Here is a 57671-nt window from a genome sequence, read left to right on the forward strand (position 1 = left end):
GCAGGATCGTCTACAAGCTCTGGACTGGCGACAAGGAAACCATGAAGGCCTGGAAGATCGCCTGGGCGGAAACGGCCAACCGGCACCTGGCGCTTGCAGGCCATGAGATCCGGATCGACGGCCGCTCCTATGCCGAACAGGGTCTCGATGGCATCGCCCAAAGACATCTCGGTCCGGAGAAGGCAGCCCTTTCCCGCCGGGGTGCCGAGATGTATTTTGCCCCGGCCGACCTTGCCCGTCGCCACGAGATGGCCGACCGGTTGCTCGCCGATCCCGCGCTCCTGCTGAAGCAGCTCGGCAATGAACGCTCTACCTTCGATGAGCGCGATATAGCCAAGGCGCTGCATCGCACCGTCGATGATCCCACGGACTTCGCCAATATCCGCGCGCGGCTGATGGCGTCGGACGATCTTGTCATGCTGAAGCCGCAGGAGGTCGATCCTGAAACGGGCAATGCGTCGGAACCCGCTGTCTTCACCACGCGCGAGATCCTGCGCATCGAATATGACATGGCGCGGTCGGCGCAGGTCTTGTCGGAACGTCGCGGTTTTGCAGTTTCGGCCGAGAGCGTCGCCGCCGCGATCGAAAATGTCGAAACAGCTGATCCGGAAAAGTCCTTTCGGCTCGATCCGGAGCAGGTGGACGCGGTCAGTCATGTCACCGGTGACAGCGGCATCGCGGCCGTGGTCGGCCTTGCCGGTGCCGGCAAGTCGACACTGCTTGCCGCGGCACGCGTCGCTTGGGAGAGCGGTGGCCGCCGGGTCATCGGCGCGGCCCTTGCGGGGAAGGCTGCGGAGGGACTGGAAGACAGCTCCGGCATCAGGTCGCGAACACTCACCTCCTGGGAACTCATCTGGGCCAATGGGCACGAGACGCTTCACCGCGGTGATATGCTTGTCATCGACGAGGCCGGCATGGTGTCGTCGCAGCAGATGGCCCGCGTGCTGAAGCTCGTGGAACAAGCAGGGGCGAAAGTCGTGCTGGTCGGCGATGCGATGCAACTGCAGCCGATCCAGGCGGGGGCGGCGTTTAGGGCAATCACTGAGCGGATCGGTTTTGCCGAACTCGCCGGCGTGCGCCGTCAGCGCGAAGAGTGGGCGCGCGAGGCATCGCGGCTTTTTGCGCGCGGCGAGACGGAGAAAGGTCTCGATGCCTATGCGCAGCAGGGTCATCTCATCGAGGCTGGGACACGGGACGAAGCCATCGGGCGCATCGTTTCCGATTGGACGGATGCCCGTCGCGCGCTCGTTCGGGAATCTGCCGAAGGCCCAAACACATCTCGCATTCGCGGCGACGCGCTTCTCGTGCTTGCCCACACCAATGCAGACGTGAAGCGCCTGAACGACGCGCTGCGATCGGTCATGATAGGTGAGGGCGCGCTAGGTGAGAGCCGCGCATTCCAGACCGAACGTGGGGCGCGGGAATTCGCCGCCGGCGACCGCATCATCTTCCTGGAGAATGCCCGCTTCCTCGAGCCACGTGCGCCCCGTCTCGGCCCGCAATATGTGAAGAACGGCATGCTCGGCACGGTCGTTTCCACCGGCGACAAACGCGGTGATACCTTGCTTACGGTGCGTCTCGACAATGGCCGCGATGTCGTCATCAGCGAGAACAGTTACCGCAATGTCGATCATGGCTACGCCGCGACCATTCACAAATCACAAGGTGCCACCGTCGAGCGAACCTTCGTGCTCGCAACCGGCATGATGGACCAGCATCTGACCTATGTGTCGATGACCCGGCATCGCGACCGCGCTGACCTCTATGCCGCGAAGGAAGATTTTGAAGCGAGGCCGGAATGGGGGAGGAAGCCGCGTGTCGATCATGCTGCCGGCGTGACCGGCGAGCTCGTCGAAACAGGACAAGCCAAGTTCCGGCCGAATGATGAGGATGCCGACGACAGCCCCTATGCCGACGTGAAGACGGACGACGGAGCCGTCCATCGTCTCTGGGGTGTGAGCCTGCCGAAGGCGCTCGAGGAGAGTGGCATCTCAGAAGGCGACACCGTCACCCTGCGCAGGGACGGCGTGGAGCGGGTCAAGGTTCAGGTTCCGATCGTCGATGAGCAAACCGGGCAGAAGCGGTTCGAGGAAAGAGAAGTCGACCGCAATGTCTGGACCGCGAAACGCATCGAACCCGCCGAAGCTCGCCTGGAGCGCATCGAGCGGGAAAGCCATCGGCCGGATGTGTTCAAGCAGCTCGTCGAACGTCTGTCGCGCTCCGGCGCCAAGACGACGACGCTCGATTTCGAGAGCGAGGCCAGCTACCAGGCTCATGCCGACGACTTCGCCCGGCGTCGTGGGATCGACACTCTTTCTCAAGCTGCCGCCGGCATGGAAGAGGAGGTCTCGCGGCGGTGGGCGTGGATTGCGGAAAAGAGGGAGCAGGTGGCTGAGCTCTGGGAGCGGGCCAGCATGGCGCTCGGTTTTGCGATCGAGCGGGAGCGGCGCGTCTCCTACAATGAGGAGCGAATTGAAACGCAAAGCGTCTCGGATGCAGATGCTGGCCGTGCGCGGTATCTGATCGCGCCCACCACGGTCTTTGCCAGGAGCGTCGACGAGGACGCGCGCCTGGCTCAGCTTGCGTCGCCGACCTGGAAGGAGCGCGAAGCCATCCTGCGGCCGCTGCTGGAGAAGATCTATCGTGACCCGGATGCAGCACTTGTCGCCCTGAACGCGCTTTCCTCGGATGCAGGCCTCGAACCCCGCAAGCTTGCCGAGGATCTTGCCGCAGCACCGGATCGGCTCGGCCGCCTGCGTGGTTCCGATCTGATCGTCGACGGTCGGGCCGCACGTGACGAGCGCAGCGTCGCGACCGCGGCATTGCTGGAACTGATACCGTTGGCCCGCGCCCATGCGACGGAGTTCCGCCGGAATGCCGAACGCTTCGATCTCCGTGAGCAACAGCGCCGCGCTCATATGTCCCTGCCGATCCCGGCGCCCTCCAGAAAGGCGATGAAGCGTCTCGTCGAGATCGAGGCGGTGCGCAGGCAGGGAGGGGACGACGCCTACAAGAGCGCCTTTGCGCTCGCCACAGAAGACCGCTCGCTCGTGCAGGAGGTCAAGGCCGTCAGCGAGGCGCTCACCGCCCGCTTCGGCTGGAGCGCCTTTACCTCGAAGGCCGATGCGGTTGCCGAACGCAACGTGGTCGAGCGTATGCCGGAGGACCTCGCGAGCATCAGAGGCGAGAAGTTGACCCGGCTGTTTGAAGCCGTGAAGCGCTTTGCCGAGGAGCAGCATCTCGCCGAGCGGCGGGATCGTTCGAAGATTGTTGCTGGCGCCAGTGCCGATCAGGGGATGGAGGCAGGCAAGGAGAATGCCGCCGTGCTGCCCATGCTTGCCGCTGTCACCGAGTTCAAGACCCCTGTCGACGAGGAGGCGCGCTCGCGGGTGCTGTCAGCTCCTCTCTATCGCCAGCAGCGAGCAGCGCTGTCGGCCGTGGCAAGCGCGATCTGGCGCGATCCGGCCGGCGCCGTCGGCAAGATCGAAGAGCTGCTTGCCAAAGGTTTTGCTGGCGAGCGTATCGCCGCTGCGGTGACCAATGATCCGGCCGCCTACGGCGCATTGCGCGGTTCCGATCGCCTGATGGACCGGATGCTGGCCGCCGGCCGAGAGCGGAAAGACGCAGTGCAGGCCATGCCTGAAGCCGCCGCCCGCCTGCGCGCGCTCGGTTCGGCCTACGTCAATGTGCTCGATGGCGAACGCCGGGCCATTGCAGAGGAGCGACGGCGCATGACAGTCGCCATTCCCGGCCTGTCGAAGGCGGCGGAAGAGGTGCTCATGCGCCTGACCGCCGAGGCGAAGAACAACGGCTACAAGCTGAGCGCATCGGCCGCTTCGCTCGATCCCGACATTCGCCGGGAGTTTGCCGCCGTCAGCCGGGCGCTCGACGAGCGCTTTGGTCGCAATGCCATCATTCGCGGCGAAAAGGATCTCATCAACCACGTGCCACAAGCACAGCACAATGCCTTGGAGGCAATGCGGGAGAAGCTGAAAGTCCTGCAGCAGGCTGTCCGGATGGAGAGCAGTGAGCAGATCATCTCGGAACGGCGTCAGCAGGCTGTCAACCGCGGGCGTGGCATCGGATTCTGAGACCAACCGAGGAGGGACTCAATAAGCTTAGTCGTGCTTCTTTTTGCCTGTTCTTCTGAATCCAACGCAGGTCGACAGCTCGACGGCAGTCAGATTGCGTCGCCCCCTCAGAAGGCCTTCGCTCCTGAGCTACGAGCCGAGGTTGTCTGATTGATGAGCAGATCTGCAAGCGCCGCGGCGAATGGCTTGATCTGAGTCGCAGCGTCGACGGGATCCAGCTCAGTTGCTCATTTCCGTTCAGTCTGAAGCCTGTATCGTTGAAGTGTCAGTACCCTCAGAACATCGATATCGCAGGAGACGACTGAGAAGGACCGCGCGGACGATCGTCCCGGGCCGTATGGACCGTTCTTCCAATTTGGAGTCGGTGCCCGGCTGATGTCATGGCGAATGCGGATGCCGGCGCCTTTATTCCCTCGCCTAGTCTTTCACTCGGCATGGCTGAAACGTCACCAGCCGGATGACGTTCAATATGGTCTCGAATATCCGCTTGCGCATCGATATCTCTCCTTCGCGATCATATGCGGCTTCTTGCCTTGCGCCTTCAAACGAGCTTATCGTCGACCTCGAATGACTTGAGGTTATGGATGAAACGCGGACGCCTGCCGTTGACGGCTTTACGGAGTTTCGAGGTCGCCGGCCGCCTCGAGAGCTTCACGCTGGCGGCGCAGGAGCTGTTCATCTCGCAGGCGGCGGTCAGCCGGCAGATACGCGAGCTGGAGACGTTGCTGGGCGAGGCGCTCTTCGAGCGCCGCCAACGCGGCGTCCATCTGACCGCTTCGGGCAACAGGCTGCTGGCGATCCTGACATTGTCCTTCGACCGGATCGACGAATGCCTGGAAGAAATCCGCAGCCGGCCGGCGACGGCAGCGGTGACGATCAGCGTGGAACCTTCCTTCGCGGCGTGCTGGCTCGTTCCCCGTCTGCCAGAGTTTCGGGAACGGCATCCCGACATCGACGTGACGATCGACGCCGATTCTCGCCTGATCGAGTTCCGGGGCGGGCAGGCCGAGATCGCCATCCGCCACAGCGCCAGCGTGACCGCCTGGCCGAGGACGGAGAGCGCGCATCTCGCCGATGTCAGGATGGTGCCGGTCGCCGCACCCGCGCTGCTCAAGGCAGGGCCTGCGATCGACCGCCCGGAAGACATGCTCCGCCATACGCTGTTGTATGAGGAGAGCCGCGACGTGTGGTTCCGCTGGTTCGAGGCGGCAGGCATGACCATGCCGGAAATCGCGCGCGGGCCGGTCTATGCCGATGGCGGGCTGGTCATGCAGGCGGTCCTGCGCGGGCAAGGCATAGCGCTGATGGACGATATCTTCGCCGAGGAAGAGATCAGGGCGGGCCGATTGCTTCGTCTGTCTGATCTTGCTGTTGCCCACGGCGCCTACTGGCTGGTCGCGCGCAGTTTCGGCCGGCTCGCCCCGCCTGCCTCACTCTTTGTTCGCTGGATCAGCTCCCGGATCGAAACATTCTGACGGCGGCCGATATCGGCAAGACTCGGCCGAGAGGCCTATCGTCCGTGACGCTCGACCTCGGTCAGCACAGTGATGAAAGCCCGCAACCCCTGCGGCACATGACGGTGGCCGGGATAATAGAGACAGAGGCCAGGGATGGCCGGACACCAGTCGTCCAGCACGGTGACGAGCGCGCCACTTTCGAGAAACGGCCGGGCCGTGCGATCCGAGACATAGGCGATGCCGAGACCTTTTGCCGCTGCCTGCGCCATCAGTTCGACATGGTCGAGCGTCAGCGCGCCCGGAACGTCGACGGCAAGCTCGTGGCCGTATTTTTCGAATTCCCAGCGGAAGAGCTTGCCGCTTGGCAGCCGGAAGCGGATGCAGGCGTGGGTCCTTAATTCGTCCGGTGTCTGCGGCGCCGGATGCGCTGCGAGATAGGCCGGCGAAGCGACGGCAACAAAGCGGGTATCGCCGCCGAATTCCACCGCGATCATATCGAGCGGCACCGCCTCGCGAAGTCTTATGCCGGCATCGAAACCGTCGGCAACGACATCGACGAGCCGGTTGTCGGTGACGAGATCGAGCGACATGTCGGGATAGCGTGTGAGAAAGGTTGGGACGGCGGCATCGAGCAGCACCCGCGCGGCGATCTCGCTGGTATTAAGCCGCAATGTGCCGCTGGGATGGCCGCGGAATTCGTTGACCTCCTCGAGCGCCAGATCGAAAGCCCTGAACAGTGGCGTAAGGCGGGCGACGAGGCGCTCGCCGGCCTCCGTCGCCGCGACGCTGCGGGTCGTCCGATTGAGAAGCCGAACGCCCATATTTTCTTCGAGCGAACGCATCATATGGCTGAGTGTCGAAGGCGACAGAGCCAACTCGTCGGCGGCCTTGCGGAAGCTGCGATGGGTGACGATGGCAGACAAGGCTCTCAGATCGGCAAGAGTCGGCTTGTAATTCATGGCTAAAATTCACCAACTCATGCAGCATTCGACGGATAGAAGCAGGAATAGTCTCATCTATCTTACTTCAAGAGCAGCTGCAATCGCGCGGCATGAAAGATAAGGACAATGGCAAAGACATGGATGATAACGGGCGCCTCCTCCGGTTTCGGGCGCATCATGACCGAAAAACTGCTGGCGCGCGGCGATGGCGTCGCGGCGACTGTGCGCAGGCCGGAAGCGCTCGACGATTTGACGTCGCAGTACGGCGAGAGCCTCTGGATCGCGACGCTTGACGTCAGCAATGACGGGGCAGTACGCCCGGTCGTTGACGCCGCCTTTGGAGCGATGGGTAGAATCGACGTCGTCGTCAGCAATGCCGGCTACGGCCTGTTCGGCGCCGCAGAAGAGGTGAGTGACGAACAGATCCGTCATCAGATCAATACCAACCTGATCGGCTCGATCCAGGTGATCCGGGCAGCGCTGCCGCATATGCGGGCGCAGGGCGGCGGCCGCATCCTGCAGCTGTCTTCGGAAGGCGGACAGATCGCTTACCCGAATTTCAGCCTTTACCATGCGACCAAATGGGGCATCGAAGGCTTCATCGAAGCGGTTTCGCAGGAAGTCGCCCCCTTCGGCATCGAATTCATCATCGCCGAGCCAGGTCCGGCGCGGACCGATTTCGGGCGCGGCCTGGTCGCGCCGCAACCGATGGAAGTCTATGACGCGACGCCGGCCGGCGAAATCCGCCGCGCCATTGCCGACGGCAGGTTCGAAGCAAAGGGTGATCCCGTCAAGATGGCGCAGGCGATGATCGAGGCTGCCGAACAATACTCGGCTCCGAAGCGGCTGGCGCTCGGCACCGGCAGCTATGCCTCGATCCGCAAGGCGCTGGTCGAGCGGTTGACTGAGCTCGACGCCTTCAAGGAGGTGACGATGTCGGCCGATGTCGACTGACCAGCGGTTGATCGTCGCCCATCTCGATATTTTTCTAATCAGCGAGACGAGTGGGAGGCGATTGCGCTGCGCCGGCCGGGTCGATCGATGTCGGCCGGCGCCGTATGTCCAATCCTGCAATTGGCGCTAGAGGGCGCCTGCTGTCTGCAGAAGCTTGCGGTCGAGGTCGACTGCCACGCGGGACTCCTTGTCGAGAACCATGGTCGCCGGATTATCGGTCGTGTAGGCCGGCCAGTCGGGCAAGCCCTCGGCGCTCGGTTTGCCGTTGCGGGCGAAGTTAACCCAGGCCTGGCTTACCGTCCTGGAAAGCGCGAGGGCGTCGCTGCCGCCGCCGGTCGACGTCTTGACCAGCGCGGCGTTGGCAAACACGTAGGGCAATTCCGCACAATGCCAGGCCATCGCGATCCCATCCAGGACGGGTGACTCGTAGGCGAACATATAGGAGTAGACCGGAGCCCCGTTCTGCCTTGCCTTCAGGTCGAGATCACGGATGGTTCCCGGACGGAAGCGCAGATCCAGGAAATAGGCGTCGGCGATCTTTTTCTCCGGGTAGGCGGCCATGAACGCCTTGCCGACCGCGTCGGATTTGCCGGCGAAACGCTCCTTCAGCTTGGCCCGGGACTTGTCTTCGTCCCAGTTGTTCTTGTTGTCGGCAAGAAGCTCGCCCGCCTTGTGGTTGATCACCGTCTCGAACTCATTGAGGGTGTTTCCGACCATCAGGGGAATGTCCTTGGCCTGGTCGACCCACTCTGTCCCGACCGGGTTCGCCGGAATGTAGTCGCCATCCTGAACGGGCGCGTAGCGGGCGTCCTTGACGCCTTGGGCGGCTGCTTCCTTGATGGCTTTGTCGGCTGCGGCAAGGAGATCGTAATAATCGACGTCGGCAACTTTGTCGATTTCCTCGGCCTTGAGACCGAGATTGGCGAGCGTCAGTTCGGCCACCTTCCGCGAGGACGCCTGATCGACGACGGAATCGGTCCGGGAGCCGCTCTGGACAATGGCCTTCTGGAAGAGGCCCTTCGCCGAAGGCGTCCCCATCAGGGCGCGCACCTTGTAGCCACCGCCGGACTGGCCGAAAATCGTCACGTTGCCGGGATCGCCGCCGAAGGCCTCGGCATTATCCTGGACCCATTGCAGCGCAGCGACGAGATCTGTGGCGCTGGCATTGCCCGACCGTTTGTATTTCTCTCCGTAGGCGGAAAGATCGAGGAAGCCGAGCACGTTGAGCCGGTGGTTGAGGGTGACGACGACGACATCGCCTTCCTTGCTCAGATTGTGGCCGTCATACGAGGTCAGCTCGATGCCGGAGCCATTGGTGAAGCCGCCCCCATGGATCCAGACCATGACCGGCCGTTTCTTTCCTTCCTTGATCGCCGGCGTCCAGATGTTCAGGAACTGGCAGGCTTCGCTCATCGGCAAATAGCGGTGCGGATTGAAGAGTTCGTCGCCGGCCACCTCCTTCATTCGGGGGATGAAGCAGTTCTCGCCATAGGTGACTGCGGGACGGATGCCTTGCCAAGGCGCGACCTCTTCCGCCGGCATGAAGCGGTCGGCATGAGCATAGGGGACGCCAAGATAGCTGTAGATGCCATCGTCGAGTGCGCCGACGAGACTACCCTTCTTGGTTTCGACGACCGTCTTGCTCTGCGAAGCAACAAATTCTTCGGCAAGAGCGGGTGCGCCGACAATGGAAGCCGTCATCGCCGATAGCGCAGATATTAAAGCGCAATATAGGAACGTCCTTTTCATCAACTTATCCTCTTGTCGTTGATTTCGAGTTTTAAAAGCCCGACGGCCGCCCATCCCCGACCGTCGGTGACTAACTAGGCCGGGGAGGACGATTTTCAGGACTACAGTCAGATGGTTGCTGGAGAGAGATCACGCCGGAGGGTTGGACGGGTCTTCTTGCCGACCGATGTGCGTCCGACGAAAACCGGGCGCCCGCTCTGCTTTAACCTCCGAGCGACGGCTAACGCTGGCATATTTGAGAACGTCTTAGGTGGCGATTGGCAGTAGTACCCGCACAGGTGGCTACGCGGCGAAATACATGGAAATCGCGCCGCTTGTTCGGACCGCTAACAACCGCCACTTGTCAGAAGGATGACGAAGGGACCACGCCGATCGTTGGGACGGGTGGTTCCTGCTCCGGCATCTTGTTTCCTTGCTTGTCGCCGGCGCTCAGGGCCTCGCGCACTTCATCCTCTTCCCAGCCCGCCTCAATGGCAGAAGCCACGAGGGTTTCGATTTTTTCGGTTTCGGAGTTGTGGGAAGTCTCATCGAGGTGGCGTCTGGCGGTCTCGAGACACTGACGGAGGTTTGAAGCGCGGCTGGCGTCGTTACGGTCGTAGCTTGGCGATGCGACGTAGGTCATTTGGAAGCTCCCTGCTGATCGGGAGGAACAATTGAAAAGGGAGCCGGTTCCACTGCGTGTGTCTCGGGAAAGCGAGACAAGGTGCAATCTCCGGAGTAACAGGACTTAAGGTGATCGCGGCCGTCTGGCGCGATTCCGGAACAGTCATCTGTGGCGATAGGTGGAAAGATGCCGGCGAGAAGTTTTTGCTGCAACTTTGAAACGGCAAATAGCTTGCCGTGCTTGCGGTACAGATTGCGCTTGTCCCGACCTGCCTCGGTATGTTCTAGGGGTGTTTCAGGACTTGCACTGGAAGCCACCGGCGAGCATGAAAGCTGAAATGAACGCAATCGCAGTACGGCTGGAAAATGTTACCCGTCGCTTTGGTATCACTGCAGCCGTGCAGGATCTTTCTCTTCATATTCGGCGCGGAGATGCGGTCTCGCTCGTGGGCCATTCCGGTTGCGGCAAGTCTACGCTCCTGCGCATGATTGCCGGTGTCGAAATACCGGAATCCGGCCGCATCCTCCTCGAAGGCCGCGAGGTTGCCAGTTCGACCACTTTCGTCGAACCGGAGGCGCGTGGCGTCGGATTCGTCTTTCAGGACTATGCTCTTTTCCCGCACCTGACTGTACGAGCCAATATCCTCTTTGGTCTCAAGCGACATTCGAAGAGCGAAGCAACCGCGCGGGCAGAGGAGATGATCAGCAAGGTCGGAATCGAACATCTAACGCATCGCTATCCGCACACCCTTTCCGGCGGTGAACAGCAGCGTGTCGCACTAGCCCGGGCCCTGGCGCCCCGGCCGAGTGTCATCCTGATGGACGAACCTTTTTCCAATCTGGATCAGGGCCTGCGTGGAAAGGTACGCAGCGACACCTTGAGCCTCTTGAGGGCACTCGGCACGACCGTAATCATCGTGACGCATGATCCCCAGGAAGCACTTTCCGTCGGTGATCAGGTGGTTCTGATGCGGGCAGGCGAAATCGTCCAGTCCGGTTCCGCCTATGATCTGCACGACCGTCCAACGAATCCTTATGCGGCAGAGTTCTTTTGCCCGTCCAGCAAAGTTCCCGGCGTTTACCGTGGCGGATGGATCGAAACCGCGATCGGTAACTTCGCCTATAGGCTTGATCGTCCGCCCGCAAGCTCCGTGACCGTCTATATCCGCCCGCATGCGATTGCGCTGTCCCCCGGCTCGGGAATTGCAGCCCGCATCGAGGACCGTGTTTTGCATGGCGAATTCGAGCAGATAACGTTGAGGATTGAAGGCCTCGAGGTGCCGCTTAAGGCCAGAGCTTTGGAGCGGCTTCCGTCCGACGCCGAGAATATTCGGATATCAATCCTCCCCGAGCGGCTGCTGGCTTTTTGACAGCTGACCTGCCGAGCGGAGTCTGCTGACCACTCATCAAGTTTCCGTGATATTCGGCAACAAACTTCGGGGAAAACTTGACTTTCAGCGTCATGAACTGCTCAAGGGATGCGCATTCATTCGGAGGGACATAATGAATTCGCGCTCTATCCTCGTATCCATGCTGCTTGCTGCTTCGGCGCTGATGTCGCCTTGCATCGCAGCGGCCGCAGAAATCAACCTCTACACGACGAGAGAACCGGCTCTGATCGCACCTCTTCTGGAGGCGTTCACCAAATCGACCGGGACGAAGGTCAATACGGTTTTCCTGAAGGATGGCCTGGCAGAGCGTGTCGCCTCCGAGGGCGCCAGCTCGCCGGCTGACATCCTGATGGCCGTCGATGCCGGCAACCTTGTCGATCTGGTCGACAAAGGCGTAACGCAACCGGTCGAATCGTCTGTTCTGAACTCGGCAATCCCGGAACAGCTGCGTGATGCCAAGGGCAACTGGTTCGCACTGTCGATGCGCGCGCGCGTTCTCTACGCGGCCAAGGACATTGAGATGAGCACATTCAACTACGAGGAGCTTGCCGATCCCAAGTGGAAGGGCAAGATTTGCATACGCTCAGGTCAGCACCCGTATAATACGGCACTGTTTGCGGACTACGTCGCTCATTACGGCGCGGAAGAAACCGAGAAATGGCTGACAGCTGTCAAGGCCAATCTCGCCCGTAAGGCAACCGGCGGCGATCGCGATTCGGCCAAGGATATCCTCGGCGGCATTTGCGATATCGGTATCGCCAACTCCTATTATGTCGGTCTAATGCGGTCCGGCAAGGGTGGTGAAGAGCAGGTCAAATGGGGCGACGCCATCAAGGTCATCCTGCCGACCTTCGAGAACGGCGGGACGCAGGTGAATATCAGCGGCGCGGCAATCGCCAAGCACTCACCGAACAAGGCTGAAGCCGTCAAACTTCTCGAATATCTCGTCTCTGACGAAGCGCAGAAGATCTATGCTGAGGCCAATTACGAATATCCCGTGAAGGCAGGCGTCGCGGCCGATCCGATCATCGCATCCTTTGGCGAACTAAAGATCGACAGCAAGCCCTTGTCCGAGATCGTCAGCCATCGCAAGCAGGCGAGTGAACTCGTGGACAAGGTCGGCTTCGACAACTAAGGACAGTGAAGGCGCCGCTGACTGGCGCCTTCCCCCCGAGAACGGACCAAGTGATGTTTCCGAGCCCGGCGCCCGCCCGCTCTGCAAAGCGCCCCGGCAGCGCATGGCTGACGATTGCCGCCACTATCGCCCTCATTGCCATGCTGCCGATCGGGGGATTGCTCATCGAAGCCTCGAAGGGTTCGGCGGGTCTTTGGGGACATCTTTTCTCGACCATCCTTCCCGTCGCGCTTCTCGACACCGTCATTCTCCTTGTGGGGGTCGGCGTCATCACTGCAGTTGTTGGCACGACGACGGCATGGCTGGTGACCGCCTATGATTTTCCCGGCAGGCATGCTCTGGAGTGGATGCTGCTTCTGCCGCTTGCCGTTCCGACCTACATCGTCGCCTATGCCTATCTGGATATAATGCATCCGATCGGTCCGGTGCAGGATGCCGTGCGCTGGTTGCTAGGCTACGAGACCCCGCGCCAGTTTCGCCTTCCGGACGTCCGTTCCATGACTGGCTGCATCCTGCTTCTCGGGATCGTGCTCTACCCCTATGTCTACATCCCCACGCGCGCGATGTTCCTCACGCAATCCGGCAATCTCGTCGATGCTGCACGTACGCTCGGTACATCTCGCCGCGCGGTCTTCTGGCGGGTCGCTCTGCCGCTCGCGCGCCCCGCTGTTGCCGTGGGTATCAGCCTTGCACTCATGGAAACGTTGAACGATATAGGCGCCGCCGAATTCCTCGGTGTCCGGACGATCACCGTTTCCATCTACACCACCTGGGTCACCCGCTCCGATTTATCGGGAGCGTCGCAGATCGCCCTTGCCCTTCTTCTCATCGTCGTCGCAATTGTTGCGGTTGAGCGATGGGCGCGACGCAAGCAGGGCTACTCGATCGATGTGCGCCGGATGCGAAGTTTCCAACCGCGGCGGGTATCCTTGGGAAAAGGCGTACTGCTGTTTCTCGGCGGTCTTCTGCCTGTCATCCTGGGCTTTGGCGCGCCCGCGCTCTATCTGTTGATCGAAGCGGCAAAACGCTATCGGTTCGCCGGCATATCCCCACGGATCATCGATGAGGCCGTGAATACGATCGCTATCGCCACCCTGGCGACAATCACGACCGTCATCCTTGGCCTTCTCGCCGTCTACGCGACCCGCCTGCGGCCGGGCCAACCGTCCTCCTGGCTCCTGCGCTGTTCCACGATTGGCTATGCGGCTCCCGGCACCGTGGTCGCCATTGGCGTGCTGATCATCCTTGGCGGGTTCGATCAGTTTATCGACCGCACCGTGCTTTCCTTGTTTGATGTGTCCACTGGTCTGCTCCTGATGGGATCGGGTGCTGCCGTCATATATGCGCTCATCGTGCGCTTTCTGGCGATCTCCGCCGGCGGCATAGAAGCCGGTCTATCGCGCATTTCCCTGTCGCTTGATCATGCGTCACGTTCGCTGGGGCAGTCCACCGCAGGCACCCTGCGCTACGTGCATTTGCCGCTTTCGAAGGCGGCAATCTCAGCTGCCGCGCTACTGGTCTTCGTCGATTGTGTAAAGGAGCTGCCGGCGACGCTCCTCCTGCGGCCACTCAATGTCGAGACATTCGCAACTCATCTTTATGGAGAGGCTGCCAGAGGCACTTACGAGGAAGCCTCGATTGCAGCGCTCGCCATCGTGCTGATCGGCATCCTGCCCGCTATTTTGCTATCGCGGATCGGACGTATCCGCTAGCCGGCAAGCCGATGGGTATGCCGGCTCTGCGACCTCCACTAAACAACGCAAAGCCACAAACCGGTCGCCGTGGGCAATATCGTGGCCAAATGGCTGCTTGACCTCTGAATGCAGCCACGAGCATCGGTGTGGGTGATGCCTTTGTGTCGTTTGAGGACGTCGAGCGCTACCCTATTGTCCGCCCAGTTTCCAGCTGTCCCCAGACGGGCAGGCTACGCCGTTGAAGCGCGTCACGCCGTCGAGAGATTGCCGACTGGTAACAAAACCACGACATCCGTCCGGCCCATCGTTACTGGCATCGATCTGCTCGATAACACCCGCGCTACCCGTCGATGGGTTGGCCCAAGCAAGCGCCGTTGCACCGACAGCACCGCGACCTACAGTATCTGCGATCACCGCTTGATCGGTCAAAGGCGTCTGGTGCTGGATTGCTGACTGGGCGAGGGGCGTCTCAAGCGGGTCGATATGTGAGCATGCCGCCAAAGCCGCGATGCTCATTGCCGAGGTGAAGTGCTTCAGATTCATCGGTCGGATAAAGCGTTTTGCTAGTTATGTTTCAAGTTACTCATGGTTCACAATGTTGCGAGGTTTGAAGAAAACGCGGTCGCTTGGAGACGCCGCGAACGTGTTCTTGAAAGGGTGGTCAAGAGACTACAATGAGCACGGCCGGACAATGATCTCTATGCGTTTCAACCGTTAGGACGATGACCAATGACCCAGGTCTCCGTTGCTCGCCCAGGCGGCACCCAGTAGTCTCGCCGTCTCACCGACAGGTTCTTAGTGAAACGCAGCGATTCGATGGCCATTCTGTTCAAAACAACAATCAGCGAAAACTCGGCTTTCGAGATGATCGAACGGTCACTGTCAGGCGCTTACCAATATGACGGTTACCTCAATGTCGTTAGCGATGCGGGCGAGACGGCATTGTCTTGGAGTCCGGCAATGCATGCCGAAGAGTTCAAGGCAGAGGTCAGCCAAATCCTGCGGCAGACTTGGGATGCTGCCCGCTTCTGGGTCATCTATGAGCGCCGCGAAGACCGGGGGGATGCAGAAGGGACTGAGATCCGTAACGCGGCTTTCCGCCTGACGCGCGGGTACAGCGGCGTTATCGTTGTCACACTCAGCCTCCTTGGGAAGCGCGACAGCGTCAATGACCTGGAGCTCGTCTTCGTCTGCTTCGAGCAGGATTTTCACAGGAGGAATTTTCGCGTGCGCTATGAGGGTAAGCCGATACCAAACCGGGATTGATGCTCACGCACGCGACCCGTTCTACCTGCTGGGCCTACTAGGATAGGATAGGGACGGGAGTCTCTGATGGATTGACGGGCCGCCCGGCGTTAGACAAAACGCGTCAGCAGGAGTTTATCGATGCGTGTTGCCGCCACCCTCTTCATCGCCGTCTGCCTGTTCCTGGCGGCGGCGACCGCTTCCCGCGCATACGTGAGCAACTCGAACCTTTGGCTGCTCGCCACCGCGCTTGTCCTCTACACATTAGGCAATCTTTCGATGATCGCTCTCATGCGGACGAGCGGGCTTTCCCTCGCTATTTCGTTGTCGTCGGTCGCGCAGCTCATCGCCATCAACGCGATCGCCGTCTTGGTTTTCGACGAGCGGCTCGGCTGGCATCAGGCGGTTGGCGTAGTCCTCGGGATAGCATCGGTTACGCTCATGGTGATCGGATGAATGGCTCTCAATTGCGTTTCCTTGACTACGGCGGATGGCAGTCATGGGGCGGGCTCTCATGGACGCAAAACGTCATGCGGCGATGTGACGGCGGTATTGGACAAGAGGCTCGGCCGAAATCAGGCTTGGGTGCCAAGGCGACCTGAACATGTACGATATCATGCTTCTTTTCCTTGCTGGCTTGTTGGCAGGCAGCATGAATGCGTTGGCGGGCGGCGGGTCGTTCGTATCCCTGCCTGCGCTGATATCTGTCGGAGTGCCCTCGGTAGCCGCAAACGCGACAAGCACCTTAGCCTTGTTTCCCGGCGGCATGGCGAGCTCGTGGGTCTACCGTGACGGGGTTAGGAGTGTGTGCGGCGTCAATGTCGTGCCCATTGCCATCGTGACGGTAATGGGTGGTGTGGCCGGAAGCATTCTATTGCTGCTAACCCCATCGAGGATTTTCGATGGTATCCTGCCATGGCTTTTGCTGGTGGCGACATTGATGCTCGCTGCAGGACCGAGGCTCAGCGCCCAGTTGCAGACGCAGGCACGTCCGAGTGTTCTAGCGTTCGCAACGGTTCAGTTCTTTCTCGGTCTTTATGGCGGCTATTTTGGCGGCGCGGTGGGTCTCATGATGCTTGCGGCGTGGAGCGCGCTCGGGGGCGGGGACATCAAGAGCCTGAATCCGACAAGAATGGTGATGGTCACTGCCGCCAACGCGGTCGCCGTCGTCGTCTTCGTACTTGCTGGGGCAATCGTATGGCAGGAATGCATTGCCATGACGATTGGAGCCGTTATCGGCGGGTGGACCGGAGCGCATATCGGACGAAGGCAGCCACCATCGGTCGTGCGGGTGCTAACCCTCGCGGTCGCCTTTTTAACGACCGCGGTGTTCTTTTCGCGAGCTTACCTTTGAGCGGAGGTCCGGCCCCACAGAGGCACGCTTTAACCCCGGAAAATCCAGCTCTGGCTGGCCCAAGAACCCGGAGCACTTCAGTCGCCCGACAGTCGGCGTGGCCTATCGAAAAGATCGCCGCCATGCACCGCGTGCGCCGCGGCAGCGACACGATCTCATACGACATTATCCGAAGTCCCCAACCCTGCCTACGCTGAAAACAACCTCGGGCTCGCCTTCCTCGCCGACAACAGGGTCATTCTGCCGCCGCCATACCACGACCCCAGCGTGTTATCAGTATCTCGGCCTCCTCGATCTCGGCCTCCTCGTTCGCCGCCACCCTTGGCTCGAACGCTCGGATGGCCTCGGTCATCAAGGTCAAATGCGACGATGTAGACAGTGGTGAACGTGCCGGGCATGCAGGTCTCCCTTCCGTTGCGAAACGGAACGTCGACCGCTGATGTTCCAAGCTGTTCGAGCAGTCGAGACGAGTTGGGCTAGGAGCGCCAATGCTGGCGATCAACGGCGCGTTCAGCGGGAAGGTCTTACGCCGAATATCCCGAAAATCACTCCGAATTCTCCGGAATGGACGTGGCCGTCTTGACGTTTTCCTATGTATACGAAATGCTAAGATGTCAGACCAATTCTTTAAGTCGGCTGCCTGATAAGAAAATGGGGAACCATGAAGGCAAATCGCAGCGACAGGCCGGTGATCCGGCCGCTTCCGGTCATGGACCGCGCGCGTCAGGTGACCGATGCGCTGGCGGATTATGTCGAGGAAGCCAGATTGAAGGCGGGCGACCGTTTGCCGGCTGAGCGCGAGCTGATGACCGCTCTTGCCGTCGGCCGCTCGACCATTCGCGAGGCGATCCGGCATTTCCAGGCGCTCGGTGTCATTGAGACGCGCAAGGGAAGCGGCACTTATCTGCTGAAGCCCGTGTCAAGGGCGACGATCCACATGCCGCTATCGTTCGATACCGCACACCTTCGCGACGTGCTGCTGCAAACGCTGGAGGTACGCCGTGGAATTGAATGCGAGGCGGGCATGGTGGCGGCGCGACGGCGCACGAGCACGGACCTCGTCATCATCGAGGAAAAGCTGAACGCCATGGAGCGGGTGCACCTGGAGAAGGGCACTTCCGGGCCGGAGGATCTGGCCTTCCATCTCGCCGTTTACGACGCCGCCCACAATCCGCTGTTTCGACAGCTTCTCGAGCAGATGCGCGAGACATTCGAGCGCTTCTGGGCGCATCCCTTCGACCGGCAGGATTTCGCGCGCCGGTCTTTTCCCTTTCACCGCACCCTTTTCAACGCGATCGCTGCCGGGGATCCCGAGACGGCGCGCACAGAAACATTGAAAATTCTCGCCATCGTCGAGGAAGACATCAAGGAAATGTCCAAATGAGCAACGGCGCAGAACCGTTCGATCTTGCTTCCCTCATCACCGCGCATGACGAAGGCAACTTCGCTGACGCCGTCGTGCCGCCGATTTTTCAGACTTCGCTTTTCACCTTTTCCGATTATGACGACATGATCGCCTCCTATCGCGGCGAGAGGGTGCGGCCGATCTATACACGCGGACTGAACCCGACGGTGCGCGCCTTCGAGGAAATGCTCGCCAAGCTCGAAGGTGCCGAGGATGCGCTGGGTTTTGCAAGCGGCATGGCGGCGATCTCGTCGGCGGTCTTAAGCTTCGTCGAGCCCGGCGACCGCATCGTTGCCGTCAAACATGTCTATCCCGATGCCTTCCGCCTGTTCGGCACCATCCTGAAACGGATGAAGATCGAGGTGACTTATGTCGACGGGCGCGACGAGGAAGCGGTCGCCAAGGCGCTGCCCGGCGCCAAGCTCTTCTACATGGAAAGTCCGACGAGCTGGGTGATGGAAGCACATGATGTCGGCGGGCTCGCCGCGCTCGCCAGACAACACGGCGCCGTCTCGATGATCGACAACAGCTGGGCAAGCCCGTTCTTCCAGCGGCCGCTGACGCTCGGCGTCGACTTGGTCATTCATTCGGCCTCGAAATATCTCGGCGGCCACAGCGATGTGGTGGCGGGCGTCATCGCCGGCTCGAAGGCGATGATCGCTCGCGTCAAGGCCGAGGCATATCCCTATCTTGGCGGCAAGCTTTCGCCGTTCGACGCCTGGCTGCTGATCCGCGGGTTGCGCACGCTGCCGCTCCGCATGCGAGCCCACGAGGCATCGGCGCTTGAAATCGCCAGGCGCCTGCAGAAGCTCGACGTGGTGGAGACGGTCTGCCATCCGGGGCTCGCCAACCGTCTGCCCACTGGCCTCAACGGCACCTCGGGCCTGTTTTCCTTCATATTCCGCGAAGGCGTCGATATCCGCACCTTCGCCGATCACCTCAAGCTCTTCAAACTGGGTGTAAGCTGGGGTGGACATGAAAGCCTGATCGTACCGGGCGAGGTGGTGCTTCAGCAGAAGGCACAGCCAAATTCCGCACATGCCTTCGGCATCCATGCGCGATCCGTACGTCTCCATGTCGGCCTCGAAGGAACCGAGGCTTTGTGGAGAGATATCGAGGAGGCGCTCGCCGCCGCCTCACAATCCTGAAACCCGAGAGAGACCTAACAAGGGGGAACTGAGCCATGAAAAAACTAATAATCTCGACGCTCTTTGCTTCGATGATGGCGGGTACGGCCTTTGCCGATACGACGCTCAAGCTTGTCGAAGTCATCACCAGCCCGGAGCGCACCGAAACGCTGAAATCGATCGTCGGCAAATTCGAAGCCGCCAATCCCGGCACCAAGGTCGACATCATCTCGCTGCCCTGGAACGAAGCGTTCCAGAAGTTCGCGACCATGGTGTCTGCCGGCGACGTGCCCGATGTGATGGAGATGCCCGATACCTGGCTGTCGCTCTATGCCAATAACGGCATGCTCGAGAGCCTGGAGCCCTACCTCGAAAAGTGGGAGCACACCAAGGAACTGACGCCACGCGCGCTCGAACTCGGCCGCGACGTCAAGAACACCGCCTATATGCTGCCCTACGGGTTCTATCTCCGGGCGATGTTCTACAACAAGAAGCTGCTTGCCGAAGCCGGCGTCGCCGCGCCGCCGAAGACGATGGAAGAATTTACTGCCGCTTCGGAAAAGGTTTCCAAACTGCCCGGCAAATACGGCTACTGCATGCGCGGCGGACCGGGCGGCCTTAACGGCTGGATGATCTTCGCCGCCTCGATGGCCGGCTCGAACAAGTATTTCAACGACGACGGGACCTCGACGATGAACAGCCCGGGCTGGGCCAAGGGCATCGAATGGATGGTCGATCTCTACAAGAAAGGCTATGCGCCGAAGGACAGCGTCAACTGGGGCTTCAACGAAGTCGTCGCCGGCTTCTATTCCGGCACCTGCGCCTTCCTCGACCAGGATCCGGACGCGCTGATCGCCATCGCCGAGCGTATGAAGAAGGAGGATTTCGGTGTCGCACCGCTGCCGAAGGGTCCGGACGGCAAGTCCTTCCCGACGATCGGTTACGGCGGCTGGTCGATGTTCACGACCAGCGGCAACAAGGATCTTTCCTGGAAGCTGATAGCCACGCTCGAAGGGCCGGAAGGTAATCTTGAGTGGAACAAGCGCATCGGCGCCCTGCCGGCCTATACGGCGGCCGAGAAGGATCCCTTCTACGCCGGTGACCAGTTCAAGGGCTGGTTCGAGGAACTGGCGGATCCGAACACGGTACCAACAGTCATGCCGACCTACCTCGAGGAATTCGCCTTCTTCAAGGATTCGCTGGCGATCAAGACCTCGCAGCAAGCATTGCTCGGCGATATCTCGGCGAAGGATTTGGCCGACCAATGGGCCGAATATCTCACCAAGGCGCAGCAGAAGTTCCTCGCCAAGAAATAAGCGACGGATCGACGGCGGCGGCCTCACCACAGGCCGCCGCCGCTTTTTTGATGACACAGACGGCGCATGAACGCCGCGAACGGGAACTCTTGGCTGATGACCATTTCCGCCGATACGCTCGACATGCGTCGCGACCGCAGGCCGTGGCTGCGTCGCGTTGCCGATGCTTCGGAGCCCTATCTCTACAGCGCGCCGTCGCTGATCTTGATCATTGCGGTGATGCTGGTGCCGCTGACCGTCGGCATCTCCTACGCCTTCCGCGATATCCAGCTGCTCAATCCGTTTTCCGGCGGCTTCATCGGGCTCGATCATTTCCGCGAGCTTGCAGGCGATGCCGCCTTCTACGGCGCGCTTCGGAACACGCTGTGGTGGACCGGCGCCTCCGTCGTCCTGCAGTTCGTCTTCGGGCTGATCCTGGCGCTGCTGCTCGACAAGCCGTTCAAAGGCAGGGCAATCGCGCAGGCGTTGGTCTTCCTGCCCTGGGCCGTGCCGTCTTTCCTCGCCGGCCTCAACTGGGCCTGGCTGTTCAATCCCGTCATCGGACCGATCCCGCACTGGCTCTTCGCCCTCGGGCTGATGGATGAGCCGGGCAATATCCTCTCCGATCCCAACTATGCGATGTGGGGGCCGATCGTCGCCAATGTCTGGTGGGGCATTCCCTTCTTCGCCATCACGCTGCTTGCGGCGCTGCAGGCGATCCCGCGTGATCTCTATGAGGCGGCATCGATCGACGGCGCCGGCTGGTTCCAGCGCTTCCGCTCGATCACCCTGCCGTTTCTGGCGCCAACGATTGCCATTACCGTGCTGCTACGCACCGTGTGGATTTCCAACTTCGCCGATCTGATTGTCGTCATGACCAGTGGCGGGCCGGCGGACCGGACGCAGATTGTCGCCAGCTACATCTTCACGACGGCCTTCCGGCGGCTCGATTTCGGTTATGCCTCGGCGATCGCGCTGGTGCTGCTCGTGCTGCTGCTTGCCTATTCGATGCTGATCATCCTGCTCCGGCAGACGCTGCTGAACAAGGATTGAGATCATGAGACGATCCGTCATTCCGACCATCGCACACCGCCTGGCGATCCTCTGCTACATCGCCTTTTCGCTCTTTCCACTGTTCTGGCTGCTCAAGGTCTCGGTAACGCCGAACGACCTGCTCTATAGCGAGGGCGTTCGCATGTGGCCGTCGCGCACGACATGGGATCACTATGCCTTCGTGCTGCGCCACAGCGCCTTTCCGACCTTTTTCAAGAACAGCCTGATCGTCTCGGCCTCGACGGCCGTCACCGTGACCATCTGCGCTTCGCTGTCCGGCTACGCATTGTCGCGCTTCAATTTCCGGGTAAAATACTGGATCGTCGCCCTGATGCTGCTGACCCAAATGTTTCCGCTGGTGATGCTGGTGGCGCCGATCTTCAAGATTCTGTCGCCGCTGCATCTGACCAACAGTCTGACCGGGCTCGTCATCGTCTACACCGCCTTCAACGTGCCTTTCGCCACCTTCCTGATGCAGTCCTTCTTCGACGGCATTCCGAGGGATCTCGAAGAGGCGGCGAAGATCGACGGGGCGACGCAGTTCACGGCGTTTCGCCAGATCATCCTGCCGCTGACGCTGCCGGGGATCGCCGCCACACTCGGTTTCGTCTTCACTGCCGCCTGGAGCGAGCTGCTCTTCGCGCTGATGCTGATCAACGGCAATGACGCGGCGACCTTCCCGGTCGGACTTCTCACCTTCGTTTCGAAATTCTCGGTGGATTTCGGGCAGATGATGGCGGCGGGCGTCATGGCGCTCATTCCGGCCGGCCTCTTCTTCCTCCTCATCCAGCGCTATCTCGTCCAGGGCCTGACGGCCGGCGCGGTCAAGGGTTAAACAAATGGCATCGATCGATATCCGGAATATCCACAAAGCCTATGGCCATGTGCAGGTGCTGCATGGCGTCAACCTGGAAATCCAGGACGGCGAATTCGTCGTGCTCGTCGGTCCGTCCGGCTGCGGCAAGTCCACGCTGCTGCGGATGATCGCCGGGCTGGAGGAGGTCACCGGGGGTGAGATCCGCATCGCCGGCAATAGGGTCAACGAGCTGCATCCGAGGGATCGCGACATCGCCATGGTGTTCCAGTCCTACGCGCTCTATCCGCATATGAATGTCGCCGGCAATATGAGCTACAGCCTCAGGCTGCGGAAGGTGGCGAAGGAGAAGATTGCAGGCGCGGTGGCCGCGGCTGCCGCCAAGCTTGGCCTCGATCCGCTGCTCGAACGCAGGCCGAAGGCGCTTTCCGGCGGCCAGCGCCAGCGCGTCGCCATGGGCCGCGCCATCGTGCGCCAGCCAAAAGCCTTCCTGTTCGACGAACCGCTGTCGAACCTCGATGCGCGCCTGCGCGAACAGATGCGCGCCGAAATCAAGAAACTGCATGGCGACCTGAAGGCGACCTCAATCTACGTGACCCACGACCAGATCGAGGCAATGACGCTGGCGGACCGGATCGTCGCCATGCATGGTGGGGTGGTCCAGCAGGTTGGCAGTCCCCTGGAACTCTACGACCGCCCCGCCAATCTTTTTGTTGCTGGCTTCATCGGCTCGCCGGGGATGAATTTCCTCGAGGCCACCTATGATGCCGGCGGCGTGAAGCTGAAGGACGGCACGATCGTGCCGCTTGCAAAGCCTCTGCCGCTTTCAGATGGCGCAAAGGTGACGCTCGGCATCCGGCCGGAGCATGTGCTGATGAGCGACGGTGGGGCGGGGCTTGCCGCGGATGTGGAACTCGTCGAGCCCACGGGTTTCGGCATCATCTTGCATCTTGCCCTGCATGGTCTGCCGTTCAAGATCTTCACGCTGAACCGCGACGCGCTGAAGGCGGGGCCGAAGGTCAATGTGGCCTTCCCCGCCCAATATCTGCACGTGTTCGATGTCGAGGGAAAACGCGTCGATTGAGCCGCTGGGCTGGTGGCTCGTTGCTATCGGTTTTGGCATAGTGTCTCCGGCAGGGGCGGGGAGGCAGAACATGCTTGTTGCGCAGATATCCGATATCCATGCGAGGCCGGACCTTTCGTCGCTCCAGACGCTGGAGCGAGCGATAGGCTGGCTGAGGACGTTCCGCCCTGATGCACTTGTTGTCACCGGAGATCTGGTGGACGACGGATGGCGGCGAGGCTATCGCCTGGTCGCCGAAAGCCTGCGGTCGCTGGACTGCCCTGTCCACCTGTTGCCGGGCAACGGTGACGATCTGCAATTGATGCGTTCCGAACTGGCCGCCGTCGGCACGTGGATCAATGCGACGGGACCGATGCATTTCCGGACAGCCGTCGATGGGCTGACCCTCTTCGGTGTCGATGTGACCGTCGCCGGTCAGAGCTACGGCGACGTCCTGCCGCATCTGCCATGGCTGATGAACGCGCTTGCGGACGTGACGACGCCCTCGCTTCTCTTCATGCATCAGCCGCCATTGAGGATCGGCATCGAGGTGCTGGACCGGGTCGGATGCAGAAACGGCAGTGCGCTTCTCAGCACCCTGGATGCGGTGAACAGGCCGCCGCTGGCGATTCTTTGCGGCCATGTTCACCGACCCGCATTTGGCCGGCTGGGATCGATCCCTGTCCAGACCTGCGGCTCCCTCTGCCCGCCCAATCCGCTTCTGCTGGAAGGCCGTGCCGATCTTCCGGTGATCGACGCTCCGTCCTTCCTCGTGCATGAGGTCAGCGACGGAGGGCTTGTTTCTCATGTGGTATCGGTTCTGGCATCCGATGGCAGCGCATGAAATGGATTGACTGGGGAAACCCTCACGTGCGGCGGGTGGAAAAATCTTTTGCCCCATCGCCCAGGAGGGCTATATCGTCCGTGTGATCTTGCTGGACTGGATGCCATGACCGACACTGTTCTCGACCGCTTTCTCCGTTATGTCGTTATCGACACGCAATCCGACCCTGCCTCGTCGACGCAGCCGACCACCGGCAAGCAGAAGGATCTCGGCCGGGTTCTGGTCGATGAACTGCTGAAGATCGGTCTTGCCGACGCGCATCTCGATGAACACGGCTATGTCTATGCGACCATTCCGGCCAATAGCGACAAGACGGTACCGGTCATCTGTTTCTGCTCGCACATGGATACGGCACCCGATTTCAGCGGCACCGATGTCAAGCCGCAAATCATCGGGAATTATGCCGGCGGGGATATTAGGCTTGCCGGCGATCCGAGCCGGGTGATCCGCGTCAGCGAGCACCCTGAGCTGAAAAACCAGATCGGCAACGACATTATCACGACCGATGGAACGACATTGCTCGGCGCCGACGACAAGGCGGGACTGGCGGAGATCATGACCGCCGCCCAGTTCCTCGTCGACAATCCCGAGATCAGGCATGGGACGATCAAGATCCTGTTCACGCCGGACGAGGAGGTCGGGCGCGGCGTCAACAAGGTGGATCTAGCGAAACTCGGAGCCGACTTCGCCTATACGATGGACGGCGAGACGGCCGGCCATATCGAGGATGAGACCTTCTCGGCCGACGGCGTCGAGATCAGCATATCAGGTGTGGCGATCCATCCCGGTTTTGCCAAGGACCGCATGGAAAACGCCATCAAGATCGCCGGCGCCATCATCGACCGGCTGCCGAGGGATCTTGCGCCGGAGACCACTGAAGGCAGGCAGGGTTTCATCCATCCCACCGGCGTGACCGGCTCGATGGAGAAGGCGTCGCTGAGCCTCATCATACGTGACTTCACCGACAAGGGGCTGACGGAAAAGGAAACGACGCTCGAAGCTATCGTCAAGGACGTGATGGCTGCCTATCCCGGCTCGACCTATCGTTTTGAGGTGAAGGAGCAGTATCGCAATATGAAGGTGGTGCTCGATCGTCACCCGGAGATCGTCGAGAACGCGATCGAGGCGGTGCGCCGGGCCGGCATGACGCCGGTGCGCGGCAGCATCCGCGGCGGCACGGATGGCTCGCGTCTCTCCTTCATGGGGTTGCCGTGCCCGAATATTTTCGCCGGCGGCCATGCATTCCATTCGCCGCTCGAATGGGTCAGCCGCCAGGATATGGAAAAGGCCGTCAAAACGATCGTGGAATTGGTGAGGGTCTGGGAAGAGCGCGCCTAAAGCAATTCCAGCAAAAGTGCGCAGCGGTTTTACGTCCGGAATTGCGCAGAAACAAAAACGCGCTTGCATCTAACTCATATACCGGAAGCGGCGGTTGGTTTAACCGCCGTTCGCCGGAAGGCTTTCACGCAGCATCACGCTGTCATAGGCGGGGCGGGGAATAGGGATCGCAATGGGCATTCCCGGCTCGGGCTCAACCGATGTTACCGGCGATGTTTCCGGCGCGGTCACCGGCGCTGTGATCCGCATCTGCGCCGTGCTCGCGGTGGCCATGGGGTCCGGAGCCGGCAGAGGAACGGGAACCGCCGAGGGTATCAGCGCTTCGAATTGCGGCGGCAGCATGCTTTCGCCGGGCACATAGTTCATCGCCACCTCGTAGGAGGGCAGCGGCGGCGGCGTTTGAAGCGTGCCGTTGGAGTCGCGCTTCTCGTAGAAAGCGTTGCCGCCGGCAACCGTCACATAGTGCATGTTGTCGTAGGGGAATTTCAGCCCATTGGTGTGGAAGAACATCGCATCCTTCACAGCGGGATGGCGGGCGCCCTTGACGAGGATCGCATCGGCCGCGCTCGCAAGCTCGGTTTTCGCCTGCGGCTTGACTTCGCGCGTCATCACGCCGGGCGCGAACTGCCTTTTCTGAGCCACGACGCCACAGATGGAAGGGGGATAGGCACCAGAGGTGAGCCTGTTCATGACAACGGTCCCGACAGCCATGTAGCCGTCCTCGTCCGAATGCTGCGATTCGAAATACATCGCGCGCTGCAGGCAGTCGCGATCCTTGGCCGTATAATTGAACGTGACTTTTGCCGGTTGACCCTGCTTCGTCTTGGTGTTCGCCGCCGTCGCCGCCGGTTTCGATGTCGTCGTGCAGCTTGCAGCTGCCAGTCCTACGAACAAAATCCCGATCAGGGATTTTCCAAAGGAAATCTCCGCCCTCAACGCCAGGTGCCTCCTATGGGATTAGTTCAGCCCTTTTTGATTAAGTGAAAACGTTTTACTCGTCATATGACTGAAATACAAACAACCTTAGATCACAAAAAGCTTAAGGGACTCTCGCCGAAAACGATTCCGGCGACGAGGCACTGCACTGGAATCGAGCAAACGAAAAAATCATGCAGAATTTCAAAGCGTTAGGGTCCCTTTGCGGCTCTCGATAAGACGCGCGGCGCAGTCGACCGCCGCCCATGTCCATCAACTGCGGAACAGTTTCCAGCGGGTCGGCTTGAAAGCCACCCGGTTGCGGTCGAGCCTGTCGGCCTCGCTCGGCGGCAATTCGATCTCGATATGCGGTCGATCGTTGCCGATATTGAGTTCGATATGGCGGGTGCCGGCCACGCGGCGGCTGGAAACCGGCTGGCCGGCGATACAGTTTTCAGCTGATTCGCAGAGCCTGACGTCATGCGGGCGGAAGTAGAGCTGCGCCGTGCCATCCGGCTCGCCTTCGGCATTGAGGCCGAGCGAGCGGCCTTCGAAGCGAATGTCGCTGTCTGATATCTCGACCTCAAGGCAGTTCGACTGGCCGATGAAGCCGAACACGAAGGGAGAATTCGGATTGTCGTAGACCTGGTCCGGCGTGCCGACCTGTTCGATCGCGCCCTGACTCATGACGACGACGCGGTCGGCAAGCTCCAGCGCCTCATCCTGGTCGTGGGTGACGAAGACTGTGGTGTGTCCGGTGCGGTCGTGAATATCGCGCAGCCACTTGCGCAGGTCCTTGCGCACCTGGGCGTCGAGCGCGCCGAAGGGTTCGTCAAGCAGCAGCACGTTCGGCTCGACGGCCATGGCGCGGGCGAGCGCGACACGCTGGCGCTGGCCGCCGGAAAGCTGGGCCGGGTAGCGTTTTTCCAGACCGGAAAGCTGGACGAGGTCGAGCAGTTCCAGCGCCCGCCTGCGGATATCGGCCTTCGGCGGCCGCCGCGCACTGTTTCTGACCTTCAGGCCGAAGGAGACATTTTCGAGCACCGTCATGTAGCGGAACAGAGCATAGTGCTGGAAGACGAAGCCGATATTGCGCTGCTGCACTGACTTCTTCGAGGCATCCTCGTCACCGAAGAAGATCAGCCCCTCCGTCGGGCTTTCGAGGCCGGCAATCAGCCGCAGCAATGTCGTCTTGCCGGAGCCCGAAGGACCGAGCAGTGCGATCAGCTCGCCGGAGCGAATGTCGAGCGAGACATCGTGCAGCGCCGGAAAACGATCGAATTCCTTGCGAATGTTTTGAACGCGTACTTCCATTCCAAATCCTTCAGTGCCGCCGGCTGGCGGCGATTTCGGCGCTATAGCGCATTTCCAGCAGCGTCTTCAAAACAAGAGTTACGAGCGCGAGCAAGGCCAAAAGCGTGGCGACCGCAAAAGCGCCGGTGAAATTATACTCGTTATAGAGAATTTCCACCTGCAGCGGCATGGTGTTCGTCTGGCCGCGAATGTGGCCTGATACCACAGAAACTGCGCCAAATTCGCCCATGGCGCGGGCGTTGCAGAGCAGTACCCCGTAAAGCAGGCCCCATTTGATATTCGGCAACGTCACGTGCCAGAAGGTCTGCCAACCACTGGCGCCGAGCGAAAGGGCTGCCTCCTCGTCGGCCGTTCCCTGTTCCTGCATCAGCGGGATCAACTCGCGGGCGACGAAGGGGAAGGTGACGAACATGGTGGCGAGGATCAGCCCCGGCACGGCGAACAGGATCTTGATGTCGTGAGCGCTGAACCACTGGCCGAGCCAGGTATTGGCGCCGAACAGCAAAACGAAGACCAGGCCCGATATGACGGGTGAGACCGAGAAGGGCAGGTCGATCAGCGTCGTCAGGAAGGCCTTGCCCTTGAACTCGAACTTGGCGATCGCCCAGGCGGCGGCAACCCCGAAGACGAGGTTGAGCGGTACGCTGACGCCCGCAACGATCAGCGTCAGGCGGATAGCCGAGAAGGTTTCGGCGTCTGCGAGCGCCTCGAAGAACGGCCCGGCTCCCTTGCGAAAGGCTTCCACGAAGACGGCTGCGAGCGGCAGAAGCAGGATCAGCAGCAGGAAGACGAGCGAAAGGATGATGAGGCTGTAGCGCGCGATCCTGTTTTCGGTCGTTACCGACCGCAGCTTTGCCGGTTGAGCGGTCGCATCAAGCGCCATAGCCGTACCTCCGCCTGCTCCAGCTCTGGATGAGATTGATGACGAGCAGCATCGCGAACGAGATGATCAGCATGATCGCCGCAATGCCGGTCGCTGCGGCGTAATTATACTCTTCGAGCTTGATGATGATCAGCAGCGGTGCGATCTCCGATTTGAACGGCAGGTTGCCGGCGATGAAAATGACCGAGCCGTATTCGCCGACGCCGCGGGCGAAGGCGAGCGCAAAGCCAGTGAGCACGGCGGGCGCCAGCCCCGGCAGCAGCACGCGGAAAATCGTCTGAAAGCGATTGGCGCCGAGCGTTGCTGCAGCTTCCTCCACTTCCTTGTCGATCTCCTCCATGACCGGCTGCACGGTGCGCACGACGAAGGGCAGGCCGACGAAGATCAGGGCCACGACGATGCCGGCAGGCGTGAAGGCGATCTTGATGCCGAGCGGCGTCAGGAACTGGCCGATCCAGCCGTTCGGCGCGTAGAGCGTCGTCAGTGCGATGCCGGCAACGGCGGTCGGCAGCGCGAAGGGCAGGTCGACCATGGCATCGATGATGCGCTTGCCGGGGAAGCGGTAACGCACCAGCACCCAGGCGAGGATGATGCCGAAGACGGCATTGACGATCGCGGCGATGAAGGCGCTGCCGAAGCTGATACGCAGCGCGTTCAGCGTGCGCGGATCGAGCGCGATCGACCAGAATTTCTCCCAGCCGAGTGCGCTCGACCGGACCGCAAGGCCCGAGAGCGGGATGAGGATCAGAAGGGTGAGCCAGGTCAAGGTAAGGCCGAGCGCCATTCCGAAACCCGGAATGACGCTCGGCCGTTTGAACCGCCACCGCGTGGGGCTATGTACTTTCATGAAGTCTATTATTGGGCCGGCTTGTAGATTTGGTCAAATACGCCGCCGTCGCCGAAGAATTTCGGCTGCGCGCTCTTCCAGCCGCCGAAGTCGTCAATGGTCGCGAGCGTCAGCTTCGGGAAACGGGCGATGTCAGCCGGATCGGCGGCTTCCGGCTTGGTCGGCCGATAGTAGTGCTTGGCAGCAATCTTCTGGCCTTCGTCCGAATAGAGATAGTTGAGATAGGCTTCGGCGACCTTGCGCGTACCCTTCTTGTCGACATTGCCGTCAACGATGGCGACCGGCGGGTCAGCGCGGATGGAGAAGGTCGGCGTCACGATCTCGAACTGGTCGGGACCGAGTTCCTCGAGCGAAAGATAGGCTTCGTTTTCCCAGGCAAGCAGCACGTCGCCGAGGCCGCGCTGGACAAAGGTGGTCGTGGCGCCGCGAGCACCGGTGTCGAGAACCGGAACATGCTGCAGCAGTTTCGCAACGTATTCCTGCGCCTTGGCTTCGTCGCCGCCATTCGCCTGCTTGGCCCATGCCCAGGCGGCCAGGAAGTTCCAGCGAGCGCCGCCCGATGTCTTCGGGTTCGGGGTGATAACCTGCACGTCGTCCTTGACCAGGTCGCCCCAATCCCTGATGCCCTTCGGGTTGCCCTTGCGGACGAGGAAGACGATCGTCGACGTATAGGGCGTCGAATTGTTGGGGAATTTGGTCTTCCAGTCGGCCGGGATCTTGCCGGTCGCCTTGGCGATGGCATCGATATCGCCTTCGAGGGCAAGCGTCACGACGTCAGCGTCGAGACCGTCGATGACGGAGCGGGCCTGGGCGCCGGAACCGCCATGCGATGCCTGGATCGTCACGGTTTCACCACTGTCCTTTTGCCACTTGGCGGCAAAGGCGGCATTGAAATCCTTGTACAATTCGCGGGTCGGATCGTAGGAAACGTTGAGAAGCGTCTGATCCGCGAATGCCGGAGCGATGCTCCCGATCGCGAAGCTGCCTGCCAGGACCGCGGCTGCGATCAGCCGGGTGAGCCGTTGTGTCTGCATGGGAACCCTCCTGTTTTCTTTCCTAACTCTATCAAGTCAGTCGTATAATGAAACGAAGGTTCTTCCGGTTCCGGCCGGGGTGTTAGAATGCCATTCCATTTAAGAAGCAATTTGGAAATGGACGTGCCGAAGTTGGCCGCGGCCAATCGGTCGCCGCCGCGGCCCTGCCGCAAGGTCGTGTTTTTTTGGCCACAGTTCCTCCACGAAAGCGACATGGTGATACAGATTTTTGCCAGGATTTTGCCGCGATGACACTTGCGGATTCCTATATGGCTCCCGTGCGGCCGTATTCGCCGACCGCTACGCGGGGGCACCCCTTGAAGTGCGCCTCGCATTCCAAACCTGTTAGGGCCATTCAAAATGAATATCAGAACTATCCTTTTTGCCTCCGTTGCCGCCCTTGCCGCGGCCTCCGGAGCCCGCGCAGCCGACGCCATCGTGGCGGCGGAACCCGAGCCTGTGGAATATGTTCGCGTTTGCGACGCCTACGGAACCGGCTATTTTTATATTCCGGGAACGGAAACATGCCTTTCGATCGGCGGTTACATCCGTACCGAAGTGCGCTTCGGTGAGCAGATATCCGGCGATTCCGACGTAAACTTCTGGACTCGTGGTCAGGTCACCTTCCAGACCAAGAACGACACCGAGTACGGTACGCTGACCGGCGTCATCACGCTGCGTTACAATGTCGACAATGCCTCCGATCAGGAAGCTTTGCTTGATGAAGGCTATCTCGACATTGCCGGTTTCCGCGCCGGTAAGCTGTACAGCTGGTGGGATGACGACATGAGCGGCGAGACCGATACGCTCGCCAGCAACGAGACCACCCACAACTCGATCCGTTATCAGTACGAGAATGGCGCTTTCGCGGCCGGCATTTCGGTCGACGAACTCGAAGACGACTACGCCACCAAGCCGGGCGAAGGCCCGAACAACTTTGGTGTCGCAGGCCAGGTCTCCTACAAGGCCGGCGCCATCAGCGCTTACCTGCTTGCCGGTTATGACACCGACACCAGCGAAGTTGCTGTCCGCGGTATCGTCTATGCCGACATCGGCCCGGGCACGCTAGGTATTGCCGGCGTATGGGCAAGCGGCGCCAACTACTACTACGAAGAGTCCGAATGGACGATCGCAGCAGAATATGCCTTGAAGGTCAACGACAAGTGGTCGGTCACCCCGGGCTTCCAGTACTTCGAGAACATCGCTCTCGAGGCTGACGGCAACGGCTTCACCGGCGGCAGCGCCTACACGACCGGTGTCACCATCGACTACCAGATCGTCGAAGACCTGCGTTCGAAGCTCAGCGTGCAATATCACGATGAGGACGAAGGCGACGACGAAGTGTTCGGCTTCTTGCGCTTCCAGCGCGATTTCTAAGATAGTCTGATTGCAGACGAGCGGGCGCGGCCTTCGGGCCGCGCCTTTTTTATGATGCCGAGAAGTGTGAGTGGTTTTGCGGCGTCATACCCGTGAATCGGCGATGAAATCGGAATAGAATTCGTCGACCGTTCTTGCCTTGCGCATGGCGGCAAGCACGCCGTCTGATTGCAGCTGCCTGGCGATGGCGGAAAGCACGTTCAGATATTCGCCGCGATTGTTTTCTCCAAAGAGCAGCACGAAGGCGATGTCGGTCGGGATATCGTCGATCGCCTCGAAATCCAGCGGCTGGGCAAAGCGAAGGAGCAGGCCGCGCGGGCTGGTCATGCCATCGATCGCCCCATGGCGGATGGCGATGCCGTTGCCGATCCCCGTCGAGCCGAGCTTCTCACGCGCTTCGAGCGCCTTCAGGATGGTCTGGCCGTCGACGGAGAAAGCCTTGGCGGCCTTTTCGGCTACGGTCTGCAGCGCGCGCCATTTGGTCTGCGCCGACACGCCGATGAAGGTGTGTTCCGGCCGGATGATGTTCAGAAGGTTCATGTCATTCTCGATACTGTTCGGGCAGCGGGAGGGAAGGGATGTCAATCCGGTTCCCTGAGCCGGTAGCCGACGCCGGTCTCCGTAGTGATATAGTGCGGCTGGTCCGGAATCTGCTCGATCTTTTGCCGCAGTTGCCGGACATAGACGCGCAGATACTGCACGTCAGCCGCCGGCCCCCATATCTGCTTTAGAAGAAACTGGTGTGTCAGCACCTTGCCGGCATGCTGGGCGAGGACGCGCAGGATGTCGTATTCCTTCGGCGACAATTTTATTTCGTTACCGTCCACCTTGACGATGCGCTTGACGAGATCGATCGACAGCCCGCCGGTCTGGAAGATCGCCTTTTCTCCCTGCTGCTGCAGGCGGTGGCGCAGCGCCACACGGATGCGGGCGCCGAGTTCGTTGATGCCGAAGGGCTTGGTGACGTAATCGTCGGCGCCGCTTTCCAGCGCCTTGACGATGCCGGCCTCGTCGGTGCGGCTGGAGAGAATGACGACGGGCATGGAGAGCCCTTCGTCGCGCCACTCCTGCAGCAGGTCGTAGCCTGATTTGTCGGGCAGACCGAGGTCGAGCACGATGAGGTCGGGCATGTCGGCGGCGACCGACTGACGGGCGGCGCTGGCGTTCGGCGCCTCCTGCACCTCGTAGCCCTGCGCGGTCAGGCCGACGCGAAGCAGCTTGCGGATCGGAGGCTCGTCGTCGACGACGAGGACTTTGACGGCTGAACCGGTCATCTGAGTTCATCCAGTTTCGGAATGTCGGTGGGTTTCGGCAGGCGGATGGTGAAGACGGCGCCCGGACGGCCAGTCCGGTTGCCGGCGGTGATCGTGCCGCCCATCGCCTCGATGAAGCCGCGGCAGATGGAAAGGCCAAGCCCGGTGCCGGCGCGCACCTGATCGCCCTTGCGCACGCGGTAGAAAGTGTCGAAGACGCGGGTGAGATCGGCCGGCGGGATGCCCGGACCTTCGTCCGAAATCTGCACGACGACGTTGTCGGCATCGGCCCAGCCGCCGATATGGATCACCGATCCCTCGGGCGCGTATTTTGCGGCATTGTCGAGCAGGTTGAAGATCACCTGCTCGAACAGGACAGGATCGACGCGCACCATCGGCAGGTCGGCAGGAATGCTCATCTCGGTCTTGTGGTGATCGAGGATCTTTGCGGCACGGCGCAGCGCGCTGCCGACGATGTCTCCGGCATAATGCAGCGCGTGGTTCGGCTCCATCGCGCCGGATTCGATCTTGGTCATGTCGAGCAGGTTGGCGATGAAGCGGTTGAGGCGTTCGGATTCGTCGACGACGGTCGACAGCAGGTCGCTGCGGTCCTCCTCCGGCATCGAGGCGAAATAGTCGCGCAGCGTGCCGGCGGCGCCGAGGATGGCGGCCAGCGGGGTCTTCAGGTCATGCGAAATCGATGTCAGCAGGGCCGAGCGCAACCGGTCCGCTTCGGCCGCAAGTCTTGCCCGGTCGACATCGGCGACGAGCTGGATGCGTTCGATGGCAAGGGCGGCCTGGTCGGCCAGCGCATCCAGCAGCCGCTGTTGCTCTGGCGTCAGCAGTGGTCCGTCGCGGCGGTCGCTGTCGAGGCCGATGACGCCGACGGCGGTGCGCCCGGTTCGGAGCGGCACATAGAGGCGTTTGGCGCCGGGCAGGGTATCGGCGCCGCGGCCGGCGGCATGATTGTGCTCCCAGGCCCAGCGGGCGGCGGCGATATCGGCGTCGTCCAGCGTGTCATCAGGGGGATAACCGGCTTTGACGGCAATGCTACCCTCTTCCGGCAGCAGCAGCACGACGCGGACCTTCAGCATCGAGGCGAGCTGGAAGGCCGTCGCCCAGAGCACGTCGTCGAGCGTGCCGGTGCCGGCGAGCTTTTTCGAGAAGAGATAGAGGTCTTCAGTCGTGCGCGCCCGCTGGCGGGCGGCGGCCGCCTGGCGCTGTACGGTTGCGGTCAGGTTGCTGGCGATGATGGCGACGCCCAGGAAGAAGAAGAGGGCGAGCACACTTTCCGGATCGCTGATCGTCAGCGTGTAGCGTGGCGGCAGGAAGAAGAAGTTGAAAGACAGTGCGCTGAGGATGCAGCTGTAAAGGGCCGGCCGCAGGCCGTGGAGGACGGCGGAGGTCAGCACCGCCATCAGGAAGACGAGGGCGAGGTTGCGCACGTCGAGCACTTGGTCGAGCACGACGCTGACGCCGAGCGCGATGGCGACATAACCGGTTGCCAGCAGGTAGGCCCTGAAATCCAGCTCAGGCGCAACCGCCGCAGCCCTGACGCCACGCGCGGTGGTGCCGTCCTTCTCGTTGCCTGAAATGACATGGACGCTGATCTCGCCGGTCTTGCGGATCAGCTCGTCGGTGATCGAGCGGCTCCACCAGTCGCGCCAAGTCGGTTTCTTCGGGGCGCCAATGACGATGTGGGTGACGTTGTTGGCGGTGGCGTGGCGGACGAGCTCTTCGGCCACTTCGCGGCCGGGAAGGGTGATCGCCTCGCCGCCGAGCTGCTCGGCAAGGCGCAGTGTGGCGGCCACCGTATCGCGCTCGGCTTCGGTGAGATTGATCGAGCGGTTGGTCTCGATATAGACGGCAGCCCAGGGCGCGCGCAGCCGCGAGGCCATGCGGGCGGCATAACGCACCAGCGAAGCGGAGCGCGGATGGTGGTCGACCGAGACGAGAACGCGTTCGCCCGCCGCCCAGGGGCCTGATATGGCATGGGCCTGCATATGCGTGAGCAACTGGTCGTCGACGCGCTGGGCGGTCTTGCGCAGCGCAAGTTCTCTGAGCGCCGTCAGATTGCCTGGCGTGAAATAATTGGCCAGGGCCCGCTCGGCAGTGCGCGGCATGTAGACCTTGCCGTCATGCAGGCGCTTGATCAGATCATCCGGCGTCAGGTCGATGATCTCGACGTCGTCGGCAAGGTCGATGATCGAGTCCGGCACCGTCTCGCGCACGCGGATGCGGGTGATCTGCGAGACGACGTCGTTCAGGCTCTCGACGTGCTGGATGTTCAGCGTCGTATAGACGTCGATGCCGCGATCGAGCAATTCCTTGACGTCGAGGTAGCGCTTCGGATGGCGGCTGCCCTCGGCATTGGTATGGGCGAGTTCGTCGACCAGCACGAGATCCGGCCGGCGGGCGAGGATGCCGTCGAGGTCCATTTCCTCGAGCGGCCGGCCCTTGTAGCTGATTTCGACGCGAGGGATGATCTCGAAGCCGGCGACGAGCGCTTCGGTCTCCTTACGGCCATGGGTCTCGACGACGCCGATGACGACATCGAGACCGTCGGCGATCTTGGCGCGGCCGGAGACGAGCATCTCATAGGTCTTGCCGACGCCGGGGGCCGCTCCGAGAAAGATCTTCAGACGGCCGCGCGTCTCAGCACGGGCTTTTTCGAGAAGCGCATCGGGCGAGGGCCTGCCGGCCTGGTCGCGATTGTCGTCTGGCATGTGGTTCGGTCTTTCTGCAGAGCGCTGCCCGGGTGGCGCTACCGCGGATAGGAAGGAACGGGTGCGCCCAGCCTGGCAGGGTCACTGAGTCATAGAAGCATCAAGGGTCTGGTTCAACGCCAGAACATTGACTGTAGGTTCGCCCAGAATGCCGAGTTCGCGGGCTTGAACGGCGCCGTCGACCAGTGCCTTGACCTTGGCTTCATCCATGCTGCGTGCCTTGGCAACGCGCGGTACCTGGAAATAGGCCGCTTCCGGCGAGATATCGGGATCGAGGCCGCTGCCCGAAGCCGTGACGAGGTCGGCGGGGACATCGGCCGTCGGGTTCGCCGCCTTGGCTGCCTCGTAGTCACCCTTGACGCGATCGATCAGCTTCTGGCTGGTCGGGCCGAGGTTAGAGCCGCTGGAGGCAGCCGCATTGTAGCCGTCGCCGGCGGCCGAGGGGCGGCCGTGGAAATACTTGTTGCTGGTGAAGGCCTGGCCGATCAGCGTCGAGCCGATCACCTGGCCGTTCTTCTCGATCAGGCTGCCGTTCGCCTGGGTCGGGAAGAGGGCCTGGGCAGCACCCGTCATGGCGAGCGGATAGAGAAGGCCGGTGATGGCGGTGGTGGCGACGATCATGACGATTGCCGGACGAAGTTCTTTCAACATTATCTTACTCCTTGGAGTGTTCTTTTGCGAAGAGCTCCGGTTCCGATCCTCTCGGAACCGGGATGGCTCCAGGCCTTAGAGCGCCGTGCGTCCTTTCGGACGCACAAAGGACGCTCTAACTCTTTGAATCTACGCATCGTGCTTTCCGAAAATCGATTCCGATTTTCGGGCCGATGCGCTAGGCGAGGCCGAGGGCTGCGACAGCCATGTCGATCGCCTTGATGCCGATGAAGGGGACGATGATGCCGCCGGCACCATAGATCAGCAGGTTGCGCGACAGCAGCGCGCCGGCGCCGATCGGACGGTAGCGCACACCCTTCAACGACAGCGGGATCAGCGCGATGATGATCAGCGCATTGAAGATGATCGCCGAGAGGATGGCGCTTTGCGGCGTCGACAATCCCATGATGTTCAGCACGCCGAGTTGCGGGTAGAAGGTCAGGAACATCGCCGGGATGATGGCGAAGTACTTGGCGATGTCGTTGGCGATCGAAAACGTCGTCAGCGCGCCGCGCGTCATCAGGAGCTGCTTGCCGATCTCGACGATCTCGATGAGCTTTGTCGGGTCCGAGTCGAGATCGACCATGTTGCCGGCCTCGCGGGCGGCGACCGTGCCGGTGTTCATGGCGACGCCGACATCGGCCTGGGCAAGCGCCGGCGCATCATTGGTGCCGTCGCCGCACATGGCGACGAGCTTGCCCTTCGCCTGTTCCTCGCGCATCAGCGCCAGCTTCATCTCCGGTGTTGCCTGGGCGAGGAAGTCGTCGACGCCGGCTTCGGCTGCGATGGCGGCTGCCGTCAGCGGGTTGTCACCTGTGATCATCACCGTGCGGATGCCCATGCGGCGAAGTTCGGTGAAGCGCTCGCGGATACCGCCCTTGACGATGTCCTTCAGCTGGATGACGCCGAGCAGCCTGCCGTCGCGGGCGACGGCCAGCGGCGTGCCGCCTGATTTGGCGACTTCGTCGGCGATCGACTGCAGTTCGCGCACGACCTCGCTGCCGTTTTTCGAGGATGAATCGCCGTTGACATAGGTCAGCACGGCATCGACCGCACCCTTGCGGATCGAGGCTCCTTGGAGATCGACGCCGCTCATGCGGGTCTGGGCGGTGAAGGGCACGAAGGTTGCCTTGAGGCTTGCCATGTCGCGGCCGCGGATCGCGTATTTCTCCTTGGCGAGCACGACGATGGAGCGGCCTTCCGGCGTCTCGTCGGCAAGCGAGGCGAGCTGGGCGGCATCGGCGAGATCCTGCTCGGACACGCCGCGAACCGGGCGGAAGGTCGTCGCCTGGCGATTGCCGAGCGTAATCGTGCCCGTCTTGTCGAGCAGCAGCGTGTCGACGTCGCCGGCGGCTTCGACCGCGCGGCCGGACATGGCGAGCACGTTGAAGCGGACGAGGCGGTCCATGCCGGCAATGCCGATCGCCGAGAGCAGCGCGCCGATCGTCGTCGGGATCAGGGTGACGAAGAGGGCGACGAGCACGATGATCGGGATCGAGCCGCCGGCATAGATGGCAAAGCTCGGGATCGTCGCGGTGGCGAGTACGAAGATCAGCGTCATACCGGCGAGCAGGATGTTAAGGGCGATCTCGTTCGGCGTCTTCTGGCGCTCCGCACCTTCGACGAGCGCGATCATCCGGTCGATGAAGGTCGAGCCGGCAGCCGCGGTGATGCGGACGCGGATCCAGTCGGACAGCACCTGCGTGCCGCCGGTGACGGCCGAGCGGTCGCCGCCGGATTCGCGGATGACAGGGGCGGATTCGCCTGTTATCGCCGCTTCGTTGACGGAGGCCACACCTTCGATGACTTCGCCATCCGACGGGATGATGTCGCCGGCCTCGACGAGCACGAAATCACCGACCTTGAGGCTGGTGCCCGGCACCATGCGGTAGCCGCTGCCATTGTTGGCGGTAAGCAGTTTGGCCTGGGTTTCGGTGCGCGCCTTGCGCAGCGAGTCGGCCTGCGCCTTGCCGCGGCCTTCGGCGACGGCTTCGGCGAAATTGGCAAACAGCACGGTGAACCAGAGCCAGAGATTGATCTGGAACGAGAAGCCGAGATTGCGGTTGCCCACCACCAGATCGCGCAGGAAGAGGACGGTGGTCAGCACCGAGACGGTGGCCACGACGAACATGACCGGGTTTCTGGCGAGTGCGCGGGGGTTGAGCTTCTTGGCCGCCGACGATCAGGATCGTGCCGACAAGCAGGCCGACGAAGAGCGGACCATCCGTCGGGAAGGTGCCTGCCGAGGCCGGAACCGTCTTCTTGGCGATCAGCGAGCCCGCGATGGCAAGCGCCGGGATGATGACCAGGAAGCGCCCGGCGAGCATGGCGATGCCGAGTGTCACGTTGTACCAGGGCGTATTGCCGGTCAGGCCACCGAAAGCCGAGCCGTTGTTGGCCGCAGCCGAGGTATAGGCATAGAGGATTTCAGAGAAGCCGTGCGGACCGGCGGTGCCGATCGAGGCGACGGCGGAAGGCAGCACCGTGGCGATCGCGGTGAAGACCAGCATGGCGAGCGGCAGGCAGAGGATGGCGAGAACGGCCATCTTCATTTCCTTCGCCTCGATCTTCTTGCCGAGATATTCCGGCGTGCGGCCGACCATCAGGCCGGCGACGAAGACGGCGACGATGATGAACAGCAGGATGCCGTAGAAGCCCGCGCCGACACCGCCGACGATGATTTCGCCGAGCTGCATGTTGATCAGCGGGATGAGGCCGCCAAGTGCCGTGAAGCTGCCGTGCATCGCATTGACAGCGCCGCAGGAGGCGGCCGTGGTGATGACCGCAAAGAGCGAGGATAGGGCCACGCCGAAGCGGACTTCCTTGCCCTCCATGTTGCCGCCGCCAAGACCAAAGGCGTGCATCAGCGGGTTGCCGGCAGCCTCCGCCCAATAGGTGATGCCGACGCCTACGATGAACAGGACGCCCATCGTGGCAAGGATCGCCCAGCCCTGGCGCTGGTTGCCGACCATGCGGCCGAAGACGTTGGTCAAAGCCGCACCGATTGCGAAGATCGAGACCATCTGGATGAGGTTCGAGATCGCATTCGGGTTTTCGAATGGATGGGCCGAATTGGCGTTGAAGAAGCCACCGCCATTGGTGCCGAGCATCTTGATTGCAAGCTGCGAGGCGACGGGGCCGACGGCAATCGTCTGCTGCGCGCCTTCGAGCGTGGTCGCATTGACATAGGGCCCAAGCGTCTGCGGCACGCCGAGATAGACGTAGACGATGGTCAGCACGATGCAGATCGGCAGCAGGATGTAGAACGTGCCGCGGATCATATCGACCCAGAAATTGCCGATCGCCTTGCCCGACGCGCGCGAGAAGGCACGAATGAAGGCGACAGCGATCGCCATGCCGGTCGCGGCCGACAGGAAGTTCTGCGCCGTCAAACCGGCCATCTGGGTCAGGTAGGACAGGGTGCTTTCGCCGCCGTAGTTCTGCCAGTTGGTGTTTGTGGGAAAGCTGACGGCGGTGTTGAACGAAAGCTCCGGCGGGACGGCGGCCATGCCGGCCGGATTATAGGGCAGGATGTCCTGCAGGCGCAGGAGCGCGTAGAGGACGAGGACGCCGAGCAGGTTGAACATCAGCATCGCGAAGGCATAGGAGGTCCAGTGCTGCTCCTCGCGCTCGCTGGTGCCGGCAATACGGTAAAGCCCCCGTTCGATCGGAACGAGGACTGGGGAGAGGAATGTGCGCTCGCCATTGTAGACACGCGTCATGTAACCGCCGAGCGGTTTGACGAGCACGAGGACGATCCCGCAGTAAAGCAGGATCTGAAGCCATCCGTTGAGGGTCATGGAGGTAAACTTTCAATACCCGGCTGCTTCTCGGCTGCGCATGGGCGACCTCAGAAGCGCCAGTTCTCTTCAAAAGCGTTCTGGGCGAAGGAGAGCGTAGGTGAGGTAAGCGGTGAGAAACACGGTCACGGCACCGCTCATGACATAATCGAGGGTCATCGTGGTTCTCCTGTCAAAGCCTGTCGCAGGCTCGGGCGTAGGCAAAGCACAGCGCGAAGAATATGATCGCCGTGGCGAGTAGAATGATATCCATCAAGATCGTGACTCCTGTTGTTCTTCTTGGAGTCAGACAAGACAAAGGGCGTTGGGAGGCCGCCTTTCATGCTTTCTGGCGTGGAGATGATCTTTCGATCTCTCGGACATCAATATGGAGCCGAAGGGCATAAAGGTTCGAGACGGACGACGGGCCATCTATATAAAAATCTTATAAATGCCCTTACGGGGCCGCTCGTCGTCGGACCAGGCTGGCGCAGTTTCAGGCGGGCCGCTGCCGGTGCTGTACCTTCCGGCAAATCTGCGTGAGCATTTTATCATTTGTTGAGCAAAAGCCTTTTCAATCTGGTTGAATTGGCAAGGCTTCGGGCCTTATAGTCGGCTTCAACGCTGCCCGATGGAGTCATGGGCAAGCCACTAGGGAAGGAAACCGACGATGACCAAAGTCCGTGCGCTTGTCCTCGAGCGCCAGCATGAGCTTGCGCTCCGCTATATCGATCTGCCGCTCGAAACCGGCCCCGGCGAGGTGAAGATCAGGATCCACACGGTCGGTGTCTGCGGTTCGGACGTGCATTATTACACCCACGGCAAAATAGGCCCCTTCGTCGTCAACGCGCCGATGGTGCTCGGCCATGAGGCGGCAGGCACGGTGGTCGAGGTCGGCGCCGGCGTCACGCATCTGAAAGTCGGCGACCGCGTCTGCATGGAGCCCGGCATTCCCGATCCGAATTCCAAGGCAAGCCGGCTCGGCATGTACAATATCGACCCGGCCGTCACTTTCTGGGCGACCCCGCCGATCCACGGCGTGCTGACGCCAGAAGTCGTGCATCCCGCCAATTATACCTTCAAGCTGCCCGACAATGTCAGTTTCGCCGAAGGCGCCATGGTCGAGCCCTTCGCCGTCGGCATGCAGGCGGCCGCCAAGGCGAAGATTACGCCTGGCGACACTGCCGTCGTCCTCGGCGCCGGGCCGATCGGCACGATGGTGGCAATCGCGGCCCTTGCCGGCGGCTGCGCCCGCGCGATCGTCGCCGATCTCGCCCAGCCGAAGCTCGATATCGCCGCACAGTATCAGGGCGTCATCCCGGTCAATATCCGCGAGAAGAACCTGGTCGAAGAGGTCTCCCGGCTGACCGACGGCTGGGGCGCCGATGTCGTCTTCGAATGCTCCGGTTCGCCGAAGGCCTGGGAAACGATCATGGCGCTGCCGCGCCCGGGTGGGGTCATCGTCGTCGTCGGCCTACCGGTCAACCCGATCGGCTTCGACGTCTCGACGGCATCCACCAAGGAAATCCGCATCGAGACGGTGTTCCGCTACGCGCACCAGTATGAGCGCTCGATCGCGCTGCTCGGCTCGGGACGCGTGGATCTCAAGCCGCTGATATCAGAGACCTTCAAATTCGAAGATTCGATCAAGGCGTTTGATCGCGCCGTCGAGGCCCGGCCAAGCGACGTGAAGCTGCAGATCGTGATGGAATAGGGCGCTACAGCGCTTCTATGAGTGCCTGGCGCTCAGTTTCATCTTGCGAAAGGCAAGAGCCGCGCCTGCGACGACAGCTGCGGCTCCGACTGCGATCAGCAGGTGGCGGTGAAGGGGAAGGTGGCCCAATGTCTGTTCGATGCCATGCCCGAACACGTAACCGAGCCCTGTGAACAGCTGCCCCCATACCAACGCGGCCGCGGCATTCAGGATAATGAATTTACCGGTCGCAATTCGCGTTGTCCCGATGACGATCGGACTGATCGTCCGCAACCCGATCAGGAAACGAAACGCGAGGATGAAGCCTGTGGGGTATCGTTCCAGAAGCCGGGTTGCGCGCGCCAGCGTCGGTGTTTCCATTAGCCGGCGGACGAGACCCCATCGAGCGGCATAACGGCCGGCGAAGAACCAGAACTGATCGCCGGCGAAGGATCCTGCCGTTGCCGCAAGCGACGCCGACCAATAGGTCAGCAGCCCGCGGTGGGAAATCACGCCGCCAAGGAAGGCGGCTGTTTCGCCTTCGAAGGCTGCGCCCAGAAATATCGCCAACAGGCCGTAGTGCTCGATCAGCAGTTCGATAGACACGCGGCTGTCCTCGGCCCGGGGTTTCTACAGCTAAACCGGCTTCAAATCCCCAAGCAGCGTCGGGATCAGCTCCGACACCGTCGGATGGATCGGCACCGACCATTGCAACGCGGGATAGGTCGTTCCTGCATTCATCGCGTCTATGATGCCGTGGATCACCTCGTCGCCCTCGATGCCGAGGATCGCCGCACCGAGGATTTTTTTGGTCTCGGCGTCGGCGATCACCTTCATGAAACCCTTGGTCTCGCCGCGCTCGTTGGCCCGGCCGACGCGGCTCATCGGCCGGGTCGAGATCATGATCTTGCATCCCGAGGCGCGCGCCTGCTTCTCCGTCATGCCGACGCGGCCAAGTGGCGGGTCGATATAAAGCGCATAGGCCAGGATGCGGCTCGAGACCTTGCGATCGTCGCCGTCGAGCAGATTGGCCGCGGCGATCTCGAAATCATTATAGGAGGTGTGGGTGAAGGCGCCCCGGCCGTTGCAATCGCCGAGCGCCCAGATGCCGTCGACATTGGTGGCAAGCCTGTCGTCGACGGTGATATAGCCGTGCTTGTCGGTGATGACGCCGGCGGCTTCGAGGCCGAGATCGTCGGTGTTCGGCTTGCGGCCGGTGGCAATCAGCACATGGCTCGCATCGATCCTCGCTGAATCGGTGGCGACCGTTATTCCGTCGCTGCTCTTGGCGAAGGCGATGTCGCTGGCGCCGGTATGAATGTCGATGCCCTCCGAGCGCAAGACATCGGCGATGGCGTCCGATATATCCTCGTCCTCGCGCGATGCGAGCTTCGGGCCGTGCTCGATGATGCTGACTTCGGCGCCGAAGCGGCGATACATCTGTGCGAATTCCAGCCCGATATAACTGCCGCCGATCACCGCCAGATGCCGGGGCAGCCTGTCGAGATGGATGATCGAGGTGCTGGTGAGGTAATCGATATCATTGACGCCTGGCAGGTCGGGGATGACGGGGCGCGCGCCGACATTGAGGAAGATGCGCGGTGCGGTCAACGTCTCGCCGTTGACGCTGACGGTCTTCGGGTCCTCGAAACGGGCGTGGCCGGAGATCACGGTCATGCCGTCCATGCCGGCGAACCAGCCGATCAGGCCGTTGCGGGCGTTCATAGTCACGGTTTCGGCGCGCGCCCTGACCACCTTCATGTCGATGGCGATCTCGCCTGGAATATTGACGCCGTAAGCAGCACTGTTTCTTGCGACATGGGCGGCGCGGGCGCTGGCGACCAGCGTCTTCGTCGGCATGCAGCCGGCATTGACGCAGGTGCCGCCGAGGAACTTGCGCTCGATCAGGGCGACCTTCATGCCTTTTTCGACCATCCTGGCGGCAAGAAACGGGCCGGCCTGGCCGGCGCCGATAACGATGGCGTCGAAGCTTTTCATGCCACGGCCCCCACGATCAGCACCGCGCCGATGACGGCGACGGCATCCTCGATGAGAGCAGCTGGCAGATCCTTGCCGAAGGAGGCGGCAAGCCTGCCGCGGACGGCGGCGCCACCATATGTGCCGATGACGGCGCCGATCACCCCGGCGATCAGCCCGCCGAAGAGCAGGCTGCTGGCGGCACCGATCGTGGCTCCGGCCAGTGCGCCCGTGACGATGCGGGTGCCGAATTGCACCGGCACCTTACGCGACGGCGTCGATGGCAGCTGGTCGGTGATCAGTTCGACGACGGCGAGAAGCGTGAGGATCCACGGCGTCCATTGGTAGCCCATGAAGGCAAGCGGCGTCTGCGAGACATCGAACCAGCCAAGCGCCGCGCCCCAGGCGACGGCGGCGGGCGCCGTCATGGCGCGAAGCCCGGCAATGACACCAATCAGCAATGCAAGAAGCAGAAACATGCATGATCCCCCTTTTTGCCGGCTCTTGCCGTCGTTAGGGAAGGTTGCACATTGTCAGGCGCGTGGCAATTCGCCCTTTCGCGCCAATGTGCTAAAGCGCGTCGCGTCGAATCGGAATCATGTGACGCGCTTTAAGTCTTTGTTTTATGCATGCCGTTGTCTCAAAACCGCTGCACACTTTTGGGCGGCATGCACTAATTCGCAAAAGCGGCAATGCCGGTGATCGCCCGGCCGATGATCAGCGCGTGGATGTCGTGCGTCCCCTCATAGGTGTTGACCACTTCGAGGTTGACGAGATGACGGGCGATGCCGAATTCGTCGGAGATGCCGTTGCCGCCGAGCATGTCGCGGGCCGCGCGCGCGATCTCCAGCGCCTTGCCGCAGCTGTTGCGCTTGAGGATCGAGGTCAGCTCCACCGGCGGATGGCCTTCCTCCTTCATGCGGCCAAGCCGCAGGCAGCCCTGAAGGCCGAGCGAGATCTCCGCCGCCATGTCGGTGAGCTTCTTCTGGATCAGCTGGTTGGCGGCAAGCGGCCGGCCGAACTGCTTGCGCTCGAGCGTGTATTGCCGGGCTCTCGCATAACAATCCTCGGCAGCACCGAGTGCGCCCCAGGCGATGCCGAAACGGGCCGAGTTGAGGCAGGTGAACGGTCCCTTGAGGCCGGTCACATCAGGCAGAAGGTTTTCCTCAGGTACGAAGACCCCATCCATCACCACCTCGCCGGTGATCGAGGCACGCAGGCCGACCTTGCCGTGGATAGCAGGCGCCGAAAGTCCTTTCCAGCCCTTTTCGAGGATGAAGCCGCGGATAAGGCCGTCCTCGGTCTTTGCCCAGACGACGAAGACATCGGCGATCGGCGCGTTGGAGATCCAGGTCTTCGAGCCGGTGAGGCTGTAGCCGCCGTCGGCCTTTTTGGCGCGTGTCGCCATCGAGCCGGGGTCGGAGCCGTGATCCGGTTCGGTCAGGCCGAAGCAGCCGATCCATTCGCCGGTGGCGAGTTTCGGCAGGTATTTCAGCTTCTGCGCCTCAGACCCGAAGGTTTCGATCGGCACCATCACCAGTGAGGACTGGACGCTCATCATCGAGCGGTAACCGCTGTCGACCTTTTCGACCTCGCGGGCGATCAGGCCGTAGGCGACGTAACCGAGGCCGGCGCCGCCATATTCCGGCGAGATCGTCGGGCCGAGCAGGCCGAGTTCGCCCATTTCGCGGAAGATCTCGGGATCGGTCTTTTCATTGCGGAAGGCGTCGAGAACGCGGGGCGCAAGCTTTTCCTGCGCATAGGCGTGGGCGGTGTCCTGCACCATGCGCTCTTCGCTGGTCAGCTGCTCCACCAGGCGGAACGGATCGGCCCAGTCGAAAACTTCGCGCGTATGCTGCATGGCGGTGTCTCCTCAGCTTGCCTGGCTCAAATTGGCCATAGACCCGCCAGCCGACCGCGTCAACAGACGGCGGTCACGCCGAAAAGACGGGCCGCACCATCTTTTCAAAAGCGTCGGCATGATCCACTTTGCCAGCGATCGATTCTGGAACGAGGAGGCGGAAATGTCGTCAAGCGATCTGTTCGTATCGGCCGAAGGCGCCGAATGGGTCAATCCCGAGCCCGGCGTCGTCAGGCGCATCATGACCTATCTGCCCGAGATGATGATGGTGGAAGTGGCCTTCGAAAGCGGCGCGGTGGGTGCGGCTCATTCGCATCCGCACATCCAGGCCAGTTACGTCGCCGAAGGCAGTTTCGAAGTGACGATCGATGGCCGGACCGAGGTGCTGAAACAGGGCGGCAGCTTCATCGTGCCCCCCAATCTAGTCCACGGCGTCAAGGCGCTGGAAAAGGGCCGGCTGATCGATGCTTTCACTCCGCACCGGGCCGAATTCCTGAAGTAGTCAGGTTTCCACCTTTGCCCGGCGCGTCGGGCCGGCGGCGGTGACGTAGGGTGGCACGAAGCGGGCATCCTCGCCGCGAACCGCCTCGCGCAGAAAATCGATGACGGCGCGCACGCGCGGCGCCTGTTTCAGGTCGCGGTGGCAGGTGATCCAGTAGTGGCGCTTGAGGTCGATCTCGTCTGGCAGCACGCGCACGAGTTCGGGATAACGGCTAGCGAAGAAATAGGGCAGGATGCAAAGGCCGAGACCGTTTCGGGTGGCGGTCAGCTGCGCGAAAATGCTGGAGCTCTGGAACTGCGGCTTGATGCGTGGATGCACGTCGCCGAGATAGTCCAGGCCCGGCGCGAAAATCATCTCCTCGATATAGCTGACGAAGGGATGCTCAAGCAGGTCTTCCCGGCAGGTGATCGGCGCGGCCTTCGCGAGATAGTCGCGCGAGCCGTAGACCTGCAGGTGGTAGTCGGTCAGCTTTTCGGCAAAATAGGCCCCGCCTTTCGGCTCGTCGAGCACGACGGAAAGATCGGCTTCCTTGCGCGACAGCGACATGATCTGCTGGATCGTCACCAGCTCGAGGGCCAGATGCGGATGCTGGGCGGCAAATTGCGGCAGCACGGTCGCGAAAAAGAAATTGGCAAACCCTTCCGGCGCGCTGAGGCGCACGAGGCCGCGCTGCGCCATCGAGCCGGCGGCAAGATCGGCGCGCAGCCGCTCGGTTTCCTGCTCCATCCTCTCCGCCGTTTCGACAAAGCGCGTGCCCATGGCGGTCAGCACATAGCCGCGCGGATTGCGCTCGAACAGCTTGACCTTGAGGGTGAACTCCAGCCGATCGATGCGGCGCGAGACGGTGGCATGGCTGGAGCGCAGCTGGCGGGCGGCCGTCGACAGCTGTCCAGTGCGGGCGACGGCTAGAAAAAACTGCAGATCGTCCCAAGTGAACTGCGGTGGATTGTTCATCACGATCCTCTCTGTTCAAAAACGAACAGATACTGTTTGGAATTAGTTGTAAATCACCCGTTGCCTCAGGGCGGAATTTCCGTGATCGTAAGGTGAGGGTCCGTCGTTCTGAGGAGGACGACTGGCCAAATTTGAACAGATCCGCAATCTGACCAATCTCTGGGAGGAGAGAATATGCGTAAGAATCTCATTGCATCAGTTGCATTTCTGCTTGCGAGCAGCACTGCGGTGCTCGCGCAGAGCGCGACCGACGGCAAGGTCAAGATCGGTATCCTGAACGATCAGTCGGGCGTCTATGCCGATTTCGGCGGCAAGTCCTCCGTCGAAGCCGCCCAGATGGCGGTTGAGGATTTCGGCGGCAAGGTGCTTGATGTGCCGGTCGAGATCGTCAATGCCGACCATCAGAACAAGGCGGATATCGCCTCCAACATCGCCCGCCAGTGGTACGATACCGAGCAGGTGGATGCGATCATGGAGTTGACGACCTCGTCGGTGGCGCTCGCCGTGCAGGCGATCGGCAAGGAGAAGAAGAAGATCGACATTGTCACCGGCGCGGCGACGACGGATCTCACCGGCAAGGCCTGCTCGCCTTATGGCTTCCATTGGGCCTACGATACGCATGCACTGGCCGTCGGCACCGGCGGCGCGCTCGTCAAGCAGGGCGGCGACAGCTGGTTCTTCCTGACCGCCGACTATGCCTTCGGCTACTCGCTGGAGCAGCAGACCAGCGATTACGTCAAGTCGAGTGGCGGTACGGTCGTCGGCGCCGTCCGCCATCCGCTGTCGAGCCAGGACTTCTCGTCCTTCCTGCTGCAGGCGCAATCATCAGGCGCCAAGGTGATCGGTCTTGCCAATGCCGGCCTCGACACCTCGAATGCCATCAAGCAGGCGGCCGAATTCGGCATCACCCAGGGCGGCCAGCATCTGGCGGCGCTGCTCTTCACGCTCGCCGAAGTGCATGGTCTCGGCCTCGAGGCGGCGCAGGGGCTGACGCTGACGGAAGGCTATTACTGGAACCGCGACGACGAGAGCCGCGCCTTCGCCAAGAAGTTCTTCACCCGTACCGGCAAGATGCCGAACATGGTCCATACCGGCACCTATTCGGCGGTGACGCAATATCTGAAAGCGGTGCAGAAGGCCGGCACCGACGAAACGGAAGCCGTCGCCAAGCAGCTGCATGAAATGCCTGTCGATGACGTCTTCGGCCGCGGCGGCACGGTTGGCGCCAATGGCCGCATGATCCACGACATGTATCTGCTGCAGGTCAAGAAGCCTTCCGAGAGCAAGGAGCCGTGGGATTACTTCAACGTGCTCGCCACCATTCCCGGCAAGGAAGCCTATATCGATCCCGCCAAGAGCGGCTGCAATCTGGTGAAGTAAGCACGATGGCGGTTTCCGCAATTGAAACTCAGGAAAAGCCGCGGGTGGTGCTATCCGCCCGCGGCCTGCGCCGCGATTTCGGCGGCTTCACGGCCGTCAAGAACGTCGATCTGGATGTGCATGACGCAAGCGTGCATGCACTGATCGGCCCGAACGGCGCCGGCAAGACCACGGTCTTCAACCTGCTGACCAAATTCCTGCAGCCGACCTCAGGCACGATCACCCTGATGGGCGTAGACATCACGAAAACGCCGCCCGACAAGGTGGCGCGCATGGGGCTGGTCCGCTCCTTCCAGATCTCGGCGGTCTTCCCGCATCTGACCGTTCTCGACAATGTGCGTGTGGCGCTGCAGCGGCCGAACAATCTTTCCACACAGTTCTGGCGGCCTCTCTCGGCACTCGATCGGCTGAACGAGCGCGCCGAGCAACTGCTCGCCAGCGTCGGGCTTTCCAAGGAGCGCGATCACATCGCCGCCGATCTTTCCTATGGCCGCAAGCGCGTGCTGGAGATCGCCACCACGCTGGCATTGGATCCGAAAGTGCTGCTGCTCGACGAGCCGATGGCCGGCATGGGGCAGGAGGATGTCGGCGTCGTCTCCTCGATCATCCGCGAGGTCGCCCGCGACCGCGCTGTATTGATGGTCGAGCACAATCTCTCCGTCGTCGCCAATATCTGCCAGCATGTCACCGTGCTGCAGCGCGGCGAGATCCTCGCCGAGGGCGACTATGCGACCGTCAGCCAGGACGAGCGTGTGCGTGTGGCCTATATGGGCACGGAGGAGCATTGATGCCCACTCTCCTCGAAGTCCAGGGGCTCAATGCCTGGTACGGCGAAAGCCACGTCCTGCACGGCGTCGACATGCGCGTGGCCGAAGGCGAGACGATCACCATTCTCGGCCGCAACGGCGTCGGCAAGACGACTACGCTGCGCACCATCACCGGCATCGTGCGGGCCCGCAAGGGCAAGATCAGCTTTGCCGGCAGCGATATGATGCAAGTGCCGCTGCACAAGACGGCGCATCGGGGCATCGGTTTCGTGCCGGAGGAACGCGGTATCTTCTCGACGCTCACCGTTTCGGAAAACCTGGTGCTGCCGCCCGTCGTGGCGCAGGGCGGCATGACGCTCGATGAAATCTACGAACTTTTCCCCAATCTCTACGAGCGCCGCGGCAGCCCGGGCACCAAACTATCAGGCGGCGAGCAGCAGATGTTGGCGATCGCCCGAATCCTGCGCACCGGCGTCAGGCTGCTCATTCTCGACGAACCGACGGAAGGGCTTGCCCCCGTTATCATCCAGCGTATCGGCGAGGTGCTGAAGACGTTGAAGGAGCGCGGCATGACGATCCTGCTCGTCGAGCAGAATTTCCGTTTCGCCAGCCGTATTGCCGATCGCTTCTATCTGATGGATCATGGGCAGATGGTGTCGGAATTCCCGGTCGGTGAACTGCCGCAGCGCATGGATACGCTGCACAAGGTCCTGGGAGTGTGACCAGATGACGATGATCTTCGGCATTCCCCTGCAGGCGCTTTTCGGCCAGCTGCTGATCGGCCTGATCAACGGCTCGTTCTACGCGCTGCTCAGCCTTGGCCTCGCCATCATCTTCGGCCTGCTCAGGGTGATCAACTTCGCCCATGGCGCGCAGTACATGCTCGGCGCCTTCGTCGCCTACCTGCTGCTCACCTATGCAGGCATCGGATACTGGCCGTCGTTGATCCTGGCGCCTGTCATTGTCGGCCTTGCCGGCGCTGTCATCGAGCGGCTGTTCCTGCGCCGGCTCTACGATCTCGATCCGCTCTACGGCCTGCTCTTCACCTTCGGCCTCGCTTTGGCAGTCGAGGGCACCTTCCGCTATCTCTACGGCTCTTCCGGCCAGCCCTATGCCACGCCGGCGGCCCTTGCCGGCGGGGCCAATCTCGGCTTCATGTTCCTGCCAATCTATCGCGGCTGGGTGGTGGTCGTCTCGCTCGTCGTCTGCCTCGGCACCTGGTTGCTGATCGAGAAGACCAAGCTCGGCGCTTATCTCCGCGCCGCCACTGAAAACGCCGTGCTGGTGCAAGTCTTCGGCGTCAACGTGCCGGTGCTCTTGACGCTCACTTACGCGCTCGGCGCCGGCCTTGCCGCCTTTGCCGGCGTGCTGGCGGCGCCGATCTACCAGGTCTCACCGCTGATGGGCTCGAACATGATCATCGTCGTCTTCGCCGTCGTCGTCGTCGGTGGCATGGGATCGATCATGGGCGCGATCATCACCGGTTATGTGCTCGGCATTGCCGAGGGCTTGACCAAGGTCTTTTATCCCGAGGCGTCCAATATCGTGATCTTCGTCATCATGGCGATCGTGCTTCTCATCAGGCCCGCGGGCCTCTTCGGACGGGATGCTTGACATGACTGACATCACCGAAACCATCCGAACGGAAAAAAGCCGAACCGCCCTTTCGGTGCAGGCGGGTTTCCTGCTTGCGGGACTGCTGCTCCTGCTGCTGGCGCCGTTCTTTTTCTATCCGATCTTCCTGATGAAGCTGCTCTGCTTCGCGCTCTTTGCCTGTGCCTTCAACCTGCTGCTCGGCTATACCGGCCTGCTGTCCTTCGGCCACGCCACTTTCTTCGGCGGTGCTGCCTATTTCACCGCCTATACGGTGAAGGAATGGGGCCTGCCGCCGGAACTCGGCATCCTGATCGGCGTGGCGGGTGCGGCGTTTCTCGGGCTCGTCATGGGCTTCTTCGCCATCCGCCGCCAGGGCATCTATTTCGCGATGATCACTCTGGCGCTGTCGCAGATGTTCTTCTTCTTCTGCCTGCAGGCGGAATTCACCGAAGGCGAGGACGGCATTCAGTCGGTGCCGCGCGGCCACCTCTTCGGCTTCATCGATCTGAACAGCTCGACCAACATGTATTATTTCGTGCTGGCCGTCTTTCTCGTCGGCATCCTGATCATCTGGCGCTTTATCAATTCGCCCTTCGGCATGATCCTGAAATCGATCCGCGAGAACGAACAACGGGCGATCTCGCTCGGTTATTCCGTAGCGCGCTACAAGCTCGGCGCCTTCGTCATGTCGGCGGCACTTGCAGGGCTCGCGGGCGCGGTGAAATCGATCGTTTTCCAGTTCGCGACACTGACCGACGTTGCCTGGCAGATGTCGGGCGAGGTGATCCTGATGACGCTGCTCGGCGGCATCGGCACGCTGATCGGCCCGCTCTTCGGCGCCGGGCTGGTGGTGGTGCTGGAAAATTACCTCGCAACCTCGGAATTCCCGGTGACGATCATCACCGGCATCGTCTTCATGGTCTGCGTGCTGGTCTTCCGCCGCGGCATCATCGGCGAATTCTACGCCTCGCGGATAGGGCGGAAACTGGGCTTCGTCTATCGCCGCTGAACGGGCGGACCTCTCTCTCTCCCCGGAAAGAAGCCCTCTTTTCCGGGAAAAGAGACGGGCGGCGGCGCTGCGACTCTTCCTCTCCCCGTGCTGCGGGGAGAGGAAAGCGGCAAGCATCTGGAGTCTCGTGCGGGGCATGGATCGTTACGACTACATCATCATCGGGGCAGGCAGCGCCGGCTGCGTGCTCGCCAACCGGCTGTCTGCCGATGGCCGGAGCCGGGTGCTGCTGCTCGAAGCTGGCGGCAGCGACAACTACCATTGGATCCATATTCCGGTCGGTTATCTCTATTGCATCAACAATCCGCGTACCGACTGGTGCTTCACCACGGCGCCGGAAGCTGGGTTGAACGGCCGGGCGCTGAGTTATCCGCGCGGCAAGGTTCTCGGCGGCTGTTCGTCGATCAACGGCATGATCTACATGCGCGGCCAGGCGCGCGATTACGATCTCTGGCGGCAGATGGGCTGCACTGGCTGGGGCTGGGACGATGTTCTGCCCTTCTTCCGCAAGTCCGAAGACTTTTATCGCGGCGAAGACGAGATGCATGGTGCCGGCGGCGAATGGCGCATCGAGAAGGCGCGCGTTCGCTGGGCGGTGCTCGATGCCTTCCAGCAGGCGGCCAGGGAAGCCGGCATTCCGGAAACCGCGGATTTCAACCGCGGCAGCAACGAGGGCTCCGGCTATTTCGACGTTAACCAGCGTTCCGGCATTCGCTGGAACACCTCGAAAGCCTTTCTGCGCCCGGCGATGAGGCGCTCCAATCTGACCGTGCTCACCAAGGCGCAGGTCCGGCGGCTGCTGGTGGAGGAAGGCGCCGTTGCCGGCGTCGAGTTCCAGCATCGTGGCGTGGCAAAACGCGCCTATGCCGCCAAAGAAACCATCCTTTCAGCCGGTTCTATCGGCTCGCCGCATATCCTCGAACTGTCGGGGATCGGCAAGGGGGAGGTTCTCAGACCGGCGGGCGTCGAGGTCGTCACCGAGGTCAAGGGTGTCGGGGAGAACCTGCAAGACCATCTGCAACTGCGTCTGGCCTATAAGGTGACGGGGGTTCCGACGTTGAACGAGAAGGCGACGAAGCTGATCGGCAAGGCGGCGATCGGGCTCGAATATCTCGTCCGCCGCTCCGGACCGATGGCGATGGCGCCGAGCCAGCTCGGCATCTTCACCCGATCGGGTCCGGACCGGGAAACGCCCGACCTGCAATATCATGTGCAGCCGGTCTCGCTGGAGAAGTTCGGCGATCCCGTCCATCCTTTTCCGGCAATCACCGCGAGCGTCTGCAATCTGAGGCCGGAAAGCCGCGGTTCGGTCCACCTGTCCAGCCCGGATTTTGCCGCCCAGCCGACGATCAGCCCGAAATACCTCTCGACGCAGCGCGATCGTGACATAGCTGTTCGTTCAATACGGTTGACGCGCAGGATCGTCGCGCAGCCTTCGTTTGCCCGTTACAGGCCGGAGGAATTCAAGCCGGGGCCTGCCTATCAGACGGAGGCCGATCTGGAGCGGGCGGCGGGCGAGATCGGCACGACGATCTTCCATCCCGTCGGCACCTGCCGCATGGGCGCCGACAGGGACAGCGTCGTCGATCACAGGCTGAGGCTTCGGGCGCTCGGCAAGCTGAGGATCGCCGACGCCTCGGTGATGCCGTCGATCACCTCGGGCAACACCAATTCGCCGACCATCATGATCGCCGAAAAGGCGGCAGCGATGATCCTCGAAGACAATCGATAGGAGAAGACCATGGCAAGGATCGCATTCATCGGCCTCGGCAACATGGGTGGGCCGATGGCGGCCAATCTGGTCAAATCAGGTCACGAGGTCCTCGGCTTCGATCTGGCGGCTTCGGTACTGAAGGCCGCCGAGGAGAGCGGCGTCAAGCCGGCAAGCCATGCCAGCCAGGCGGTCAAGGATGCGGAGATCATCATCACCATGCTGCCGCAGGGCAGACACGTGCTGACGGCCTGGACCGATATCCTGCAGTCCGCCGCGCAAGGCACGCTGGTCATCGATTGTTCGACCATCGATGTCGAAAGCAGCCGCAAGGCGCATGAGATGGCCAAGGCCGCAAGCTGCCTGTCGCTCGACGCCCCGGTCTCCGGCGGCACGAGCGGGGCGACCGCGGGCACGCTGACCTTCATGGCCGGCGGCTCGGAAGACGCCTTCGCCGAGGCAAAACCAATCCTCGAGGCGATGGGAAAGAAGATCGTCCATTGCGGCGAGGCCGGCGCCGGCCAGGCAGCGAAGATCTGCAACAACATGATCTTAGGCATCTCGATGGTCGGCGTCTGTGAAGCCTTCGTGCTTGCAGAAAAGCTCGGCCTCTCGCATCAGGCGCTGTTCGACGTCGCCTCGACCTCGTCCGGCCAGTGCTGGTCTATCAATACCTACTGCCCGGTGCCCGGGCCGGTGCCGACCTCGCCGGCGAACAATGACTACAAGCCAGGCTTTGCCGCAGTGCTGATGCTGAAGGATTTGAGGCTTTCACAGGAAGCGGCGCTAGCGAGCGGCGCCTCCACGCCACTCGGCGCGGAAGCAGCGCAGCTTTATGCGCTCTTCGACAAACTAGGACATGGCGGAAGGGACTTTTCCGCCATCATTGAGATGTTCCGCGAAAGCAAGTGAGTCTGATAGCTCGACGATATTCGCCAGCCCAACCAGCGCTGTTCGTCCAATATTTCCTACGCTGCCCGGGATAAAGGGGGACCGAGACGCTGCCGCGAATCTCTTCTCCCCAGCGGGGAGAAGGTGCCGGCAGGCGGTTGAGGGGGTGAGCGGCAAAGCCGCGAATGCACGGAGCGGGCCACCTTAGCTGGGGAGAAGCGGGAGCAAGCTGCGATCTCAGTCGATCACAGAAAGCATCCTCGCACGCCTTCTCGCTGTGGGCTGTCAACCGCTTAGCCATCATTGCTTAACCTCCTTTCGCGAAAGCAGCCAGATGAGATAGGGGCCGCCGATCAGCGCCGCGAAGAGGCCGACCGGCACCTGGTAGGGGTAGATGACGACGCGCGACAGCCAGTCCGCCGCCATCAGCACGCCGGCGCCGAAGAGAAGGCTCGCCGCCAGCTGGTGGCCCGGGGCGCGAAAGCCGGCAAGGCGGGCAAGATGCGGCGCAATGAGACCGGTGAGGCTGAGCGGTCCGACAAGGAAGGAGGCGATCGCCGTCATTAGCGCGGCGAGGACGGCAAGCGCCAGTCGGCTTGCCCCGACATGAAGGCCGATGGCACGGCTGGGCCCGGCGCCAAGCGGCAGGATCGTCAGCCAGCGACTGAGGAAGGGCAAGGGTGCTGTCAGCACGACGAGCGAGACGATGGCCGTCCAGGCTTCGAAGGCGCCGGCGCGGTTGGTCGAGCCGGAAAGCCATGTCAGCAGCATATAGCCGCGCATATCGCCCTGGGCGAGCACCATCGTCACAATCGCCATGGCGAAGGCGCCGATGCCGACGCCGGCTAGCAGCATGCGTTCCGGCGAGAATTGGGCGCGGACTGATATGGCGATCATCGCAAGGAAGGCGGTCAGCGCGCCGAGCGCCATGGCAAGCAGCATGATGATGGGCGAGGGGAAGCCGAAGAGGAAGAGCGCCACGGTCAGACCCGCACCGGCACCGCTGCTGACGCCCAGCACTTCGGGGCTGGCGATCGGATTGCCGGTGACGCGCTGCATGATGAAACCGGCTGCCGCCAGCATGGCGCCGGCCCCGGCTGCCACAATCGTTCGCGGCAGTCGGAAGGGCAGGAGATCGCTGAAGAGCGAGCCGGTCGCGATATGCCAGCCGTCCTCGGCAGGGCCGAGGGTGAGAACGATGGCAAAGATCAGGGAAAGGGCAGTAAAGAGCGCGCCAAGGGCCAGAAGCGGCTTATCGAGCCTGTTCAGCGCTGCGGTCGACTGGGCGGCAACGGCGGAAACGGAGTGCACGCTGGGCAGCAGGCAGAGCAATAAGGGACCGCCGAGCAGGGCGGTCGCGGCTCCCGTCGGGGCAAGATCGGTAAAGCCGGGGCCGAGGATCTGGGTGAGGCAATCGGTTAGGAAGAGCAGGCCGGCCCCGGTCAGCGGCGCTGTCAGCATCAGTTTGCCTGTGCTGCGCGCGCCGGCAAATCTTGCGATCGCGGGGGCTGCTAGCCCGACGAAGCCGATCACCCCGACCTCTGCCGTCACCGAGGCGGCAAGCCAGACGGCGAGCGCAACGATCGCCAGGCGGGTCGAATGCAGGGCAAGGCCGAGGCTCCTGGCGCCGCTGTCGTCGAGCGCAAGGATGCGGAGCGGCCGCACCAGGAGTAGAGCGGCGGCAAAACCGAGGATAAGCCGGGGGGCGAGCGAGAGCACGCCGTTCCAATCCTGCTGACTGAGCGAACCGGCGCCCCAGATATAGATCGACATGGCATATTCGCCGCGCGAAAGGATCAGCGTGACGCTGAGGGCCGAGGCGATCAGGCTGACGATCAGGCCGGAGAGCGCGACGGTCAGCGGATCGAGCCCGCGCCGCCAGCTCAAAGCCAGCACGATGGCGACAGCCGCGAGCCCGCCGCCGAAGGCGGCCATCTCGCGCGAAAATCCGATGAGCAACGGCGAGAAGCCCATGGCCGCCGTCATTGCCAGTTCGGCCCCGGAGGCAATGCCGAGCGTGGAAGCATCGGCGATCGGATTGCGCAGGACGCGCTGCAGCAATGTACCGGAAAGGCCGAGTGCCGCGCCGGCGATCAGTGCCAGCATGGCGCGGGGCATGATGCTGTTCCAGAGCAGCACCCCGTTCAGCATGGCTGCGTCGGCATCGCCCTGCGGAATCTCGGGACGCGTTACGATGAGGACTGCGAAGGCCGTGATGCAGAGTAGGGGCAGTAATATCGCGAAGACGGGCGTGCCCGCGCTTCCTACGGGCTTGGCGCGGCTAACCATTCCATGCATGTTGAAGCCCCTCCGCCAGAAGATCGGCAAAGCGGCCGGCCGCCGGCAGTGCGCCATAGGGATTGATCGAGCCGAGCATCAGCACGCGTTTTTCGCGCACGGCCGGCAACGCGTTCCAGAAGCTGCTGGTCGCGAGCGTGGCGAGCGCATCGGCCGGGTGTGGCGGGATCATCACGATCCATGCGTCAGGCATCGATGCCAATATCTCGATGCCGACGGGAGCGGCGGCCGAGTAGCTGGTCTGAGCCTGCCAGACATTGGTGAGGCCGACGCGTTTCAGCACCTCGCCGAACATGCTGTCGGAGCCGAAGACGCGAAAATGCCTGGCATCGCCAAGATTGATCGGGATCACCGAGCGCCCGTCGCCGGCGGCAAGGAGAGCCCGGTAGCGGTCGAGCCTGGCTGCAAGCTCTTCGGTCAACTGTCTGGCTGCGGCAAGCTGCAGGCGCTCGCCGATTGCAAGTGTGGCCTGTTCGGCGAGCGCGAAGGGGCTTTCGCCGGGTTTGTAGATCGCATGGCTTTCCACAGGCGCGACCCCGTGCATACGTTCGTCTGCCCAGGCATAAAAGTTCGAGTTGAAGATCAGGTCCGGCCGTGCAAACCGCAGCACCTCGAAATTCGGCGTGCCGCGCAGACCGAGATCGGCGGTCGTGGCCGGCACGTCAGGCGTGATCGCCACCTCGCGGAATTGGCGCAGTTC

General features: G+C 61.9%; 48 protein-coding genes and 2 pseudogenes (1 of these 50 running past the window's edge). 27 read left to right on the forward strand and 23 right to left on the reverse strand.

Annotation, left to right across the window (positions count from 1 at the left end):
- Together traA and HFO71_RS32000 are read left to right on the forward strand one after the other, a co-directional pair.
- Window positions 1–4091 (forward strand): Ti-type conjugative transfer relaxase TraA (traA, locus tag HFO71_RS31995; protein WP_221988876.1); only part of this gene is annotated, 4091 nt, incomplete at its 5' end.
- A gap of 584 nt (window positions 4092–4675) precedes the next feature.
- Entirely contained in the window at window positions 4676–5566 is an 891-nt protein-coding gene (locus HFO71_RS32000) for a LysR substrate-binding domain-containing protein (protein WP_221988877.1), read from the forward strand.
- Between the two features lie 35 nt (window positions 5567–5601).
- Here HFO71_RS32000 and HFO71_RS32005 read toward each other — a convergent pair whose 3' ends face one another.
- Window positions 5602–6507 (reverse strand): LysR family transcriptional regulator, encoded by a 906-nt coding sequence (locus tag HFO71_RS32005; RefSeq protein WP_131640488.1) that lies wholly within the window; start codon window positions 6505–6507, stop codon window positions 5602–5604.
- 108 nt (window positions 6508–6615) lie between these two features.
- Here HFO71_RS32005 and HFO71_RS32010 point away from each other — a divergent pair, with 108 nt between their 5' ends.
- The gene (locus HFO71_RS32010) at window positions 6616–7443 is read left to right on the forward strand and encodes an SDR family oxidoreductase (protein WP_131640489.1); all 828 of its coding nucleotides are present in this window, start codon (window positions 6616–6618) and stop codon (window positions 7441–7443) included.
- Window positions 7444–7569: 126 nt separating this feature from the next.
- On the opposite strand, the gene HFO71_RS32015 is transcribed toward HFO71_RS32010, so the two are convergent.
- Both HFO71_RS32015 and HFO71_RS32020 read right to left on the reverse strand, forming a co-directional pair.
- Window positions 7570–9144, reverse strand: a complete 1575-nt coding sequence (locus tag HFO71_RS32015) for a carboxylesterase/lipase family protein (protein WP_245007045.1) — start codon at window positions 9142–9144, stop codon at window positions 7570–7572.
- 391 nt (window positions 9145–9535) lie between these two features.
- The gene (locus HFO71_RS32020; protein WP_077980174.1) at window positions 9536–9814 is read right to left on the reverse strand and encodes a hypothetical protein; all 279 of its coding nucleotides are present in this window, start codon (window positions 9812–9814) and stop codon (window positions 9536–9538) included.
- Between the two features lie 307 nt (window positions 9815–10121).
- Between HFO71_RS32020 and HFO71_RS32025 the strand changes: the two genes are divergently transcribed.
- The 3 genes from HFO71_RS32025 (at window position 10122) to HFO71_RS32035 (ending at window position 14033) form a co-directional block, all read left to right on the forward strand.
- Window positions 10122–11165 (forward strand): ABC transporter ATP-binding protein, encoded by a 1044-nt coding sequence (locus tag HFO71_RS32025; RefSeq protein ID WP_231285805.1) that lies wholly within the window; start codon window positions 10122–10124, stop codon window positions 11163–11165.
- A gap of 160 nt (window positions 11166–11325) precedes the next feature.
- A complete protein-coding gene (locus HFO71_RS32030; protein WP_077980275.1) occupies window positions 11326–12321 on the forward strand; it encodes a Fe(3+) ABC transporter substrate-binding protein in 996 nt (331 codons plus the stop codon).
- 53 nt (window positions 12322–12374) lie between these two features.
- Window positions 12375–14033 (forward strand): ABC transporter permease, encoded by a 1659-nt coding sequence (locus tag HFO71_RS32035; RefSeq protein ID WP_168340034.1) that lies wholly within the window; start codon window positions 12375–12377, stop codon window positions 14031–14033.
- A gap of 171 nt (window positions 14034–14204) precedes the next feature.
- On the opposite strand, the gene HFO71_RS32040 is transcribed toward HFO71_RS32035, so the two are convergent.
- Entirely contained in the window at window positions 14205–14558 is a 354-nt protein-coding gene (locus HFO71_RS32040; RefSeq protein WP_077980171.1) for an RT0821/Lpp0805 family surface protein, read from the reverse strand.
- Between the two features lie 273 nt (window positions 14559–14831).
- On the opposite strand from HFO71_RS32040, the gene HFO71_RS32045 reads away from it, so the two are divergent.
- The 11 genes from HFO71_RS32045 to pepT all read left to right on the forward strand — a co-directional run bounded on the left by HFO71_RS32045 (window position 14832) and on the right by pepT (window position 25553).
- Entirely contained in the window at window positions 14832–15281 is a 450-nt protein-coding gene (locus HFO71_RS32045) for a hypothetical protein (protein ID WP_077980170.1), read from the forward strand.
- Between the two features lie 120 nt (window positions 15282–15401).
- Window positions 15402–15716 carry an EamA family transporter gene (locus tag HFO71_RS32050; RefSeq protein ID WP_077980169.1) on the forward strand — a complete coding sequence of 105 codons (315 nt, stop codon included), beginning with the start codon at window positions 15402–15404 and terminating at the stop codon, window positions 15714–15716.
- A gap of 148 nt (window positions 15717–15864) precedes the next feature.
- Window positions 15865–16614 carry a sulfite exporter TauE/SafE family protein gene (locus HFO71_RS32055; RefSeq protein ID WP_077980168.1) on the forward strand — a complete coding sequence of 250 codons (750 nt, stop codon included), beginning with the start codon at window positions 15865–15867 and terminating at the stop codon, window positions 16612–16614.
- Window positions 16615–17275: 661 nt separating this feature from the next.
- The gene (locus HFO71_RS32060; RefSeq protein WP_077980167.1) at window positions 17276–17998 is read left to right on the forward strand and encodes a FadR/GntR family transcriptional regulator; all 723 of its coding nucleotides are present in this window, start codon (window positions 17276–17278) and stop codon (window positions 17996–17998) included.
- Window positions 17995–19167, forward strand: coding sequence for a PLP-dependent transferase (locus HFO71_RS32065; protein WP_077980166.1), 1173 nt, complete (start codon window positions 17995–17997; stop codon window positions 19165–19167). The genes HFO71_RS32060 and HFO71_RS32065 overlap by 4 nt, the downstream gene beginning before the upstream one ends.
- Before the next feature lie 35 nt (window positions 19168–19202).
- Window positions 19203–20462 carry an ABC transporter substrate-binding protein gene (locus HFO71_RS32070; RefSeq protein ID WP_025397444.1) on the forward strand — a complete coding sequence of 420 codons (1260 nt, stop codon included), beginning with the start codon at window positions 19203–19205 and terminating at the stop codon, window positions 20460–20462.
- 96 nt (window positions 20463–20558) lie between these two features.
- On the forward strand, window positions 20559–21494 hold the full coding sequence (locus HFO71_RS32075; RefSeq protein WP_077980165.1) for a carbohydrate ABC transporter permease: 936 nt from the start codon (window positions 20559–20561) through the stop codon (window positions 21492–21494).
- Between the two features lie 4 nt (window positions 21495–21498).
- The gene (locus tag HFO71_RS32080) at window positions 21499–22329 is read left to right on the forward strand and encodes a carbohydrate ABC transporter permease (RefSeq protein WP_025397445.1); all 831 of its coding nucleotides are present in this window, start codon (window positions 21499–21501) and stop codon (window positions 22327–22329) included.
- Between the two features lie 4 nt (window positions 22330–22333).
- The gene (locus HFO71_RS32085) at window positions 22334–23392 is read left to right on the forward strand and encodes an ABC transporter ATP-binding protein (protein ID WP_077980164.1); all 1059 of its coding nucleotides are present in this window, start codon (window positions 22334–22336) and stop codon (window positions 23390–23392) included.
- A gap of 70 nt (window positions 23393–23462) precedes the next feature.
- Window positions 23463–24215: a metallophosphoesterase gene (locus HFO71_RS32090; protein WP_077980163.1), complete on the forward strand. Its 753-nt coding sequence runs from the start codon at window positions 23463–23465 to the stop codon at window positions 24213–24215.
- A gap of 105 nt (window positions 24216–24320) precedes the next feature.
- Window positions 24321–25553, forward strand: coding sequence for a peptidase T (gene pepT, locus HFO71_RS32095; protein WP_077980162.1), 1233 nt, complete (start codon window positions 24321–24323; stop codon window positions 25551–25553).
- Window positions 25554–25652: 99 nt separating this feature from the next.
- Here pepT and HFO71_RS32100 read toward each other — a convergent pair whose 3' ends face one another.
- The 5 genes from HFO71_RS32100 to HFO71_RS32120 all read right to left on the reverse strand — a co-directional run bounded on the left by HFO71_RS32100 (window position 25653) and on the right by HFO71_RS32120 (window position 30546).
- Window positions 25653–26489, reverse strand: a complete 837-nt coding sequence (locus HFO71_RS32100) for a cell wall hydrolase (protein WP_077980161.1) — start codon at window positions 26487–26489, stop codon at window positions 25653–25655.
- Between the two features lie 252 nt (window positions 26490–26741).
- On the reverse strand, window positions 26742–27782 hold the full coding sequence (locus HFO71_RS32105; RefSeq protein ID WP_077980160.1) for a sulfate/molybdate ABC transporter ATP-binding protein: 1041 nt from the start codon (window positions 27780–27782) through the stop codon (window positions 26742–26744).
- A gap of 10 nt (window positions 27783–27792) precedes the next feature.
- Entirely contained in the window at window positions 27793–28665 is an 873-nt protein-coding gene (gene cysW / locus HFO71_RS32110; RefSeq protein ID WP_020052642.1) for a sulfate ABC transporter permease subunit CysW, read from the reverse strand.
- Window positions 28655–29512, reverse strand: coding sequence for a sulfate ABC transporter permease subunit CysT (gene cysT / locus HFO71_RS32115; RefSeq protein ID WP_077980159.1), 858 nt, complete (start codon window positions 29510–29512; stop codon window positions 28655–28657). The genes cysW and cysT overlap by 11 nt, the downstream gene beginning before the upstream one ends.
- Window positions 29513–29520: 8 nt before the next feature.
- Entirely contained in the window at window positions 29521–30546 is a 1026-nt protein-coding gene (locus HFO71_RS32120) for a sulfate ABC transporter substrate-binding protein (protein ID WP_077980158.1), read from the reverse strand.
- Between the two features lie 360 nt (window positions 30547–30906).
- Between HFO71_RS32120 and HFO71_RS32125 the strand changes: the two genes are divergently transcribed.
- Window positions 30907–31923: a porin gene (locus tag HFO71_RS32125; protein ID WP_077980157.1), complete on the forward strand. Its 1017-nt coding sequence runs from the start codon at window positions 30907–30909 to the stop codon at window positions 31921–31923.
- Window positions 31924–32007: 84 nt separating this feature from the next.
- Here HFO71_RS32125 and HFO71_RS32130 read toward each other — a convergent pair whose 3' ends face one another.
- The 7 genes and pseudogenes from HFO71_RS32130 to kdpF all read right to left on the reverse strand — a co-directional run bounded on the left by HFO71_RS32130 (window position 32008) and on the right by kdpF (window position 40512).
- Window positions 32008–32463, reverse strand: coding sequence for a PTS sugar transporter subunit IIA (locus HFO71_RS32130; RefSeq protein ID WP_221988878.1), 456 nt, complete (start codon window positions 32461–32463; stop codon window positions 32008–32010).
- Between the two features lie 41 nt (window positions 32464–32504).
- Window positions 32505–33197, reverse strand: a complete 693-nt coding sequence (locus tag HFO71_RS32135) for a response regulator transcription factor (protein ID WP_077980155.1) — start codon at window positions 33195–33197, stop codon at window positions 32505–32507.
- Window positions 33194–35902, reverse strand: coding sequence for a sensor histidine kinase (locus tag HFO71_RS32140; protein WP_132614318.1), 2709 nt, complete (start codon window positions 35900–35902; stop codon window positions 33194–33196). Before HFO71_RS32140 ends, HFO71_RS32135 begins: the two co-directional genes overlap by 4 nt.
- 81 nt (window positions 35903–35983) lie before the next feature.
- Complete coding sequence (gene kdpC / locus HFO71_RS32145; protein ID WP_168340036.1) at window positions 35984–36553, reverse strand: potassium-transporting ATPase subunit KdpC; 570 nt, start codon at window positions 36551–36553, stop codon at window positions 35984–35986.
- 178 nt (window positions 36554–36731) lie between these two features.
- Window positions 36732–38729: pseudogene (gene kdpB / locus HFO71_RS36350) on the reverse strand (potassium-transporting ATPase subunit KdpB); the annotation flags it as partial.
- A pseudogene (gene kdpA / locus HFO71_RS36355) lies at window positions 38725–40353 on the reverse strand (potassium-transporting ATPase subunit KdpA); the annotation flags it as partial. The pseudogenes kdpB and kdpA, both read right to left, overlap by 5 nt.
- Before the next feature lie 69 nt (window positions 40354–40422).
- Window positions 40423–40512, reverse strand: a complete 90-nt coding sequence (gene kdpF, locus HFO71_RS32160; protein ID WP_168340037.1) for a K(+)-transporting ATPase subunit F — start codon at window positions 40510–40512, stop codon at window positions 40423–40425.
- 490 nt (window positions 40513–41002) lie between these two features.
- Between kdpF and HFO71_RS32165 the strand changes: the two genes are divergently transcribed.
- The gene (locus tag HFO71_RS32165; RefSeq protein ID WP_168340038.1) at window positions 41003–42046 is read left to right on the forward strand and encodes an NAD(P)-dependent alcohol dehydrogenase; all 1044 of its coding nucleotides are present in this window, start codon (window positions 41003–41005) and stop codon (window positions 42044–42046) included.
- Between the two features lie 15 nt (window positions 42047–42061).
- On the opposite strand, the gene HFO71_RS32170 is transcribed toward HFO71_RS32165, so the two are convergent.
- From HFO71_RS32170 to HFO71_RS32185, 4 genes are all read right to left on the reverse strand, one after another.
- The gene (locus HFO71_RS32170; RefSeq protein ID WP_077980149.1) at window positions 42062–42631 is read right to left on the reverse strand and encodes a DedA family protein; all 570 of its coding nucleotides are present in this window, start codon (window positions 42629–42631) and stop codon (window positions 42062–42064) included.
- Between the two features lie 30 nt (window positions 42632–42661).
- On the reverse strand, window positions 42662–44023 hold the full coding sequence (locus HFO71_RS32175) for an FAD-containing oxidoreductase (RefSeq protein ID WP_077980148.1): 1362 nt from the start codon (window positions 44021–44023) through the stop codon (window positions 42662–42664).
- On the reverse strand, window positions 44020–44481 hold the full coding sequence (locus HFO71_RS32180; protein ID WP_077980147.1) for a DUF4126 family protein: 462 nt from the start codon (window positions 44479–44481) through the stop codon (window positions 44020–44022). Before HFO71_RS32180 ends, HFO71_RS32175 begins: the two co-directional genes overlap by 4 nt.
- 194 nt (window positions 44482–44675) lie before the next feature.
- Complete coding sequence (locus tag HFO71_RS32185; protein WP_077980146.1) at window positions 44676–45863, reverse strand: acyl-CoA dehydrogenase; 1188 nt, start codon at window positions 45861–45863, stop codon at window positions 44676–44678.
- A 163-nt stretch (window positions 45864–46026) separates the two neighbouring features.
- On the opposite strand from HFO71_RS32185, the gene HFO71_RS32190 reads away from it, so the two are divergent.
- Entirely contained in the window at window positions 46027–46365 is a 339-nt protein-coding gene (locus tag HFO71_RS32190) for a cupin domain-containing protein (RefSeq protein WP_011655128.1), read from the forward strand.
- On the opposite strand, the gene HFO71_RS32195 is transcribed toward HFO71_RS32190, so the two are convergent.
- Window positions 46366–47319, reverse strand: a complete 954-nt coding sequence (locus tag HFO71_RS32195) for a LysR family transcriptional regulator (protein WP_077980145.1) — start codon at window positions 47317–47319, stop codon at window positions 46366–46368.
- A gap of 174 nt (window positions 47320–47493) precedes the next feature.
- Here HFO71_RS32195 and HFO71_RS32200 point away from each other — a divergent pair, with 174 nt between their 5' ends.
- From HFO71_RS32200 to mmsB, 7 genes are all read left to right on the forward strand, one after another.
- The gene (locus tag HFO71_RS32200; RefSeq protein WP_077980144.1) at window positions 47494–48699 is read left to right on the forward strand and encodes an ABC transporter substrate-binding protein; all 1206 of its coding nucleotides are present in this window, start codon (window positions 47494–47496) and stop codon (window positions 48697–48699) included.
- A 5-nt stretch (window positions 48700–48704) separates the two neighbouring features.
- A complete protein-coding gene (locus tag HFO71_RS32205) occupies window positions 48705–49487 on the forward strand; it encodes an ABC transporter ATP-binding protein (protein WP_027665631.1) in 783 nt (260 codons plus the stop codon).
- Window positions 49487–50188, forward strand: coding sequence for an ABC transporter ATP-binding protein (locus HFO71_RS32210; protein ID WP_077980143.1), 702 nt, complete (start codon window positions 49487–49489; stop codon window positions 50186–50188). The genes HFO71_RS32205 and HFO71_RS32210 overlap by 1 nt, the downstream gene beginning before the upstream one ends.
- Window positions 50189–50192: 4 nt before the next feature.
- Window positions 50193–51080 carry a branched-chain amino acid ABC transporter permease gene (locus HFO71_RS32215; RefSeq protein ID WP_077980142.1) on the forward strand — a complete coding sequence of 296 codons (888 nt, stop codon included), beginning with the start codon at window positions 50193–50195 and terminating at the stop codon, window positions 51078–51080.
- Window position 51081: 1 nt separating this feature from the next.
- Window positions 51082–52071, forward strand: a complete 990-nt coding sequence (locus HFO71_RS32220; protein WP_168340039.1) for a branched-chain amino acid ABC transporter permease — start codon at window positions 51082–51084, stop codon at window positions 52069–52071.
- Between the two features lie 136 nt (window positions 52072–52207).
- The gene (locus tag HFO71_RS32225; protein ID WP_168340040.1) at window positions 52208–53803 is read left to right on the forward strand and encodes a GMC family oxidoreductase; all 1596 of its coding nucleotides are present in this window, start codon (window positions 52208–52210) and stop codon (window positions 53801–53803) included.
- A 9-nt stretch (window positions 53804–53812) separates the two neighbouring features.
- Window positions 53813–54694 carry a 3-hydroxyisobutyrate dehydrogenase gene (gene mmsB, locus HFO71_RS32230; RefSeq protein ID WP_168340041.1) on the forward strand — a complete coding sequence of 294 codons (882 nt, stop codon included), beginning with the start codon at window positions 53813–53815 and terminating at the stop codon, window positions 54692–54694.
- Between the two features lie 279 nt (window positions 54695–54973).
- On the opposite strand, the gene fhuB is transcribed toward mmsB, so the two are convergent.
- Both fhuB and HFO71_RS32240 read right to left on the reverse strand, forming a co-directional pair.
- Window positions 54974–56962, reverse strand: a complete 1989-nt coding sequence (gene fhuB, locus HFO71_RS32235) for a Fe(3+)-hydroxamate ABC transporter permease FhuB (protein WP_168340079.1) — start codon at window positions 56960–56962, stop codon at window positions 54974–54976.
- On the reverse strand, window positions 56955–57671 hold the 3' portion of the coding sequence (locus tag HFO71_RS32240) for an ABC transporter substrate-binding protein (protein ID WP_221988879.1). 159 nt of this gene lie beyond the right edge of the window; only the last 717 of its 876 coding nucleotides appear in the window; the start codon falls outside the window, past its right edge — the gene reads right to left on this strand; its stop codon occupies window positions 56955–56957. The genes fhuB and HFO71_RS32240 overlap by 8 nt, the downstream gene beginning before the upstream one ends.

This window comes from Rhizobium laguerreae (genome assembly GCF_019778565.1).
In the GTDB taxonomy this organism is placed as follows: domain Bacteria; phylum Pseudomonadota; class Alphaproteobacteria; order Rhizobiales; family Rhizobiaceae; genus Rhizobium; species Rhizobium laguerreae.

Bases quoted from the DNA above. Each gene is read 5' to 3' on its own strand.
- HFO71_RS32135 (WP_077980155.1), bottom strand. From the start codon at position 33,197: ATGACCGGTTCAGCCGTCAAAGTCCTCGTCGTCGACGACGAGCCTCCG.
- cysT (WP_077980159.1), bottom strand. From the start codon at position 29,512: ATGAAAGTACATAGCCCCACGCGGTGGCGGTTCAAACGGCCGAGCGTC.
- mmsB (WP_168340041.1), top strand. From the start codon at position 53,813: ATGGCAAGGATCGCATTCATCGGCCTCGGCAACATGGGTGGGCCGATG.
- fhuB (WP_168340079.1), bottom strand. From the start codon at position 56,962: ATGGTTAGCCGCGCCAAGCCCGTAGGAAGCGCGGGCACGCCCGTCTTC.
- HFO71_RS32125 (WP_077980157.1), top strand. From the start codon at position 30,907: ATGAATATCAGAACTATCCTTTTTGCCTCCGTTGCCGCCCTTGCCGCG.
- HFO71_RS32165 (WP_168340038.1), top strand. From the start codon at position 41,003: ATGACCAAAGTCCGTGCGCTTGTCCTCGAGCGCCAGCATGAGCTTGCG.
- cysW (WP_020052642.1), bottom strand. From the start codon at position 28,665: ATGGCGCTTGATGCGACCGCTCAACCGGCAAAGCTGCGGTCGGTAACG.
- kdpF (WP_168340037.1), bottom strand. From the start codon at position 40,512: ATGACCCTCGATTATGTCATGAGCGGTGCCGTGACCGTGTTTCTCACC.
- HFO71_RS32030 (WP_077980275.1), top strand. From the start codon at position 11,326: ATGCTGCTTGCTGCTTCGGCGCTGATGTCGCCTTGCATCGCAGCGGCC.
- kdpC (WP_168340036.1), bottom strand. From the start codon at position 36,553: ATGTTGAAAGAACTTCGTCCGGCAATCGTCATGATCGTCGCCACCACC.
- HFO71_RS32005 (WP_131640488.1), bottom strand. From the start codon at position 6,507: ATGAATTACAAGCCGACTCTTGCCGATCTGAGAGCCTTGTCTGCCATC.
- HFO71_RS32040 (WP_077980171.1), bottom strand. From the start codon at position 14,558: ATGAATCTGAAGCACTTCACCTCGGCAATGAGCATCGCGGCTTTGGCG.
- HFO71_RS32200 (WP_077980144.1), top strand. From the start codon at position 47,494: ATGCGTAAGAATCTCATTGCATCAGTTGCATTTCTGCTTGCGAGCAGC.
- HFO71_RS32190 (WP_011655128.1), top strand. From the start codon at position 46,027: ATGTCGTCAAGCGATCTGTTCGTATCGGCCGAAGGCGCCGAATGGGTC.
- HFO71_RS32015 (WP_245007045.1), bottom strand. From the start codon at position 9,144: ATGACGGCTTCCATTGTCGGCGCACCCGCTCTTGCCGAAGAATTTGTT.
- HFO71_RS32220 (WP_168340039.1), top strand. From the start codon at position 51,082: ATGACTGACATCACCGAAACCATCCGAACGGAAAAAAGCCGAACCGCC.
- HFO71_RS32035 (WP_168340034.1), top strand. From the start codon at position 12,375: ATGTTTCCGAGCCCGGCGCCCGCCCGCTCTGCAAAGCGCCCCGGCAGC.
- HFO71_RS32105 (WP_077980160.1), bottom strand. From the start codon at position 27,782: ATGGAAGTACGCGTTCAAAACATTCGCAAGGAATTCGATCGTTTTCCG.
- HFO71_RS32085 (WP_077980164.1), top strand. From the start codon at position 22,334: ATGGCATCGATCGATATCCGGAATATCCACAAAGCCTATGGCCATGTG.
- HFO71_RS32210 (WP_077980143.1), top strand. From the start codon at position 49,487: ATGCCCACTCTCCTCGAAGTCCAGGGGCTCAATGCCTGGTACGGCGAA.
- HFO71_RS32020 (WP_077980174.1), bottom strand. From the start codon at position 9,814: ATGACCTACGTCGCATCGCCAAGCTACGACCGTAACGACGCCAGCCGC.
- pepT (WP_077980162.1), top strand. From the start codon at position 24,321: ATGACCGACACTGTTCTCGACCGCTTTCTCCGTTATGTCGTTATCGAC.
- HFO71_RS32070 (WP_025397444.1), top strand. From the start codon at position 19,203: ATGAAAAAACTAATAATCTCGACGCTCTTTGCTTCGATGATGGCGGGT.
- HFO71_RS32180 (WP_077980147.1), bottom strand. From the start codon at position 44,481: ATGTTTCTGCTTCTTGCATTGCTGATTGGTGTCATTGCCGGGCTTCGC.
- HFO71_RS32000 (WP_221988877.1), top strand. From the start codon at position 4,676: ATGAAACGCGGACGCCTGCCGTTGACGGCTTTACGGAGTTTCGAGGTC.
- HFO71_RS32065 (WP_077980166.1), top strand. From the start codon at position 17,995: ATGAGCAACGGCGCAGAACCGTTCGATCTTGCTTCCCTCATCACCGCG.
- HFO71_RS32195 (WP_077980145.1), bottom strand. From the start codon at position 47,319: ATGAACAATCCACCGCAGTTCACTTGGGACGATCTGCAGTTTTTTCTA.
- HFO71_RS32175 (WP_077980148.1), bottom strand. From the start codon at position 44,023: ATGAAAAGCTTCGACGCCATCGTTATCGGCGCCGGCCAGGCCGGCCCG.
- HFO71_RS32185 (WP_077980146.1), bottom strand. From the start codon at position 45,863: ATGCAGCATACGCGCGAAGTTTTCGACTGGGCCGATCCGTTCCGCCTG.
- HFO71_RS32215 (WP_077980142.1), top strand. From the start codon at position 50,193: ATGACGATGATCTTCGGCATTCCCCTGCAGGCGCTTTTCGGCCAGCTG.
- HFO71_RS32140 (WP_132614318.1), bottom strand. From the start codon at position 35,902: ATGCCAGACGACAATCGCGACCAGGCCGGCAGGCCCTCGCCCGATGCG.
- HFO71_RS32055 (WP_077980168.1), top strand. From the start codon at position 15,865: ATGTACGATATCATGCTTCTTTTCCTTGCTGGCTTGTTGGCAGGCAGC.
- HFO71_RS32205 (WP_027665631.1), top strand. From the start codon at position 48,705: ATGGCGGTTTCCGCAATTGAAACTCAGGAAAAGCCGCGGGTGGTGCTA.
- HFO71_RS32080 (WP_025397445.1), top strand. From the start codon at position 21,499: ATGAGACGATCCGTCATTCCGACCATCGCACACCGCCTGGCGATCCTC.
- HFO71_RS32120 (WP_077980158.1), bottom strand. From the start codon at position 30,546: ATGCAGACACAACGGCTCACCCGGCTGATCGCAGCCGCGGTCCTGGCA.
- HFO71_RS32050 (WP_077980169.1), top strand. From the start codon at position 15,402: ATGCGTGTTGCCGCCACCCTCTTCATCGCCGTCTGCCTGTTCCTGGCG.
- HFO71_RS32010 (WP_131640489.1), top strand. From the start codon at position 6,616: ATGGCAAAGACATGGATGATAACGGGCGCCTCCTCCGGTTTCGGGCGC.
- HFO71_RS32090 (WP_077980163.1), top strand. From the start codon at position 23,463: ATGCTTGTTGCGCAGATATCCGATATCCATGCGAGGCCGGACCTTTCG.
- HFO71_RS32130 (WP_221988878.1), bottom strand. From the start codon at position 32,463: ATGAACCTTCTGAACATCATCCGGCCGGAACACACCTTCATCGGCGTG.
- HFO71_RS32225 (WP_168340040.1), top strand. From the start codon at position 52,208: ATGGATCGTTACGACTACATCATCATCGGGGCAGGCAGCGCCGGCTGC.
- HFO71_RS32025 (WP_231285805.1), top strand. From the start codon at position 10,122: ATGAAAGCTGAAATGAACGCAATCGCAGTACGGCTGGAAAATGTTACC.
- HFO71_RS32060 (WP_077980167.1), top strand. From the start codon at position 17,276: ATGAAGGCAAATCGCAGCGACAGGCCGGTGATCCGGCCGCTTCCGGTC.
- HFO71_RS32045 (WP_077980170.1), top strand. From the start codon at position 14,832: ATGGCCATTCTGTTCAAAACAACAATCAGCGAAAACTCGGCTTTCGAG.
- HFO71_RS32075 (WP_077980165.1), top strand. From the start codon at position 20,559: ATGACCATTTCCGCCGATACGCTCGACATGCGTCGCGACCGCAGGCCG.